Below are 57,341 nucleotides of genomic sequence, written 5' to 3'. Positions count from 1 at the left end.
GCGGAGCCGCGCTGACAGACGTTGCGGCGGAGCTTCCGGATCGCGTCGGCGGGGTGCCGGGGGCACGCCGCGCGATCCGGTCGGCCTGAGGGCTATGCCCGGAAGCCGAGAGGGGTCGGGATTTCCCTTTGCGCCGGATTCGTGCCGTGCCAGCCCGTGGCAAGCGCGGATGCGCGCAGCCGCCCGGGACGGGCTGCGCGGCACGATCTGTCACGCGCCAGATCGTGCAAGGCAACCGGAGAGGTTGCTCAACATTCACACCATATCTCGGCCGCCCCGTGCCCCCGGCTTCACGCCGCCCTGAAGCGGATGTGAGTTTACAGATTGTTGGCGCTTTGGCCTCTAGATGGCCCGGCCCCGTGCCACGCCCCGCAAACCCGGGGGCGCGCGACCGGCCGAAACCTGGAGCCTTGCATGCGCCTGCCCCGCCCCTTGCCTCTGCTGCCCGCCCTGATGGCCACCACGCTCGCGCTCGCGGGCTGCGACACCGCCGAGGAACGGGCCGAGAAGCACTACCAGCGGGGGCTCGCGCTGGTGGAACAAGGCGAGACCGCGCGCGCGCTCCTGGAGTTCCGCAATGTCTTCCGGCTCGACAATGCCCATGCCCCGGCGCTGAACCAGTATGCCGCCCTCCTCGAGGCGCAGGACGACACCCAGGGCGCGGCGAAGCATTACCTGCGCGTGCTGGAGATCGAGCCGCATGATTTCACCGCCCACCAGCGCCTGGCCCGGATCCTGATCGGGCTGCAGGATTACGGCGAGGCGGAGATCCATGTCTCCGAGGCCCTCCGGCTGGAGCCGGGCGATCCGCTGGCCCGCGCGCTGCGCGCAACGCTCGACTTCCGCGCCGGCACGAACCGCGCGGCCGCGCTGGCCGAGGCCCGGGCGGTGACGCAAGAGGCCCCGGAGGTCGTGGCCGCCCACATGATCCTGATCGCGGACCGGCTGAACGCGGAGGACATCGCGGGCGCGCTCGACCGGGTCGATGCCGCGCTCGACGCCGTGCCGGGGGACGAGGGGCTGCACCTCGCCCGGCTCTCGATCCTCGAGGAAACCGGCGATATCGACGCCATCGGCGCGGAGCTTGCGCGCATGGTCGGGCTCTTCCCGGAGAATGACGGCGTGCGGGACGCGCTGATCCAGTGGCACCTGCAGGCGGGCGACGCAGAGGAAGCCGAGGCGGTGCTGCGCGCGGGCGCGGCGCCGGGCGACACGGACGCCGCCCTCGAGGTGGTGCAGTTCCTCTACGGGCTCCAGGGACCGGAGGCCGCGATCGCCGAGCTCGAACGCCTGATCGCGGAGACGGAGGCCCCCGGCCCCTACATCCGCGCGCGGGCCGGAATCGATTTCACCGAAGGCCGCCCCGAGGCGGCAATCGCCGCGCTGCGCGCCCTGCTCGAGGGGGCGGAGGCCTCCGAGGAGACCCGCGAGACCCAGGTGATGCTGGCGGGCATGCTGGCCGGAACCGGCGCGGGCGCGGAAAGTGCGGCGCTGATCGAGACGGTGCTGACCGAGGAGCGGGGCCATGCCGGGGCGCTCAAGCTGCGCGCCCAGGCCCGGATCGACACAGGCGACCCCGATGGCGCGATCCGCGATCTGCGGCTCGCGCTCATCGAGACCCCCGAGGACCCGGAGATCATGACCCTCATGGCGCTCGCGCACGAGGCGGCGGGCAGCCGGGAGCTGATGGGCGAACGGCTGGCGCTGGCGGTGCAGATCTCGCAGAACGGCGTGGCCGAAAGCCTGCGCTATGCCGCCTACCTGATGCAGGAGGACCGGCCCGGCCCGGCGCGCGACATCCTGCGCGAGGCGCTGCGCCGCGCCCCCGAGGACCCGGAAATCCGCCACATGCTGGGCCGGATCGCGATTTCCGAGCGGAACTGGACCGAGGCGGTGCGGATCATGGACCGGCTGCAGGCGGGCAGCACGCCGCGGGAACTGGCCCTTGCCACCAGCCTGGAGGCGGAAAGCCTCGCGGCGCGCGACGAGACCGGCCTTCTGACGGAACTGGTGGAGAGCATGGCCCGCGCGGGCGGCGCGGAAACCGAGCTTGCCCGCCAGGTCGGCGCCTGGGCCGCGCGCGGGCAAACCGCGGCGGCGCGCGATCACCTCGACGCCCTGCTGCAGGACAATCCGGCCAACCTGCCCGCGCATCTGCTGCGCGCGGGTCTGCGCGCGGCGGAAGGCGAGCAGGCGCAGGCCGAGGCGCTCTACCGCGAGGCCATCACCGCCATTCCCTCCGATGCCCGGCCCTATGAGGCGCTGGTGATCCTGCTCTCGACCCAGGGCCGCGAGGCCGATGCGGCCTCCGTGGCCCGCGAGGGAATCGCGGCGGCGGGCGCTTCCGCACCGCTGCAGCTCACCCTGGCGAGCCTCGCCGAGGCGAAAGGCGACATTCCGCGGGCCGTGGAACTCTACGAGGCGCTTCACGACGCCGATCCCGAGAACCTGGTGGCGGCCAACAATCTCGCGAGCCTGCTCAGCGCGGGCATTCCCGCCGATCCTTCCGGGAGGAGCGCGCAGGACGCGGCGCGGCTCGCCCGGGCCGCGGAGGTCGCGCGCGGCCTCGAGGGGATCGCCGTGCCGCCGCTCCAGGACACCTATGGCTGGATCCTGTTCCTTCAGGGCGATGCGGAAACCGCGCGGATCTATCTCGAACCGGCCGCCGCCGCGCTGAGGGAGAATGCCCAGGCGCAGTATCACTTCGCCGAAGCCGCCTTCGCGCTCGAGGACTGGGACGCGGCGGAAGCGGGCCTTGCCCGCGCGCTGGAAGCGGAGGTCGCCGGAAGCCCCCTGCCCCAGGCGGAGGCCGCCCGCGCCCGGCTCGAGGAGATCGAGAGCCTGCGCGCCGCAGATCCTGCGACGCCACCCGCGCCCGCCCCTGCGCAGGGCGGCTGAAACAGCCCCCGGTCCGCCCGCCGCGGGCCGCCGAAGAAACCCTGCCGGGCCGCCGCATCCCCATCCCCAGACACACCATGGAGATCAGGCACCGGGTCCGGAAGCTCCGCGCCGTGGGCACGCTCGAGGACAAGGTCGAGTCGCTGCGGAACCGTTTCGAGACCAGCATTGGAAAGTACCAATGATTGGTATAGGATCGGATCATGGCACAGAACACCTCCGTCTCTCTCGGCCCGCACTTCTCCACCTTCATCGCGGAGCAGGTCGAGACCGGCCGCTATGGCTCGGCCAGCGATGTCATCCGGGCAGGCCTGCGTCTGCTCGAGGAACACGAGGCCAAGGTGAAAACGTTGCAGGATGCCTTGATACAAGGCGAGCAGTCCGGTGAGCCACAACCCTTCGACTTCGAAGAGTTCAAGAACCGGAAACGTTGCTCGACGTGAAATCTCTCGTCTTCTCACCCGGTGCGGCGGCAGACATCGACGGTATCTGGGACTACACCGTTCATCGCTGGGACGGAGATCAGGCCGAACGATACATCGACCAGATCCGGGATACCTGTCTTGCTCTGGCGGCAGGACGAACCACAGGACGGGTCGTCACCGTTCGATCAGGCTACCTGAAATATCCCGCCGGCAGCCACATGATCTACTACCGCGAGACTTCCGCACGCCTCGAGATAATCCGCATTCTCCACCAGCGCATGGACGTGGAAAGTCACCTCTAACCCGAACCTGTTATGCCCCGCCGAGATTTGATCCAGAGGACATTTCGTGATCTGCCTTGCCCTCGTCTACGTGACAGCCGCGGTGGTTTAGGACGGCGACACCTCCCCTGAAACCGCGGCGCCGACATCCGGGGCATTCCCTCGTTTCCTCTCCATGAAAACCGCTCACCCCCCCAGCCGTTTGCGCGCGGCCCCCACGGCATTGCAGGCGATGCACCAGGCGGCGCGGGGCCGCGACAGCCCCGCCGCCTCGCGGTAGAGCCGCCAGGTCGCGGCCATGGCGCGCGCCTTGTTGCCCGAGAGCGAGTGTTTGCGCACCCGGTAATCGGCCAGAACCGTGTCGATCCCGTGGGCCGCGCCGCCATCCGCCAGCAGCCGGAGCCAGAGCCCGTAATCCTGCCGCCGGCGCAGGTCGGGCATCGCCACGGGGCCGAAATGGCGCGCGTCATAAAGCGCGGTGAGACAGCCGATCACGTTGCCGCGCAGGAGACCCGCGTGATCGACCCGCGCGGGCACGCCCACCCGGCCGAGCGGGCGGCCCCGCTCGTCCATGCGCTGATAGGCCGAAAAGACGAAGGTGGCGCCGGTACGCGCGATATACTCGAGCTGGACGTCGAGCTTTTCCGGGCGCCAGAGATCGTCGGCATCGAGAAAGGCCACGAAGCGGCCCCTCGCCGCGGCGATCCCGGCATTGCGCGCCGCCGCCGCACCGCGGTTTTCCTCCCAGCCCAGCAGCCGGAGCCGGGGATCGTCGCGCGCGAGTTCCTCGGCCAGCGCCCGCGAGCCATCGTTCGATCCGTCATCGATGAGCAGAAGCTCCCAGTCTGTGAAACTCTGGGTCCGGACCGAACGCACGGTTTCCTCGAGCGTGCGTTCCGCATTCCAGACCGGTGTGATCACCGAGACGACAGGATGGACGGCGGGGCCGGAAGCGTCGTCCCTGTCCATGGCGTGCGGCTCCCCTTGTGCTGCCCATGTTGCCAAGCGGGCCATCCATAGCCGATTCCCGGCCGGGGAAAAGGGCGCGGCGGATCAGGGCGCGCGCCGGATCTCCACCGGAACCGCACCCGGAACCGCACCCGGGGCCGCACCTTGGGCCGCCCCCGAAGCGGCGGGCAGGGCCGGGCGGCAGGTCTCGGCCATGAACTCGAGCAGCGCATCGGCGGGAAAGCCCTCGACCGGGAAGCCGAAATGGTAGTCGAAGCGCGCGAGGATGGCGGGGCTGATGCTGGGTCCGCTGCGCAGGATCAGACCCGGTGCGCCGAATTGCCGGTAGTAGATCCGCTCGCGGGCGCGCAGGCTGATCTGCACGTGGCGCGGATCCTTCAGGATGCGGGTGTAGGTGGCGCAGAGGGCGGGGGCCGGTCCCTCCAGCGCCTGGACGATCCAGCCGTCGATGAAGACGAGACCACCCGAGAGCCCGCCCAGGACCCCGCCGGCGGCATTGCGCAGGCGTGCGGCCTGGGCGATTTCCGAAATGTCGGAGAGTTCCGTGCCCGTGGCGGCCCGGCTGACATAGAGGATTCGCTCCAGCATCGCCTGTTCCCTGCGCCAGCGGACGTGAAATACTCGGATCGGCAGCAAGCCTATCCCCTGCAGGGTGAAGCATCGGTAAATGTTTACCGAAAATGTTTACGGCCCTCGGACAGGGAGCCCGGAATGCGCAAAAAAACGCCCTGATCTGTTGCAGAATGACTACGATCCCGGGGCCAAATCCCCGTCAAACCGGAGCCCGGGCAGGTTAGGGGTTTTCCTCAAAGCCCTCTGCATGTTCTAAGATCGCCCAAACCATCACAAGGGCGGTTCGATGAGACAGATTTTGTGTGCCATTCTTTTTGCGGTGCTCTCCGCTCCCTTCGCTCTGGCGCAGAGCGCAGGCTACCGCGTCCAGCCCGGGGATACGCTGGCCATCACCGTGCTCGAGGACGACACGCTGAACCGTGAGGTTCTGGTCCTGCCCGACGGTCGCATCTCGGTGCCGCTGGCCGGTTCCGTCCAGGCCGGAGGAAACTCGGTGGGCACCATCGAGAGCACCATCGCCGACCGGCTCGCCTCGAACTTCGCCGTCCGCCCGAGCGTCTTCGTGTCCGTGACCACCGTCGACGAGGACGGGCTGACCTTCCCGGTCTATGTCCTGGGCGAGGTCGCAGCACCTGGCATCCACGAGGTCGAGACCGGCACCACGCTCCTGCAGGCCATCGCGCTCGCCGGCGGCCCGGACCGCTTCGCCGCCACCAAGCGCATCCAGCTTCGCCGCACCGACTCGTCCGGCCAGGAAAAGCTCTACCTCTTCAACTACCGCGCCGTCGAGCGCGGCGGGTCGATCCAGTCGATGATCACGCTGCGTGAAGGCGATGTGATCCTGGTTCCCGAACGCCGCCTGTTCGAGTGAGGGCGTGCGTATGCGCCGCAGCCCCCTCGCCGCACTGCTCATGGCGGGCACCGCATGGACGCCCGCCGCCTTCGCCCAGCAGGAACCTCAATCGACCCTGACGGCCACGATCTCCGAACGGTTCGAATACGATTCCAACTACCAGCTCGATGATCCCTCTGCCGGCGACACCTATTTCGCCGACACGATCTTCGCGATGGACTACCTCCAGGAGACGGAAGACCGCATCCTCGGCCTCGGCTTCGATGTCGGCCTGCGCGCGCTCTGGGAAGCCGACGAGGATTTCGACTGGCAGGTCGCCAGCCCGAGCGGCGCCTACCTCCTCTACGAGGATGAAGGCCCGCATCTCGCCTTCGACGCCGATGTGAGCGCCCGTACCCGCCAGGTGGAGAACGACGACGACGATATCGAGGACGATATCGACGACACGCTCGAAAATCTCGGCGATGCCCGAGAGATCCGCTACGATGCGGATGTCGGCTTCGAGATCGGCCCCGATGCGCCCATGTCCTACGGGATGCGCTTCCTCGGCACGGATATCGACTACGAGGACAACGAGGGCGGCCTGACGCCGCGCCAGACGGTGGAAGGCCAGGCCTTCCTGACGGCCCGGATCAATCCGGTGCTCTCGGCAGCCCTCTTCGGCAGCTACTTCCGCTACAGCGCCGACAACAATGCCGAGACCGAAGTGGACATCGCCGAAGGCGATATCGGCATCATCTACGAGCCGAGCGAAGTGCTCGAGATCACCGCCGGCGTCGGCTATGCCGACCGCGAGCGCGAGGATTTCGGCGAGCAGACGGAATCGGACTCCGGGATCGTGCTCCGCGGCAACGTGAACTACATCCTGCCGGATTTCACCATCAACGCGGATGGCCGCTATACCACCGCTGCCCCCGACCCGCGGTTCAGCTTCAACCTGCGCACCAACTACGCGTTGCAGCGCAGCCAGCTCTTCGCGCGCGTCTACAACCGCTACACCGGCGCGGCCAGTGGCGGCGCCAACGAGGTGCGGGTCACCGGCGCGGCCTTCGGCGTGGTGCATGAGATCAACGACATCTCGCGGGTCCGCCTCGACCTGGGCTATGCCCACCAGGAAAACCTCGACGACGACGACGATCCGGATATCGACCGGACCAATCTCACGGCGAGCTATTTCCACGACCTGACGGAACGGATCACCGCCGAGGTCGGCTATGGCTACACCCGCCGCCAGGACGATCCCGACGATGCCACCAGCCACCGGCTGTTCGTGGAGATCGGACGTACATTCGAGACCGGCCTCTAAGCCCCGGATCCGAATCGCGATACCCGGCCCCCCCGGCCGGGTATCCGCATTTTTCTTTCATGAATGTGATATTTGGTTACGACTATTTACCATTTGAAATCATAAGGTGCCGGAAGACTTTCGGCACCGGAACGCATCCGGTATGCCGGATACGAGATCGTCGCCATCCCTCCGTGACGAAGAGGGGGGCGATCATACCTGCACTCTTGCTTGTGGTTTTGGAGTATGTTCACGCGAAAAGCGCTTCCGGCAGGTCCACCGGTCTCGATATCTCCGCCGCCTTCGAGCGAAGAGGGGACGAAGACACGAAAGGGCAATCCTCCCATGGCCTTCCCTGACCTGCCCTGGCTCGAATTCGGGGACAATCTGCGGGTCAACCTTCCCACCCGAGCCGATGCCCTTCACCTGGTTTCGGATCGCCTGGCGCGTGGGGAAGGTTTCACGATCGCAACGCTCAACCTCGATCATGCCGTGCAGCTCCGGAACTCGGACGCATTCCGGGACGCCTATGCCAGGCACACCCATGTGACCGCCGATGGCGAGCCGGTGGCCTGGCTGGCCCGGCGGGTCCACCCCGGCATCGAACGGGTGGCGGGCTCGGACCTTGTCGAACCCTGCGTGGGCGCGGCGGCCCAGCATGGCGTGCCCATCGCGCTGATCGGCGCCGCGAACGCCGGCGTGCTCGAACGGGCCCGGGCCAAGCTGGAGCGGAAATTCCCCAACCTGAAATGCGCGCTCGAACACTCGCCGTCCTTCCCCTTCGACCCCATGGGGGCCGAGGCCGACGCCCTGATCGCCCAGGTTCGCGACAGCGGCGCCCGGCTGGTGCTGCTGGCGCTCGGCGCGCCGCGCCAGGAGATCCTGGCCAGCCGGATGACCGAGGCCTGCCCCGAAGTGGGGATCATCAGCGTCGGGGCCGGCGTGGATTTCATCGCCGGCGAGGCCCGCCGCGCGCCGGAAACCTTCCGCAAGTTCAACATCGAATGGGTCTGGCGGCTGATGCGGGAGCCCCGGCGGCTGGGTCCGCGCTACTGGCGCTGCCTCCGCCTCCTGCCCCGGCTCGTCGTCGAGGCGTATCGCCGTGCCTGAGTGCTGCTCCGGGAGCGCCCCGGCACCGGCAACAGGCCCCCGCGACAGGATTTCCATGCCATGACCGAACCCGAAAGGCTCCCGCCCGAGGACACGGACCCGCAGGCCGCGGGCCAGGACATGACAGGCCAGGACGCCCCGGACCGGGAGAGCGCCCAGGAGATCACCCAGGAGATCACTGGGCGCCCGCGCATCATGACGCCCGCGGGCTTCAACCCGCCCGCGACGCCGCCCCAGGAAGTGGGGCTGCGCCAGAAGGCCGTGACCTTCTGGAAGAAGAACCGCGCGCTGGTGCGCAACCCGGCCTTCTGGGGCCTGGTGCCGCGCATGCTCGCCTTCAGGCTTCGCACCACAATCCGGCCCTCGCCCCTGAGTGCGCGCCCCGAGGTGCTCTTCGTCGCCACCCATCACAAGGCGATGACGACCTATTTCCATGCCGTGCTGCGCGGGCTCGCCTTCGCGCTCAACCTGCCCTTCGAGCGGGTGGGCAATTCCGATCTGCCCTCGAAACGGGCGAAGCTCTTCCTCTCCATGCAGGGAAAGCAGGATCTGGCCGCCCTCGGCCCCTATCGCGGCGCCCATGTGATGCGCGACCCGCGCGACATGATCGTCTCGGGCTACCATTACCACAAATGGACCCACGAGGAGTGGGTGCACCGGCTCGACGACAATGGCGAGAGCTACCAGGACAAGCTCAACCGGCTCGACAAGCATGCCGGGCTGTTCCTGGAGATCGACCATTTCATCTTCTACTACCGCGACACGCTCGAGGCCTGGGACATGGCCAACCCGGCGATGCTCGAGGTCTCCTACGAGGCGCTCATGGGCGCGGGCAAGCGCGACCTCTACCGCGACATCTTCGCCCATCTGGGCTTCGAGGGGGCCGAGCTCGACCTCGCCGTGGACCTGATGAAGCTCTTCGAGGCCGAAAGCCGCACCGGCAAGGCCAGCGGGAAAGTGGACCAGAGGTCACATGTGCGCAGCGGCAAGTCCCGGCAGTGGGAAACGGAACTCGACCCCGAGCACCTGGCGTATATAGAACAGGAACTGGGACCCGTCCTGCGCAAGTTCGGCTACGACTGAAGCCGCGGCGGACACCAAGACAACACCCGGAGGAACGTTACATGCCCTTCTTCAGGACTGCCGGGAAAACCTGCTACTTTTCCCATATCCCGAAAACGGGGGGAACGTCCGTTGAAGATTACCTGATCGAGCGCTTCGGCCCGCTGGCCATGCTCGAACGGCGGTTCAACTTCATTCCGCAGCCCGAGCGCTGGTGCCAGACCTCGCCCCAGCATATCGAGTGGAAGAGCCTGCAGATGTTCCTGCCGCTCGAACTGATCGACGCGGTCTTCACCGTGGTGCGCCACCCCATCGCGCGCACCGAGAGCGGATACCACTTCCAGATCCAGGTCGAGAAATCCGTTCCGCCCGAGACGCCCTTCTCCGACTGGCTCAAGACCCAGGTGCGGATGCTGAAGGAAAATCCCTTCGCGCTCGACAACCACATGCGCCCCCAGGTCGATTTCGTGCCCGACGGCGCGGCGGTCTTCCATCTCGAGTTCGGGCTCGACCCGATGGTGCCCTATTTCGACGAGCTGGCCGGCAATACCGACGGCCCCCGGATGATCGGGCATTCCAACAAGCGCAAGAAGCCCAAGACCGAGGCGCCGGACTGGGCGCGGCCCTCCCAGGCCGATATCGACCTGCTCTGCGACCTCTATGCCGAGGATTTCGAGCGCTTCGGCTACGTGCCCGGCGAGAAGAAGCCCCAGGTCGAGAAACCCGCCCTGCCGCAATCCTTCCTGGAGGCGCGCGAGGCCGAGCTTGCCCACCGCGCCACCTCCGCCTACCGCTGGAAGACCCGGCTGAAACGCTGGCGCTCCAAGTTCTGAGGTTCCGAACTCCGAAACCGGGGCAGTCCCAAGCGATGCCGCGCCCCGGAACGGGCCCGCGGCCGGGGCGGAACGTTCCGGAAACGCTTACCCTTTAAACAATTGATTCTCGTGTTGGCGGGCGCCATCGCGTAATTTCGAACGCAACTTCCGGCGGTATCGCGGTATCGTGCGGACCATGGGTACGAGGCGCGGCTTGTGAGCTCAGTGACGGACATCGGGCCACGGGCCCAGGGGTTTCAGACGGCCCACGCGCGGAACTGGCGCGGCTTCGGGCTGTTCCTGCTCTGCTGCGCGGGGGCGCTGCCGATCTTCTGGTCCGGCCTGGTGCATCTCGGCGAGGCCTGGTCGCGGCCCGAATACAGCCACGGGCCCGTCATCCCGGTCCTTTCCTTCTACATGTTCCTGCGCGAGCTGAAGATGGTGCCGCCCGCGACCGGGCCCGTCACCGATCGCGGCCCCGGCCTGATCCTGGCGGGTGCGGCCCTTCTCCTCGCCATCGCGGGCAATCTGGTCGATATCCCCGATATCGTGACCTACGCGCTCATCCTCTGGATCGGCGGGCTGGTGCTCACGGGCTTCGGCTTCGCGCGCGGATGCCTGTTCTGGACCTCGGTGCTGCACCTCGTCTTCATGCTGCCGCTGCCGAACATGATCTACTGGGACGTGACGATCGCGCTGCAGTTCGTCTCCTCGGAAGTGGGTGTCTGGCTTCTGCGCATGGCGCAGATCCCGGTCTATCTCGACGGCAACATCATCGACCTCGGGGTCTACAAGCTGCTGGTGGCCGAGGCCTGCTCGGGGCTGCGCTACATGTTCCCGATCATGAGCTTCACCTATGTCTTCGCGGTGCTCTACCGCGGGCCGCTCTGGCACAAGATCGTGCTGCTGCTCTCGGCGGTGCCGCTGGCGATCGGGATGAACTCGGTGCGGATCGGCATCATCGGCATTCTGGTCGACCGCTACGGCATCGCCCAGGCGGAAGGCTTCCTGCATGTCTTCGAGGGCTGGGTGATCTTTCTCTCCTGCATCGCGATCCTCTTTCTCATGGCCGTGGGGCTGCAACGCCTCTCGGGCGACCGCCGCCCGCTGGGCGATGCGCTGGAGCTCGATTTCACCGGGCTGAACCGGGAGCTGGCCCGGGTGCTGAACATCGCGCCCTCGGCCGCGCTCATCGCGCTCACGCTCCTGACGGCGGGGGTTTCCGCCGCCTGGATCCTCGCGCCCGCCCGCGCCATGGTGGTGCCCGATCGCGCGCCCTTCGTGGAGTTTCCGCGCGAGACCCAGGGCTGGTCCGGGACCCGCAAGGCGCTGGACCCGGCCACCGAGGCCGCGCTCGGCGCCGATGACTACACCACGATGGAATTCGTGCAGGCGGGCACCGGCGCGGCAGCCCCGGTCGATTTCTTCGCCGCCTATTACCACAAGGAAACCGATGGCGGGTATATCCACTCGCCCGCGGCCTGCCTGCCGGCGGGCGGCTGGGAGGTCTTCCGCATCGAGCCGGTGGACATCGCCCTGCCCGGCACCCAGTTCGGGGACATCCGGCTCAACCGCACCATCATCCAGAAGGGGCTCAGCAAGCAGCTGGTCTATTTCTGGTTCGAGGGGCGGGGGCGCAGCATCGCCAATGATTTCGAGGCCAAGATCCAGACCGTCGCCGACAGCCTCCTGCGCGGCCGGCGCGACGTCGGGATCGTGCGGCTCATCACGCCCATCGGCGAGGCCGAGAGCGAGAGGGCCGCGGATGCGCGCCTGACGGACTTCCTCACGGCCCATGCCGATCACCTGCATCAATTCTTTCCCAAGTGAGCCCGCTTCCCATGCAAGACGCCTCCCCCTCCCCTGCCGACCCGAAGCCCGAGACAGGCGCGACACCGGTCGTCTCCGTGCTGGTCATCAGCTACAACACCCGCGAGATGACGCTCGAATGCCTGCGCAGCGTGCGGGACCAGACGACGATCCCCCATGAGGTGATCGTCGTCGACAACAACAGCCAGGACGGCTCGGCGGAGGCGATGGCAGCCGAGTTCCCCGAAATGGTGCTCGATGCGCGCTCCGACAACCTGGGCTTTGCCGGCGGCAACAACGAGGCCGCCCGGCGCGCGCACGGCAAGTATCTCCTGCTGCTCAACCCCGACACCGTGGTGCTCGACAACGCGATCGACAAGCTCGTGGCCTTCGCCGAGGCCAATCCGGAGGCGGGCATCTGGGGCGGGCGCACGCTCTTCGGCGACATGAGCCTCAACCCCTCCTCTTGCTGGCAGCGCATGACGGTCTGGAACTGCTTCTGCCGCATGTCGGGGCTGACCGCGATCTTTCCCAACTCGGCCTTCTTCAATGCCGAGGGCTATGGCGGCTGGCCGCGCGACACCGAGCGCGAGGTCGACATCGTCCAGGGCTGCTACCTGCTGATCACCAAGGAGATGTGGGATACGCTCGGCGGCTTCGATCCCGCCTTCTTCATGTATGGCGAGGAGGCCGATCTCTGCCTGCGGGCGCGCAACACCCTGGGCGCACGGCCCCGGGTCACGCCCAATTCGACCATCATCCATTACGGCGGCGCCTCCGAGACCGTCCGCTCCGACCGGATGGTCAAGCTCATGACCGGCAAGATCGCCCTGATCGACCGGCATTTCCCGAAGTGGCAGCGCCCGGTGGGCCGGTTCTTCTACGGGATGTTCCCGCTCACCCGGCTCATCGCCACGCGCACGCTCGGCACGCTGACGGGCAAGGCCTCCTTGAAGGAATCCGCCGATGTCTGGGCCGATGTCTGGGCCCGGCGCAAGGTCTGGCGGGCGGGGTACTGACCAAAACCGTTTCAGGCGGAATAGCCGCCTGAAAAAGGATTTTGGTCATCTGAATGACCCAAAGTGCGCCGCCTCGGCATAGCCGTGCCTGCGGCGGACCGGGGGATGGCGCCGAAACGACGGCTGGAGGCGATTTATGGTGCCGACACCTGAACGCCCGAACGTTGCGCAACCCTGAAAAAGCGCCAGACCTCCGGGACGGTCCGGCGCTTGGCACGGCGGTGCTTCGCACCTCGTCCCGTGCCAGATGGGCCTGGCTCGGATGGAAAATGAGCCCGGAGCCGGCCGCCTCTCCCCGCCCCCACCAGCCGCGCTCAATCGAAGATATCGGCGATGGCGGCCTGTTCGGCCTCCTCCCAGCGCCGCACGAGGTCGCCCACCTCCTCGATCTCCTCCGCGTCGAGATGGTGGGCACCGTCCTCGTTGATGCGGCACAGGCTGAACGGCTCGCCGACGCTGGGAGAGGTGAGATCGAGCGCCTTCAGCACCCGCAGCACCGCCGCGCAGCCGAAACGCAGCGAGCGCTCGGTCAGGTGGAAGTGGGAGAGAAGCGATCCGGCCTGCTGGGCCATGGGCGCACCGCTGCCGATGGCATGGAACCCGATATCGGCGTAGTGTCCGATCATGCCCGAGGGCGTGATCTCCGTGATCCACGGCGCCCCGTCCCGCCATCCGGCGGCCATCACATAGGCCGAGGGTGTCCCGCCGCCTTCCTCCCCCGGCACGTCGGGAATGAAGGTGTCGTAGTGATGGCGGAGGATCGGGAGCACCTGTTCCTGCAAGGCCCGCCCGATGTCGGGGGCCTCCAGGATCGCCGCGCTGTTCTGGTTGAAGCAATTCTCGACATCGGTGAGCACCGAGCGCGCGCCGCTGCCGCCCCAGGCCGCGAGATCGCCCAGCGGGTGCAGCTTCTCGGCCGGGTATGTCATCCCCCGCCCCTTGTCGGTGATCTGGGAATCCGAGCCGAGCACGACTCCATCCCGGCACACGGTGGCAAGCACGACAGTCATTTCTCGATCCTCCCCGGGGTCAGGCCTCCCGGATAGCAGGCCGGGACACATCCGGATCATGGTGCGCTTCATGTCGCGCCGATCAAGCCCGTGCGACAGGCGTGCGGTGCGAAGAAGGTCCCGAAGGAGCCCAGATAGTCCTTTGCTGCGGGATGGATGAATGTCGGCTTTGGTAGGTCGATCCCCAATGCGGCCCAATTCTTCAAGTGCAGAACGGAACTCACGACGCAGCAAATCTGAATTCGGTGTGCGCTCTGCGACACTGCCCAGAACACCTCTTCCGATCTCTACGCATGGCCATACCTTGGAGGCGAGTTGCACGATCCCGGCTTCTCGCGATCGGCTGCCCTTATTAGGCCGCGACGCGCTTGACGACCCCGGCTTTCACCGGGGACGCCGCGCGCATCTTCGGGTGGCATCGGTCATGTCCATTCTGGCATCACCGCATCCGGGTACCGCGCGCCGAACCCACCGGCGGGAAGGATCTCGGCGATGCGTCGAAGGTCATCGGCGGAGAGCGTAAGCCGGGCGGCGCCGACATTTTCCTCCAGGCGCGCGATGTTGCGCGTGCCGGGGATGGGAACGATTTCGTCGCCCTGCGCCAGCAGCCAGGCCAAGGCCAATTGCGAGATCTTGGCCCCGCGTTCCTCGGCAAGGGTTTCGAGCTGGCGCACCGCCTCTACGTTCTTCTCGAAGGCGCCGGGCTGCCAGCGCGGATCGAAGCTGCGCATGTCGCTCTCGTCGTACTGGTCCGCCGGCTTGGCCGTCCCGGTCAGGAAACCGCGGCCGAGCGGCGCGTAGGGCACGAAGCCGATGCCGCAGTCTCTTAGCACGGGAAACAGCTGCTCGACATCGCGTTCAAACAGCGAATACTCGGTCTGAAGCATCGCCACCGGTTGAATCGCATGGGCGCGGCGGATGGTCTCCGGCCCCGCCTCGCTGAGCCCGAAATGGCCGACCTTGCCCGCCTCGATAAGGTCTTTGACCGTCCCCGCCACGTCCTCGATCGGCACGTCGGGATCGACGCGATGCTGATACAGGACATCGACATGCTCCACGCCGAGAAAGCGCAGACTGTTGTCGAGAACCTCGCGGATATGCTCGGGTCGGCTGTCGTAGCCGTAGTCGCGAGTCCAGCCGAACTTGGTGGCGATCACTACGTCGTCCCGCACGGGCGCCAGTGCCTTTCCCACAACGCGTTCATTGTGACCCCAGCCATACATCTCGGCGGTGTCGAAAAACGTCACGCCGATCTCATGGGCGTGACGGATCGTCCTAACGGCGTCGTTCGTGGTGTCCGGTCCGTAATGCTCGGTGATGCCCATTGCCCCGTAGCCGATGGCTGACACCTCTGGGCCGTTTCGGCCGAGCTTGCGGGATGGAAGCGAGTTCTCTTGACGTTCGGTATTCAAGCTCGTCTCCTGTGTGTGACATGCCGAAATCGGCATTAAGTAATTTATTTGGCACTAAGTGCCATTTTATGCGCGAGGTGTCAATGACGAGCGTAGCTGATGGTTCAGGCCGTTCCCTCAGGACGATCAAGGCAGAGGCTGTAACGGCATCCATCGCCGCCCACGCGCTCGCACTCTTCGATGAAAAAGGGTTCGACGCCGTGACGGTGGACGACATCGCGGCCGCGTCCGGCATTTCGCGACGCAGCTTTTTCCGTTACTTCCCCACGAAAGAAGACGTAGTGGTCGCGGGCCATGCCGCCTTCGGCGAAAGGATCATCGAGGCCGTGAAGGCCCGGCCTCGGGACGAAGACGTCTGGGTGTCCCTGCGCCGCGGCTACGATGTGCTGGCCGACAATGTCGATCGCGATCCCGAAGGCGCAGCCAGAACGATGCGCGTGGTCAACAGCACGGCAAGCCTGCGCGCCCATACGCTCGAAAAGCATATTGCCTGGGCTGTCGGACTTGCACCCGAGATCGCGCGACGCCTCGGCGACGCGGACGCCCGGCGCTTGGAAGCGGATGCGTTGGTCCACGCGTCCTTCGCCTGCCTCGACGTCGCGCTGGCCCACTTCACCCCCGGGCGGGACACATCCCTCAGCGTGAAACTGGACGCAGCCTTTGATGCGCTCCGACCGGATCGTGCGCGCTGACTGATCGAAATATTCGTACGCCCATGTACTGAAGATCACATTTCGCGCGTACCATTCCGATCGCGGGCCGCATGCGGCAGACTTGCGTCGATTATGCAGCGAAGGCCCGCTTTGTCCCGCACACTGGATACAAACCCCATGCCAGAACCTTTGCGCCTAAAACGGCCGTTTCTGTCCCTCTCCCATACCGTACGAAAATCCAGTCGTTTGAGCGGGAGAAAACCCCAGGACAAAACCGGCTCGCTTGGTAAGCCCCATACACTCCATTATCAGCCCCCACTCTCCCTCTGAACGAAGCACCCTGCGCCCCGTTTGAAACGCTGGGCCATGCCACCCACCCCCCGTTAACCTTTCCCGTTCGTGCGAAAAACATATGCATGAAATATGCATCGAATATGCATTGAAGTGGCATGGGCCAGGGCGCTGTTAACCTTGGGAAATTCCGCCCCCCGGGCACCAGCCGGCACGAGACTGCGAAAATGCGCGCCTCGCACCGGAACTCACCCCCGGATTCGGGACTTCTTAACGCTTCCCGGCCAAAGGTGCGGCTCAACAAGCCTCGGTCAGAGAGTAGAGAAATGCCAGACGCCAAGAGCATAGCCGCCCTAGTGGTAGACGATCAGCAGACGATGCGCGCCATGGCCCGGCTCGTGCTCAAGGAAATCGGCGTCATCGACGTGGCGGTGGCCGCCAGCGCCGAGGCCGCGCTCGACCAGCTCGGCGCCAAGAAATTCGACGTGGTGATCTCGGACCTGAACATGCCCGGCATGTCCGGCGTGGAGCTCGCCGAGAAGATCAAGGCCGATCCGGGCCTGAGCTCGATCCCGGTTTTCCTTGCCACATCAAAGGCCTACCAGGACCAGGCCGGTGCCTCGGTGGACCATTTCGTGGCCAAGCCCTTCATGGTGCCCGACCTGCGCGAGGCGCTCGAGAAGCATCTGGGTGCGCTGAGCTGACGCGCCCGCGGGTCCGCCCGGTCTGCCCGATCAGGCCCGGTCAATGTCGGCCCCCGGTGTACACGTCACACTCGCTCACCTGTTATTCTTGTCTCGATTAATTACGTGATATGAGGTGTACAAGCCTGTAGAATGCACGCCAAAGATGCCAAAGAGCGGGGCGGCGAAAAGCGTGCCCTTCTCGGAGGGCGTGTCGCGTAACAATGGGAATGACGAGTAACTTGGCGATCTACACGGACCATTTTGGCCTCACCGAGCGGCCTTTCACGCTTCTTCCGGATCCCGATTTCCTCTACTGGTCGGATAATCACACGCGTGCCTATTCGATGCTCGAATACGGCATGCTCACCCATGCGCCGATCACCGTGATCACAGGCGAGATCGGCGCGGGCAAGACCACGCTTCTGCGCCATCTGCTCCGCACGCTGCCCGAGGAATTCACCGTCGGCCTGATCTCGAACGCGCAAGGAAACCGCGGCGAGCTGCTGCACTGGGTGCTGATGGCCCTCGGCGTGCCCACGGATACCGGTGCGAGCTATGTGCAGCTCTTCGCCCAGTTCCAGGATTTCCTCATCGAGGAATACGCCTCCGGGCGGCGGACCATGCTGATCTTCGACGAGGCGCAGAATCTCAGCACCGAAACCCTCGAAGAGCTGCGGATGTTCTCCAACATCAACGCGGACAAGGACGAGCTGATCCAGATCGTGCTGGTGGGCCAGCCCGAGCTTCGGGACCTGATCGCCCAGCCCCAGCTCACCCAGTTCTCGCAGCGCGTTGCGGCGGAATACCACCTGCCGGGCATGTCTGCCGAGCAGGTCGAGGCCTATATCAACCATCGCCTCTCGGTGGCCGGGGCCACGCGGGAGATCTTCACGCCGGCAGCCTGCGAATGCGTGCACCGCGCCTCGCGGGGCGTGCCGCGCCTGGTCAACCAGATCTGCGATTACGCGCTGGTCTATGCCTTTACCGACGGACGGGATCTGATCGATGCCGGCGTGGTCGAACAGGTGGTCACGGATCGCCGCATGCACGGCAACCTGAAGCTGGTCGGCTGATCGGGCCGGGAATTTAGAGAAGCACGGGAAATGGGAAATCTGGATCTGAAGTTCTACTGGGCGGTGTTCCTCCGACGGCTGCCCTATTTCATTCTGGTTTCCGGTTTCATTGCCGCCCTGGGTGTCACGGTGGCGGCGATCCTGCCGCCGGTCTATGTCTCGGGTGCCCGGATCCTCGTGGAGCCGCAGCAGATTTCCGACGATCTGGCGCAATCCACGGTGCCGATCGATCCCTACGAGCAGATCCAGATCATCCAGCAGCGGGTTCTGACCCGGGCCAATCTTCTCGATCTCGCCGAGAAGAGCCAGATGTTCGCCGACAGCCCCGATGCCTCGGCCGAGGACATCATCAAGAGCATGGCCGGGCGGATCACCTTCACCGGCAGCGAGCCCGAGGATGTAGGCCGGACCGGGCCGACGCCCGGTGCCATCGTGGTCCGGATCTCCTTCGAGGCGCCGAATGCCGTGCTGGCCGCCCGCGGCGCCAACGAGGTGGTCAACCTGATCCTGGCGGAGAATGTCCGCATCCGCAACGAACGGGCCACGGGCACGTCGGATTTCTTCGAGACCGAGGTCGCGAAACTCTCCGAATCGCTGCAGGAAAAGGCGCGCGAGATCGCCGAGTTCAAGACCGAGAACGTGGAGGCGCTGCCCGACAGTCTCGAGGCGCGCCGCCAGCAGCAACTCATCGAACAGGAGCGCCTGCTCGCGCTCGAGCGGGAGGAGACCTCGCTGCGCAACGAGCGCGCCACGGCGATCTGGGTCTATGAGCGCACGGGCCGGTCAGGCACGTTCGACACCCGCACGCCGGAGGAGGAGCAGCTCGAGGCGCTGAAGAGCGAGCGGCTGCAGAAACTGGCGATCTATTCGCCCTCCAGCGCCGCGATCCGGGTGCTCGACCACCAGATCAACAATCTCGAACAGCTGGTCGAGGAACAGCGCCAGACCCGCGCCACGCCCGAGAGCGGCGACGGCTCCTCGGAGCCTGCCACGGAGCTCGATCTCGAGCTCGCGCCGATCGACGCCCGTCTCGAATTCATCACCCAGGAAAAGCAGATGATCGAGAACACGCTGGCCGAGCTCCAGGCCTCGATCGCGACGACACCGCGCAACGAGATGGTACTCAACAGCCTCGAGAGCGAAATGCAGAACCTGAACCAGCGCTACGAGGAGGCCAGCGCCCGGCTGGCCCAGGCGCGGGTGGGCGAGCGGATCGAGCTGAGTTCGCGGGGCCAGCGGCTGACGCTGATCGAACAGCCGATCGAATCGCCCTATCCGGAGAGCCCCAACCGCAAGCTGATCGCGATGGCCGGTGTTGCCGGCGGCGTGGGCGCGGGCCTCGGGATCGTCGTGCTTCTGGAGATGCTCAACCGCTCCATCCGGCGCTCGGTGGATCTCTCGACCCATCTCGGCCTCCAGCCGCTGGCCACGATCCCCTACATCCGCACCCGCCGGGAGCGACGGGTCAAGCGGACGCTCATCGCCCTGGCGCTGTTTCTGATCTTCGTGATCATCCCGCTGGGTCTGTTCATGCTGCACACGTATTACATGCCGCTCGACCTGCTCATCAGCGAGCTCAAGAGCACCTTGAGGGGCGAGGTTCCCGCACCACCGGCCGCGGTGGCTCCGCCCTCCTGAGCGGCACATAGAAGGCACAAGGGAGGCGCCTGCCGCCTCCCCCGGCACGAGGACATCATGGAACGCATTCAAGCCGCGATACAGAAGGCCAAGGAGCAGCGGGGCATGCCGGCGGCAAGAGGGCTGCCGGGCACCTATTCCTCCTGGGATGCGCCCTCGGCCGTCGGCGCCTCCTGGGAGGCGCTGGAGAGCTTCGAGCCGGACCCCGCGCTCATGGCCGAGCATCGGATCGTGACCTATGCCGACAGCGATCCGAGCGATGCCGCCTTCGACATGCTGCGCACGCGCATCCTGCGCACCATGCGCGAGAACCGCTGGGTCTCGCTCGGCATCACTTCGCCGACCTCCGCCTGCGGCAAGAGCATGACGAGTCTCAACCTCGCCTTCAGCCTGGCGCGCCAGACCGACATGCGCACGGTCCTGGTAGATCTGGACCTGCGCCGGCCCTCGATTGCCCGGACGCTCGGCCTCGAGACACCGCAATCCATGGCGAGCGTGCTTCAGGGCACACGGTCCCCGACGGAGAATTTCGTGCGCGTGGGCGACAATCTCGCCATCGGGACCAATGCCGGCTCGGTGCGCAATTCCTCCGAGATCCTGCTCAATCCCGCCACAGCCCAGGGTGTGGCCAATCTCAAGGCAACCTTCCGGCCGAACGTTCTGCTGTTCGACCTGCCGCCGATGCTGGTCAGCGACGATGTCATGGCCTTCCTGCCACATCTCGACTGCGTGCTTCTGGTCGCAGGCGCCGAGCGGACCCGGCTCGACGAGGTCGATGCCTGCGAGCAGGACCTCTCGGCCCAGTGCAATTTCCTGGGCGTGGTGCTGAACATGTGCCGCTACGGCGGCGAGACCTACGGATACTACTGAGGGCGTCGGATATTGCAGACCGCGTCCCGTTGCCCGACAAGACGACAGGGAGCCGGGGAAGACCGATATTGATCGTGGACTTCGTTCCACCTGGAGGATGGCAGGCTTTCAGACATGATCCTTGATGCAAACACTTTGGAAAGAGGCGGTCTCGAGCGCATGTTCGATGTCTGCATCGTGGGCTCGGGACCCGCAGGCATCAGCGCCGCCCGCAAGCTCGCGGCCCATGGCCTGGATGTGGCCCTCATGGAAGGCGGCGGGCTCGACATCAGCGCCGAGAGCCAGGAACTCTACGAAGGCGACATTCTCGGCCTCGACTACTACGACCCCACCACCACGCGGCTGCGCTATTTCGGCGGCACCTCGAACCATTGGGGCGGCCGGAGCCGCGGGCTGGATCCGTATGATTTCGAGGCCCGCGCCTATCACCCGCTGAGTGGCTGGCCGATCACGAGTGGCGATCTCGACCCCTACGCCGCCGAAACCGACGAGATCCTCGATCTGCCGCCCGCAAGTGCCCTGCCCGACCAGCCGGTGGAAGGCGCGGAGGACGATCTCAAGATCGTCCGCTTCCGCATGAGCCCGCCCACCCGTTTCAACAGCAAGTATCGCGCCGAAATGACCGCCTCGGAGCGCATCCGGCTGGTGGTCAACGCCAACCTGGTGGATCTGCGCGTCAACGAGGCCGGCAGCGCGATCACCGGCGCGGTGTTCCGCTCCTATGCCCCCGAGGACGAAGGGTTCACGATCCGGGCCCGCGCCTATTGCCTGTGCCTGGGCGGAATGGAGAACCCGCGCGCGCTTCTGAATGCCGACAGCCAGATCCCGGGCGGGATCGGCAACACCCACGACCTGGTGGGGCGCTATTTCTCGGAGCATCCCACCTACAATGTGGGCCAGGTGATGTTCGAGGATGCCGTGCCGCCTTCGGCCGGTTTCGCGCCGACCCCGGAACTGATGGCGCGCGAGGAGATCCTGAACTTCAACCTGCTCATGGCCTCCAAGGGCATGGATTTCGCCACCGAGGCGAAACGCAGCGTCGCCTGTTCCGCCGATTTCATCACCCGCCTGGCCGAGCGCATGCTCGGTCGGCCCTTCAACTGCGAGATCGGCGGGCTGGGAGAATATTTCGAGCAGCGCGGTGCCGAGGATTACCGGCTGGCCCCGATCGGCACCATCATCGAGCAGGCGCTCAACCCGGAGAGCCGGGTGCTCCTGACCGATGAGACCGACCGTTTCGGGCTGCGGATGCTCGCCCTCGACTGGCGGCTCAGCCCGCTCGACTACCATACGCTGCGCGGCTCGGCGACGGCCCTCGGGCAGCATTTCGCGCAGACCGGCATCGGTCGGGTACAGATGGCGGACTGGCTTCTGGAGGAGACCCCCACCCCGCCGGACCTGGGCAGCCCCGGCAGCGAGGTCGCCCTGCATCACCACATGTGCACCACACGGATGAGCGCCGATGCGCGCGAAGGCGTGGTGGATGCCGACTGCAAGGTCCATGGGATCGAGAACCTTTATCTCGGCGGGTGCAGCGTCTTCGCTTCCGGCGGCCACGCCAACCCGACCTACACGATCGTGCAACTCGCTCTCAGGCTCGGGGATCACCTCTCCGACGTGCTGGTGAGTTGAGGTTATGCCCTGCGAAGAAGGATGAGAGGATGACGCCAAGAAGACCTTCAAGACGATCCTTCATCGGCCTGGCGGTGGCGGCCGCCGCCTTTGCGCCGTTCATCGGCCGGTTCATCCCCCCGGCAAGGGCCGCGGTGCCCGCGGTTGCACCGGGGTTTCACGTGGTGGATGGCTGGATCCTGACGGATGCCGATGTCGCGGCCCTGCGCGATCACGGGGTCCGGGCCGAGAACGCCTGAGACCGGACCTCCCGGCGAGACGACGCGTCTTCGCCGCGGCTCCTGCCCCGATCGAAGATCCGGGCAGGGCGGGGAGACGACCGGTCGGGAATTATCCCGCGCGGGCCTGATCGATCCAGGCTTCGGCCGGGACAAGGCGACCGAGATACCCGAGCCGCGAGACGAGATCCGGGGCCTCGAGCGGGGCCAGTTCGGCCATGCAGGCGATGCCGGCTCTCTGCAGCGCCCAGATGAGGCCGGGTCCGGCCCCGTCCAGTTTCTGCAGGTCGCAGACCGGCGCGGCGCGCGGCTCGGAAATCCCGGCTCCCCGCGCGCCGGCATGGGCTGCGGCCAGTTCGGCCTCCGGCGGGCGCTGGAACGGCAGGACCGACGCCGGTTCGGGGTCGTCGGCCACAGCCTGTGACGAGGGCGCAGCGCTGCCCTGGCTCAGGGCCTTCAGAAATTCCTCCAGGGCGGCGGCATTGTCCTCGGCTTCCCCGACGGTCTTGCCCGCGGGGGCGGCACCGGCCTGTTCCGCCGGCTTCGGGATCGGCGTGTCGGCCATTTCCCTGGACGGCATTTCGGCTGAGGGGGCGGCCATGGAAGCCTTGGGGGTCATCTTCGGGGAGGGAGCCAGGGGTGATGCTTCGGGCGCGGCCATCTCCGCCGGTTCAGACACCGGTTCGGCCCGCAGCCGCGCCAGCCGCTCCGCCCGTAGACGGTTGCGGTGCGCGATGCGCATGGCCAATGTCTTGCGCGCGGCCTCTCCGGGCTTGTCGGCGTCGGCTGCTTCCGTCTTGGCCGCATTGATGCCGGTCGTTCCGGCCGTCTCCTGTTGCATCGGTTTCATGCCTCTGCTGAAGATCTATCAGTTGAACTGCGACACACGAAATGCAGCGCGATCTTCTTCGGCGCGCTGCTCGATCCGGGCCAGAAATTCGGCAAGCGTAAGCCCCAGCGTCTTCTTGAAGGCATCCGCCGCTTCGAGCAGGCCCGCCGCATCCTGGCTGCCGTGCCCCACGGTCGCCTGCTGGCGCTCCAGATGGGCACCCAGCGTCGTGGCCTGGGCATCGAGACGCTTGAGCACCAGCCCGAGCGTACCCGAAAGGCTGGCGAGCGTTTCCTGCACCGCAGCCTCCCGCGCGGCGAGCGTGTTCAGGATCTCTCCCTGGCGCGCCTCGAGGGCGGCGAGACGCTCCGCGAGCCCCTCCCCTGCCCCGTCGGTTGTCGCCTGCTCCATGGTCAGCCGGGCGCATTCCGCGGCATAGCGGGCATTGACCACTGCCTGGATCTCAGGGCCTGCGCTTTCCAGGGCGCCGGTGACGGCAGCATCCTGAGCGCGGAGGAGAAGGATCGGCTGTGCGAAGGCCGCATCGGCTTCGGGCAGGAGATCGGTGGCATTGAGCCAGACCGCCTCCTCTCCGAGCGAAGCACAAAGGGCGGCCTCGATGGCATCGGTCCATTCTCCGGGTGCGAGCCCGGCCAGGCGGCCATCGAGATCACCGGGTCCGGCGCGGAACGCGTAATGATAGGCCTCGACGCGATAGACCGGACCGCCGATCAACGCGCAGAGCGCGCGCAGACAGCCCGCCTCACCGCCGAGTTTTGCGGGATCTCCTATCATTTCGTGGCTCACGAGCCCGGCTGCGATCAGGTCTGACAAGGCGGCGGGTGCGGGGGTATCCACGGCGAGGGACCTCTCTCGGGAATCTGGAAACGGAGCGAACTCGCCCTCAAACTGCGATGTTTAGGTTAAAGGGGTGTTAGCAATCCGCAGGCAGCCGGGATTTCCGAAAGCGTTGGCTGGCCGCAGATTAAACCTGCCAACACACTGAAATAATGCGGGAAAGTCAAAATTCGGCCCGGAGGCACCCCGCACGGCCATGGGAGGCTGTGCGGGCTTCCGCCGGACGGGGCGGATCACTTCTGGTGCAGCGAGATCACCCTGGGCATGGACTGGATCTCGCCCAGATCGTCGCCCTGCCCGGCCTCTTGGGCACGCGGCGGGTTCAGCGCGGCGGCGACGCGCCCGGCCATTTCCGACGCGCCCCCCTTGCGCTCGAGGGTCTGCATCAGGATCGTCTGGGTGGCCGACAACCGCGGGAGAGTCGTTTCCAGGAGCGCCAGCCGGTCGGCGAATAGCTCGGTATGCTGGGCAGCGGCACGCGCGGCAATGAGCTGCATCGCCACCTCCTGCGCCTGGGCCCGGGCCTCCTCCGCATCGGGGTCATCCCAGGGGCGCGCCTCGAGATCGGCCAGCCGCTTCTCCAGCGGGCTCAGGCGCTTGAGCAGCGTGTCGATATTGGCGTCGCGCCCGGCAAGCGCCTGGGACATTTCCTTGCGAATCTCGGCCATGGACACGGCCTGTGCGGCCTTGCTTCCAATGGCGGTAAGCCGTTCGGAGGCGCCTTCCTGCGCGGCGAAGAGCGCATCGAGTCGGGCCGACACGGCGCCAAGCTGGTCCTGACGCACCACCCGGCCCTGCTCCTTCTCGATCTCGGCAAGCCGGGTTTCGAGCGGCACGAGGCGTGTCGCCAGTGTTTCGGCCGTCGCATCCTTTTGGGCATAGAGTTCGCCAAGCTTGGCGGACAACTCGTCGAACGGCGCCTTGTCGGGGTTTTCCAGGACCGTGATCCGGTCCTTCAGCGCCTCGAGGCGCTCGGAGAACCGATCGAGCACTGCCCGCGGGTCCTGAGCAGCGAGCATGCCTTCCATTTCCGCGAGGCGGGCCTGCACGGGCGCCATCTGTCCCGAGACCAGCTTCTCGGCCTTGTCCTCGGCTGCGGCCCGGATGCCGCCCAGCCGGTCGGCCAGTTCGTCCTGCACCCAGTTGAGCGCATCGAGCCGGGAGGCCAGGCCTTCGACCTGTTCCCGCGGCACGGCAGCCCCGAGACCCGATTCGAGATCGGACAGCTTCGCCTCGAGCGGTGCGAGCCGGGCAAAGACCGTCTCCACCGTCGCATCCTTCTGGGCGTAGAGCTGGGTAAGTTGTTCGGAGATTTCCGCGAACGGGCTCTCGCCGGGGGTTTCCAGAAGCGTCACGCGGTCCTTGAGGCCTTCGAGGCGTTCGGCGAACCGATCGAGGGCTGCGCGCGGATCCTGGGCCGCAAGACTGTCCTTGAGCGTGTCGATGCGGGTGTCCAGACGGGACTCCAGCCCATCGAGCTGCTCCCTGCGCACGGTATCTCCGAGATCCGATTCGAAATCGGAGAGCTTGGCCTCGAGCGGAGCGAGCCGGGCGAAGACCGTCTCCACCGTCGCATCCTTCTGGGCGTAGAGCTGGGTAAGTTGTTCGGAGATTTCCGCAAACGGGCTCTCGCCGGGGGTTTCCAGAAGCGTCACGCGCTCCTTGAGCGCTTCGAGACGTTCGGCGAAGCGGTCCAGCGCGGAACGCGGGTTCTGGGCGGCAAGATCCTTCCGGAGCGCCGCGATCTCGTCCTGCCGCGCAGCATTGCCGAGGCCGGTCTCGAGGTCCGAAACCTTGCCCTCTAGCGGCGCTAGCCGCTCGGTGACCTCTTTCGCCGCGACGGATTCAGCCATGTCTTCCATGCCGCCGACCCGCTGGGCCAGTTCGTCCTGGCTCCAGTCGAGCGCATCGAGACGCGCCGAGAGACCTTCGAGCTGATCTTGCTGCACGGTACCGTCGAGGCCGGTCTCGAGATCGGAGAGCTTGGCCTCGAGCGGCGCGAGCCGGGCAAAGACCGTCTCCACCGTCGCATCCTTCTGGGCATAGAGCCGGGTGAGCTGTTCGGAGATCTCCGCGAATGGGCTCTCGCCGGGGGCCTCCAGAAGCGTCACGCGGTCCTTGAGCGCTTCGAGGCGTTCGGCGAAGCGGTCCAGCGCGGAACGCGGATCCTGTGCCACGAGGTCGGCCTCAAGCGTGCCGATCCGGGTTTCGACCGGCGCAAGCCGTGCGGAGACCTGCTTCTCGGCAGCGGAGTTTGCCATGTCTTCCATGCCGCCGACCCGTTCGGCCAGTTCGTCCTGGCCCCAGTCGAGCGCATCGAGACGCGCCGAGAGACCTTCGAGTTGATCCTGCTGCACGGTGCCGTCGAGGCCGGTCTCGAGATCGGAGAGCTTGGCCTCAAGGGGCGCGAGCCGGGCAAAGACCGTCTCCACCGTCGCGTCCTTCTGGGCATAGAGCCGGGTGAGCTGTTCGGAGATCTCCGCGAACGGGCTTTCGCCGGGGGCCTCCAGAAGTGTCACACGGTCCTTGAGGGCTTCGAAACGCCCGGAAAAGTCGTCGAGCACGGCCCGCGGATCCAGGGCGGTCATGTCCTCCTCGATCTGGCGCATGCGCGACATCAGCGCCTCGGAGAGCGCGTCCTTCTGGGCGTGCAGCCCTTCAAGCCGCTGGGCGATGATATCGACCGAAATGGTTTCTGCCCGAAGGGCGGCAAAATCGCTGCGGGACGCGGACTGGGCCTCGGCGAGTTTCTCGATCTGGGTGCGAACGGCCGCTTCGCGCGCCACATGCCGGTCGTCGACTTCCTCGATCCGCTCGCGGAGATCCGAAAGTCCCTTGCGTGGGTCGCTGGCCGAGAGAGCTTCTTCCAGTTCGTCGAGCCGGGCCTCGAGGGGCGCGAGCCGGGCAAAGACCGTCTCCACCGTCGCGTCCTTCTGGGCGTAGAGCCGGGCGAGCTGCTCCGAAATTTCCGCGAACGGGCTTTCGGCCGGGTTCTCCAGAGCGGAGAGGCGTTCCTTGAGCGCGTCCTCGCTGACCGCGTGCATGTCGCGCAGGGCTTCGAGACGGTCGCTGAACCGGTCGAGCAGGACCTGGGGGTCTTGGGCTGCGAGCTTGCGCTCCAGATCCGCGATCTGCGTCTCGAGCGGCTGGAGACGGGCAAGGACCGTTTCCGTCGCGGCATCCTTCTGCGCATAGAGCTGGGTGAGTTGTTCCGAGATTTCCGCGAACGGGCTCTCGTCGGGATTTTCCAGCGCCGCAAGCCGCTGGTCTGTTGCGGTCTGCCCGCTCTCCTGCGCAGCATGCAGCGCGTCGAGCCGATTGGAGAACCGGTCCAGCATGGACTGGGGGTCCTGCGCCGCGAGCCGGGCTGCGAAATCCTCGAGCTTGGCCTCGAGGGGGCCAAGCCGGGCGAAGACCGTCTCCACTGCCGCATCCTTCTGGGCGTAGAGCTGGGTAAGCTGCTCCGAGATTTCCGCAAACGGATTCTCGCCGGGGCTTTCCAAGGCGGCCACCCGGTCCTTCACCGCGTCCAGACGCTCCGTGATCCGGGTAAGCATGCTCTGGGATTCTTGCACCCCGGTCCCTGCCCCAAGCTCCGCAAGCTTCGCCTCGAGCGGTGCAAGCCGGGCGAAGACCGTCTCCACGACCGCATCCTTCTGGGCGTAGAGGCGGGTGAGTTGCTCCGAGATTTCCGCAAACGGGCTTTCGGCCGGGTTCTCCAACGCGGAGAGACGGTCCTTCAGAGCCGCCTCACTTGCCGACTGCATTTCGCGCAGGGCATTCATGCGCTCGGTAATGCCGGCAAGCAGGGCTTCGGGATCGCGCTCGGCCAGCTTCTGCTCGAGCGTTTCGAGCCGGGCAACGAGCCCTCGCGCGATCTCGGCCTTCTGGTTGCGCAGCGCAGTGATGCCGTCGGCCAGCGCCTGGGTATCGATGACCCCGGAGCTGAGCACGCTCAACGCATCGCGGTGCTCGTCTTGGGCTTCCTGAAGCGCCGTGATGCAATCGCGGATCTGTTCCAGCGCGGTATCCCGGACAGGCGCATGGCCCTCGATGTCCGACAGGCGGCTTTCGAGCGGTCCGATGCGATTCAGGACCGCCTCGATCGCATCGTCCTTCTGGGTATAGAGCCGGGTCAACTGATCAGAAATTTCGGAGAAGGGATTCTCGCCCGGCATCTCGAGCTGCTCGATCCGGCGCCCGAGAACCGCCATGTCGGCGGACTGGGAGGATTGCAATGCTTCGAGCCGGCCCGACATGTCGTTCAGCATTTCGCGCGTCTCGGCGAGATCCCCGACCTGCTCGAGTGTCCGCAGACGGGCGCGCAACTGATCAAGCCCGGTCAGAGCAGTTTCCAGCGTCGCATTCTTGTCCCGGATCAGCCCGAGAATCTGGCTGGCGAGCGCTTGGAGACGTTCCTCGGGTTCGCTCTGCGCGGAAACAAGGGCATCCATCCTGGCAGCAAGATCGGCCTGAAGCATCTCGAGCTCGGCGATGCGTGCATCGGACTTGCTCTTGCGGGCACTGCTGGCTGGGGCCTCATCCGTGGAGGCAGCCGGTGCCTTGGCAGCACGCTGACTTCGGATCGCCCAAGCCCAGGCGAGAAGAAACAGCAGCATTGCAGCAACGCCAAGTCCAGCCAAAGTGCCGAAATCAAACATGTCCATCACAAGGGCGCCCCAGGCATTAACCAAGATTAGACGTCATAAGTCGGCCCAAATGGTTAGGGCGTGGTTAATGTTTCGAACATCCGGATTAAGTTCTCGCGGCCGGGGAACCTGCGGGGGTGATCGTTTACCAAGTATGACGTTAATATTAAATTGAATTGACGGTGCAGCGACATTTCCACTATTCACGTTTCAGGGGTAAAGGGGTAATTGCCATGTTCGGAATACGCACTTTCATGTGCAGTGCGGCGGTTGTGGCCGCGCTGTCGGCGGCTTCGACCGCCGGGGCTGTCAGCCTTGAAATGACCAAGTACAGCCGCCAGAACGCAGCCCAGGCGCAGACACAGATGTCCGATTATCTGGCATCTCACCGGGTCAGCAACCTGCGCACCGAGACCTTCGACAGCTATGATGCCTGGAACGGTACCACCGGGTCGGCAAACCCGAAGAAGACAAATGTCGGCAGCTTCACCGCGCGCGGCAAGGCCGGTTCGGGCAAGTCCTCGTTCAATGGCGGAGACAAGCTTCAGGTCCGCAACGACAACTCGATGAAGTGGGGCCGCTACAATTCCAACACGCCGTCCAGCACGGGGATCGGGAACAACTGGCTCGACAGCAACGACAACCAGAAGATGGAATGGCGGGTGAAGAGCGACAAGTCGTTCAACACCATCGGCTTCTTTGTTTCCGACATCGCGGATGTGGGCGGAAAGTTCTCCATCAAGGTCGGCAACAAGGTGTTCTCCGACCTCGCCAACGGCAAAAAACTCAAGAGCGGCAACGTGCATTTCGTGCTGATCACTCTCGACGAGATGGTAAAGAATACGCGGGTCGTTCTCATGCATGATCGGGCCAATGACGGGTTCGGCATCGACACGGCCATGGTCGCCAATGTGGAGCCGGTTCCGCTTCCCCCGGCCGCAGCCCTGCTGCTGACCGGTGTGGCCGGCATCGGCGCCCTGCGTCTTCGCAGGAAGAAGGCCTCTGCCTGAGGCCTTCCCGAAAGGGACTGAAGGAAGACATACGAATTCGCCTTTGGGCGCGGATTGGAAACCCATCCGCGCCCTGCTTCTTTTTCTCCTTCAAACTCTCTGCCATTGCGGGTCTGCCGCAGAGATATGCCCGTGAGTGTTCTGGGGGCTTGCGCACGACGCGGGAAAATGATTTCTGGCTCGCGCTGGAGAGGTGGCCGAGTGGTCGAAGGCGCACGCCTGGAAAGTGTGTAGGCGGGAAACCGTCTCGAGGGTTCGAATCCCTCTCTCTCCGCCATTACCCCCTTCATCCCGATGCAGGCCCAGGTGCTGCGCGGGTTCCATGTCAGCTGCTAGCGCTTCGAGGGACAACGCATGTCCACAGGGTTGGTACCGCTTCAGGCTACCAGGGCTTTCGCTGCGGCAACGGCAGAGTGGAAGGCCGCATCCGGTTCCGGGGTGAGCAGTGCCGGCTAGAAGGGAATTTCCTCGATACCAGTCACTCCGGCCTGATTGAGCCAGAATTTCAAATGGGTCGACTGGTGGTCGATGCCGAAGGCCAGCTGCGGTATTTCGGGGCCGAAGGCACCGCTGGTCAAAGCCAGAACCGCCCGCTTGTTCCGCAGGAGACCGGAATATCCTGTCTCCGAATCGAGCCCCCCAGAGCAGCCCTGGCTGATCGATGAGGTCGATATACTGTTGATACCGCCCTTTCTCGAGCGCCACCCAAAAGTACGGCTCCGTTTCTCGATGTCCGCCGGTTTGGCCGATCTTGCGGAGAGCCGGCTCAATGCCGCGATCCGGATGCGACATCGCGATGATCCCGAGTTGGATGGTTCGTGACAAGCTGCGCAATCGGCGGCTTTTGCCGGTTCTGGCAGGTTTTTCCGTCATCTCGCCAGAAACACCGATCAGCGTGGTTTTTGCTCACAACCGAAATCTGCCACCCAAAGTCCGGGGCTTTCGCGGATCATCTGGCTGTGCATATCGGCAGGATCTGAACATTGATCCGGGGGCGGTCAGATCTCCGTTCGCAGGGACCGGAGCACGGTGCGAATCTCGTCCGCGAGCGCAGGTGTCACACCCTTGCCCCTGAGCTTCAGGGTGAGTGTCGAGCCACTGAGCGATTGTTCCAGCGTCACATCCGGCAGAATGCAATCCGGCTCGGGTTCCGAGGAAGCCGCGGTGCGGGCAGGCTGTGGCTTCGTCGGAGCGGGCTGAAGCAGGTTCTCGAGAATTTCAAGCTCGGCTTCGGGTGTCTGCGGATTACCTTGGTCCAGCGCCCGTGTAATCTCCTCCGAGCCGCCGGCGCGGATCATCTCGACAAGTTTCAGTCCGAGCCGCTCAGGCAAATGCGCGGGGAAGCGCAGATGGGCGTCGAGCGCATGATAGATTTCGAGAAAGCTGCGGATGCGGGAGCGCTTCGGACGGGACGCCGTGGCGAAGAGCGAGAGGAGGGCGGCTTTTTCGGTTTCGAAGATGCCGCGCTGGACCGACAGAGCGGCCACGCGGGCGCGCTCATACTGGCTGAGTCCCACCCGGATCTCGTTTTCCTCGACCATGGCCACATAGGCGGCCTGAGCCGTCTCGGGCCGTCGGATCAGGGCCTGGACGGTGGCGAAGCGGGCTTCGCCGGTTTCCGCGAAGAGCGCCTTGAGGGCGGCAAGCCGACGCCAGCCGGAGATCAAGCCGTAGGGCAGGGTGCTGCCCTCCGCGCGGCCATCCGTGCCAAGCGGGGTGACCTCAATGGGCGTGCGCTGGCCATGGGTGCGGATCGAGGTGCGGAGGGCGGCCATTTCCTCGTCTTCGACCGGAATACGATCGCGGGTGAGATAGTCGGGTGCGATATCCTCGAGCGGCAACTCGATCACCAGGCGCCCACTTTCGCGGGCTTGGGTCACTTCGCGGGTGACCTCCGCCAGAGCCGCGCTTTCGGCGGCATCACCGGCAACGCGCGCGATCGGGGCGGGGGAGAAGGAGGCCTTCAGTGCGGAACCCTGGCCCGAATGTTCCGCGCGCGGAACATTTTCGGCAGGCGAGGTAACGGTTGGGGAAAGGCGGCGGCGGGCCATCAGGCGCTCTCCTTCCGGACAGCAGATTCTTCGGCGCGGGCCAGCTCGTCCCGGCGCCATGATCCGATGAGCAGCCGCTTGAAGCCGGCATAGGTCTCATCGAAGGTCCGGCGCCCACGGGCGTAGGTGTCGCGGTTGAAGTCGCGGTAATCGGCTTCGTAGATACCGTTCACCTGTTCGCCAGCTTGGCCGACCAGTGCGGTGAAGTCCTGCCGCCAGGGCGAGAGCGTGCGGCCGAGATAGGCCTGCATCAGCGCTGCGAGCTCGGCTTGTTGGGCGCCGTCATAGCGGGTGACGACCGCACGTACCGCATCCCACTCGAAATGGGTCTCGGGCCGACCAAGAGCGCGGGCGGCGAGGTTCTCGCCTTCCTCGATCGACTGAAAGGTGGAGTGCAGCATGTCGAAGAAACGGCCCGTGGAATCGAACTCCAGAAAGCTAGCCCCGAGCGGCACCAGCAAAATGTCGGCAGCGGCCAACCCGTTGATGGTGAGATAGCCGAGCGCAGGGGGCGTATCGAGAATGACCACGTCGTATTGTGCGAGCACCCCGTCGCGCTCCAGCGCGCCCGTGAGCGCCTCCCAGAGTTTCCAGCTCCGCAGACCCATCCGCCAGACGGGGATCTGGAACTCTGCCCAGTAGAGATTGAGCTGGGCGCCGATGAGGTCGATATTCGGCCAATGGGTCGGCTGGATGACATCCTGAGCCGTCTTCTTGAGGGAGGTCTCGAGCATGTCGTCCAGAGGTTGTGGCGGATCCCCGCGCTCGACCCGGCGACGGTTCTCCTCGCGCAGCCCAAGTGCGTAATCGCGGGCAATGAGCGGGAAAACAGTGTTCCACTCGTCCTCAACCTTGCCGCCGAAGATCGAGGTCATCGAGCCCTGGCTGTCGAGATCGATCACCAGGACCCGGTAGCCGTCGAGGGCGGCGGACATGGCTAGATGGGCCGCGGTAGAGGTCTTGCCGACACCGCCCTTGAAATTGGCAATGGCGGTGATCTTCGCGGGCAGCCCCTTCGGACGCCAGGGGCGGTATTCCTTGGTCCGTGACCCTTCCGCGGCAAAATGGGCCCGCAGCCGCTGAACCTCGTCGAGGGTGAACCATTTGGCGCCACCCTCGGTTTCGGCCTTGCCCTGGGGCAGGTTCGGGTTTGCCCGCAGCACCCGCCGAAAATGGGCCGGGGCAACCGGAATCAGATATTTGGTGATCTCCCAGGTGGAGAACATGCGGAGTGTCTTGCGGCCCTCCACCCCGTGACCCCGGCTCAGGAGATCGTCCCGGCCCCGGGCGCAAAGGGATGCGATCTCGGCGAAGTCGCCGGTGCCAACCGGATCTCCCTGCTCCGCTAGAGCCGTATCCGGAGAGATGTTGAAATAGGGGGGAAGGGAATCCTCGGAAGCCTGAGACATTTGCGTGGACCTGCTCTCACCGGATTGCGGGGTTTGAATTCCCGCATGTGCTCTCTTTTCTTCAATGTATCATGATTCGCAGCACATGGAACATGAAATAGGACACCGGGGAAATTTTCTTTGAAAAAGCCTGTTTTCCGAATGCCTTGGAGGTCTGTCGAATTTGAGAGAATTTTCTTTGAAGGTGTTATTGCGTGTTATTTCTAGTGTTACGAAATTTGCTGGGGCAAAGAACTGTCTGTTTTTATTCAGGTAGTGGATCTTTCGAGAGGACCAGGTGAATCTGGAACCACGTTTATCCGATTCCGAAACCACGAGCGAGTGAATCTGGAACCCCGAAACAAACGTTGCGGCAAACGTCCGGCCTCCATAGGCTCGGTGTCACCGAAACCACGATAGAAAACGGAACTACCGTTTCATGGGGCAGACCGATATCGAGCAAGGCGGGGGAGCAATTCCTGCGTCGCAGGCCGCGGGCGATTTTTTCATCTGCGATCTTCCCTGGGCCGCGCCCAAGGATGACATGGCCACAATGGAGCATCCGCTTTTTACTCTGGCCACTCGTCCGGACCGGCGTATCCTGCGTTATGAGCACGGAGAGGCGATGATCGAGATCACGCCTTCGGTGAAGGGGCTCGCGACGATCCATGACAAGGACATTCTGATCTTTTGCATCAGCCAACTCATGGGGGCGGTCAATGCCGGTCGGCCCACGTCGCCGGTACTGCATCTGAGGGCGCATGATCTGCTCGTAGCCACTCGGCGCGAGACCAGCGGTGACGGGTACCGGCGGCTTCGCGAGGCCTTGGAGCGACTATCGGGCACGCGGATTGTGACCAATATCGAGACCGGCGGAGTGGAGAGCACGCGCGGTTTCGGGTTGATCGACAGTTGGGAGATCCTGCGCAAGGCGCGCGGCGGGCGGATGATGCTGGTGACGGTGACGCTGTCGGACTGGATCTATCGCTCGGTGCTTTCGAAATCCGTTCTGACGTTGCACAGGGATTATTTCCGGCTTCGCAAGCCCCTGGAGCGACGGGTCTATGAGATTGCGCGCAAGCATTGCGGCCGGCAGGCGGAATGGCGGATCGGCCTGGAGCTTCTGCTGAAGAAGTCTGGATCGACCTCTCCGCGCCGGGTGTTCCGCAAGATGATCCGCGACATGGAGGCGCAGGACGGACTTCCCGACTACAGCCTTTCGCTTCTCGAAGGGGATGTGGTGCGGGTATGTGCCCGTGCAGAGCTTCTCGATGGGGCAGGGGAGGCGCCTCGTCTTTCGGCAGAGGTTTACGAGCGGGTGCGAGCCGCAGCCCCGGGGTACGATCCGTATTGGCTCGAGGCGGAATGGCTGCGCCACTGGCGGGCCTCCGGAAAGCCGCCTTTGCGCCGCCCGGAAGCGGCGTTCGTGGCCTTTGCACGTGCCCGTGCGCAGAGAGCGCCCCTCACCTGAGGGAAGGGAACGGGGGAGCATTTCCCGAAGAGCAGGCGGAATGTTCCGCATGCGGAACATTCCAGAGAGGATGGAGCGGGGAAAAGGGCGTGTTCAGAGAAGCGGTTTGAGCTGTTCGTGGACGCGCCGGTCCACTGCTTCGTCAAGCTTCACCACCTTGTTTCCCTGGAAGATGCCGAGCTTTCCGGCGGCAATCTGCGCGGTCTTTTCTCCGGGCTGGGAAACCATGAGACCGACATTGTCCGGCGCGCTGGCGGGAATTTCAAGGACGTCGCCGGGTTTGAGCGCCTCCAGCGCGGCAATCGTCAGTTTCTTGCGGTGAAGAACGGCGTTGATGACGACCGGGGAGGTTACGGCGGCGCGGCGCATCTGGATCTTCCACAGGTCCTGCGCCTGGCTTGCATGTTCGTCCGGGACTTCGTCCTGAACCGCGGCGCGGATCGCATCAAGCGTGGCCAGGGGCAGAACAAGCTGCAGGTTCCCGGCCCGGGCGGCTTCTCCGATGTCGAGTGCAATGTTGTAGACCAGCACGTCCACGTAGTCCGGGGCAATCCGGACCTGGGTGATATCCTGGCGCTGGCCAACAATGTCGAGGCTTCGGGTAACGGGGCGTCCGAAACAACTTGCGACCGCCCCCATGAAGGCATTCGCCAGTGCCTCGAGCGGCAGCCGGCAGAGCGCCATGTCTATACTGGTGAAGGAGCGGGTAATCGGGACAGGGGCCGAAGCGTGGTCGCCCCCCAGCATCAGGTCGATCAGGTGGTAGGCGAGATCGGTATCGACGGCCAGAAGCCCCTGCGCCTTGGTATCCTCGACCTCGGCAAGACCGAGCATGGTGGGAACCGAGATGTCCTGAATTGCATCTGCCAGCTTGATGATCTTGCATTCGAGCACCATGGCGCTGACCATGGTCTTGACCAGCGGGCGAAACCCTTCTTCCAACTGGCGCGCGAAGGTCTCACCGATGAAGTCCGGTTCGGGTAGGGGGGAGCGGGCCACCCCGCCCTGCTGCAATTTGCGCTTGAGCAGGTTTTCCGTGATCGACATCGGTGGCCTTTCTCGATGGTCCAGGAGGCAGATTCCGGGGGATGGCGGAAGTATTTGTCCCTGTCCGGTGCTTGGTCGAAGTCTTCGCCGGAATGGTTTCCAAAGCGTGAAAACAGCCCCGCAGCAGGCCCTCGTATCAAAGGGGAGCGCGAGAGAAGCAACGCGGGTGCGGTGCGATCTCCGGGATCAGAAGAGTTCGACGTCGTTGGCGGGCTTGGGCGCCTTGACGGGCGGAGCCGGTGCGATCGCCTGCACGCTTCCCAGAAGCATCTGCTTTGCCCGTCCCGAAGCGGGCCAGTACCGGATACGCCGTGCTTTCGTGCCGCCGATGCTTTCCGCAAGGCAGGGAATGCCCTCGTCGCGCAGGAAGCCCCGGGCGAATTCGCCGTTGCTTTGGCCGATATCCGACAGGCCCGCGATCATTCGTGCGCCGCCGAAGATCTTGGCTTCCAGACGCTCCTTGCGCGCGCCGGCCTTGAGCAGGGCGTTGATGAGAAGTTCCATGGATTGCGCGCCGTAGAGGACCTGATCGGAGGAACCGGATCGGGATTCCGGCAGGAGAAAGTGGTTCATCCCGCCCACGCCCGCAACTGGGTCCCGGATGCAGGCGGCGACGCAGGAGCCGAGAATGGCCGTCAGAACGGAGGAGTCATCCCGCGCGACGGCGTAATCGCCTTGGATGACGTGAATGAGGCGCTCGGGTTGGCTGGTGCCGGCGGTCATGTTGCTCCTCATCTTGCCAACCGCTTTTCTGCCTGGCAGAGGGTAAGAACCGCCGAAGGAATGGCGGCAAGGGGAAGTTCTCGCTCCACGGCGCCACATTCGGCCGCCGCTCTGGGCATTCCGTAGACGAGGCTTGTTTCCTTGTCCTGTCCGAATGTAGAGGCGCCGTTCCGGCGCATTTCCAGAAGCCCTTGGGCCCCATCCCGCCCCATCCCGGTCAGGATCACACCGATCGCGCGGGTTCCGAGCCGCGCGGCGGATCGAAACAGGACATCAACCGAGGGGCGGTGCCCCGATGTCAGCGGGCCCTCCGTGAGCCGACAGGCGAGGCTATGGCTGCCGCCGCCGATCTCGAGATGCATCGTGCCGCCAGGGGCGATATAGACATGGCCCGGCTTCAACGGCGCGCCGTCACGCGCCTCGCTGATCCGCGGTGCGCAATTCTGGTCGAGCCTTTGGGCGAAGCTCGCGGTGAAGCTCTCCGGCATATGCTGGGTGATGACCGTGGGGGGACAGTTGGCGGGGAAGGCCGAGAGCACCGAGAACAGGGCATCGACGCCTCCGGTCGAGGCTCCTATTGCGATGACCCGTCCGTTGGCACGAAAATCGGGAGCGGCCGGATTATGGCGCTTGCCCGCGCCGAGGGTGTCGCGCGGGGCCCGAGCGGCTGCTTTCACTTTGGCTGGAAGGTCCGCAAAGGGATCCGAAGGGCCGCCATGGGCGGGTTTGGCAACGCAGTCGAAAGCGCCGATAGCCAGTGCCTCGATAGAAGCGGCCGCTCCCTCGCAGACCTCGGAGGACACCATGATGACAGGAGTCGGCCGCAACCGCATGATCTTCTCGAGAAATGCGAGCCCATCCATGCGCGGCATGTTGATGTCGAGTGTGACGACATCGGGCGAAAGGGCCTTGATCGCCTCGCGCGCCTCGTAGGGGTCACCTGCCTCACCGACCACGGTGATCTGTGGATCCCGCTCGAGATGTGTCCTGAGGATGGCCCGCATGGTCGGGGAATCGTCGACAACGAGCACCCTGGTCGTGTTCATTTCTGCCCCCGGAATCGGTTCTCGCGCAGTGTAAGGAAGCCGAAACCCTGTCCGGCTCTGGTGCCGTTTCGTCCATGGCCGCCGCCGTGGCGGAAAATGTCAGCCCGTGTGATCAAAAGTCCGTCCAGTCATCCGTGATCTCATCCTCCTCGATCGCCAGGGCCGCCGCACTTGCGCTGCGGCGGGGAAGGGACGGGGAGGGGGCGCCGGCTACCCTGACCGGGCGCGGTGTGGCGGGTTTCGAAGGCGCGGGCCTGGGCGCCGGTGTCGCGGAGGTGCGGGCCACGCCTTCTTTCACCTCGAAGCGCATGGCGATACCTTCCAGCGCTTCGGCCTCGGCGCGCATGGCATGGCTCGCGGCTGTCGTTTCCTCCACCATGGCCGCGTTCTGCTGAGTGACCTGATCAAGCTGGGTCACGGCCGAGTTGACCTCGGAAAGGCCGTTGGCCTGTTCCCGGGCAGAATGTGCGATCCCGTTGACAAGATCGGTGATGTTCGCCACCGCGGCGGTGATGGTCTCCAGTGACCGGCCGGACTTGCGCACCAGTTCCACGCCACGCCCCACCTGCCGGGAACTGGTGGAGATCAGCCCGGAGATCTCCTTGGCTGCATCGGAAGACCGCTGGGCCAGCGCCCGCACCTCGGAGGCCACCACGGCAAAGCCCCGGCCGGCCTCTCCGGCACGGGCCGCCTCGACGCCGGCATTGAGCGCAAGGAGATTGGTCTGGAAGGCGATGTCGTCGATCACACTGATGATCCGGGAAACATGTTCGGAGGATTTCTCGATTTCCCCCATGGCTTCGACCGCTTCGCGCACAACCCGTCCGCTTTCCTCGGCACTCTGGAAAGTGGAGGCCACGCCCGCATTGGCCTTGTCCGCATTCTCCGCAGCGGCACGCACGCTGGCTGTCAATTCCTCAAGGGAGGCTGCGGCCTGCTCGAGCGCAGCGGCCTGGGTCTCGGTGCGATGGGCCAGATCGTCCGAGGCCTGGGACATCTGGACAGATTTGTCACGGATCGCTTCCGAGGTCACGAAGGCGGTCGCGAGGACGGAATCGAGCTCTTCGAGCGCGTTGTTGTAGTTCTTGCGCAATTCCTCGTATTCGGGCGCGAAGCTTTCGGTCAGGCGCGTCGTGAGCTTGCCGCCCGCGAGATCTGCAAGCGATGCGGAAAGCTGACTGACAACCTGCGCCTGCTGGGCCTCCGTGCGCTGGCGCTGCACGATGCCCTCGAGGCGTTGAACCTCGTTTTCCGTCACGTCGTTGGCGATCTTGGTCACGCGGATGACTTGCCCGGACTTGTCGCGGACCGGGCTGTAGGATCCGGTGATATAGATCTTGCGGCCCCCCTTCGCCACGCGTTCGAAGAGGCCATACTGTGCCTGGCCCTTGGCCAGGTCCTGCCACATCCGCTTGTAGTCGGGGGAAGTGGTCTGTTCGGCAGGCATGAACATGGAATGATGCTTGCCGACCACCTCGGCCTCCGCATATCCCACCGTGTCCAGAAAGGGTTTGTTGGCCCGAAGAATCTCGCCTTCGGGGGTGAACTCGATGACGGCTGTCTGACCGAAGGTCATGTCCTCGAGCGCAGTGACATCGCTCATCAGGGCCACGACCTTGTAGGGCTTGCCGGACTGGTCGCAGATCGGCCCCAACATGGTGTTGAGCCAGAAGCGGCGACCGTCCTTTGCCACCGCCAGGAACTTGTCGCAGGTGCCCTGGCCCTTTTGCAGTCCCTCCCACATGCGCGGCTCGGCGAGACCGCGGCCTGCCTTCCGGTCGGGGTTGAGGATGGAAATAGGCTGACCCTCGAGATCCGCGGCACCATAACCAAGCATCTTCTGCAGGATCTCGTTGACCGAGAGAATCTCGCCCTTTGTCGACAGCTCCATCACGCCCTGGTTATGCTGAATTGCCTCGATGATCCCGCTGTTGACCCGTGCCGCGGTGACATCGACCCATTCGAGCGTGCAGCCGACGAATTCCCCGCCGGAGTCGAGCACGGCGCTGACACTGAGTGCGAACTTGAAATCGCCCACGGCAATATCGGCGCGGTAAGGCATACGCCCGGGATCCGCCATGATCTTTGCCTGGTGCGAAGGATCGCGGTGGAACTGGTCGATGCACTGACCGACGATCGTCTCTGGACTGATATTCGGCCAGAACTGCCGGAACATCGGAAGATACCGGGACAGGAGATCCAGGAAGGACTGGTTGACGTCGAGGATCCTGCGCTCCCGGTCCACCAAGAGCATCGGAATGGAGGATCCATTGAACGCGGACCCCTTCATGAGGGCAATCCGTGTGTCTTTCTCGCTTGCCGTGGTATTCGAGGTCGGCCTGGCGCGGAGGAAGACGAGCCCCGCCATCCCGCAGACAGCGCCGCCCAGAAGCATTGGAAAGATGAGACTTGCCACCAGGTCCGGCTCTGCGGCCCCCCGAAGCCCCATGAACACGAGAATGCCCGACACGAGTGCCGTGAGCATGCCGAGGGCCGTGGCGATGGCGGGATATCCAAAGCGCGCCGGAAAGGAATTCATCATCGCAATGTCCTCGGAAACGTAAGTTTGCCAGCCCCCGGCCGCAGTCGCTCGGATGAAGCGTTGACCTGACAGGGCGTCAATGAATGGACCGGGAGAGGAAGGAAGTGGATTGCCACCACGTTACCCCAGGCCGATGCCCCATGGAGCATGTTGCGGAGACACGGTGTCACGTCCACGGGGCCCTCATCATTCTGGTGCACATGTCGCGGTCGGATGCGTCCGGGCAGGTGCAGTGATAATGGCGGCATCCTTTCCGTATGTTGTTAAATCCGGCTTAATCGCGCTTCCAGGCCGGTGGTCATGTCAAATTACAACATAATAAAGATTACCCGTAATCTATCTGTAGCTGGGCACATTCTAAACTTGGTTGCAGCATTCCGCGGGCCGTATGTCCCCGTTCCCGATACGGGATCTCCGGTCAGAAGAAGGTGCAGTCGTTGTCTTCGTCGGCAGATGCGAGGCTTGCCGCGGGAATGACCTCATCGCCACAAAGCCTGTGGGCCAAGTCGCGCAGGTTGAGCCGGCTCGCCGCGGAATGCACGTCCACATGCCAGGTTTCCGGCGATGAGGCTGCGAGCGCCTGAGCGAAAGTCGACAGATCGCCGAGGATCTGAGCAAGCCGGTCCACATCCTGCAGGCTGAAGATCGCTTCGCAGGAGGTGTCTCCGAGACTTGCGAGGATCGAACTGATCGAGATCTGCAGGTCGAGCGCGGTTTCCTGGGCCGTGGACAACTCTTCGGCCAGTGCCTGAAGGGGCCCTTGCATGGCGGTTTCATCGAGCGGCGGCTGTGTCACGCCGGATGGCTCCTGCGGGGCCTGCACTCGTGGATTGCAGGGGATCGACGCAGCCGTCCGCCGCGCCAGCCCATCTCTCGAAAGGTGTTCCATGCCGAGTCCCCCGATACCGGCATGTCTCAAACTCTTCGGTAGGAGGTCACGCCGTCGCTCTGAAACATAGGTAGCGCCAATGTATTAACACGCTCGGAATGGCCGACAAAAAGCCAGCTTCCGGGGGACATTCTTTCCGAAAATGCCTTCCAGACGGATAATTCCGTCTCTGCATCAAAATAGATCACCACGTTTCGGCAGAAAATCACGTCGAACATGCCCTTCATCGGGAGGGGAAGCGTGAGGTTCAGTTGACGGAAGGAAATTAGGGCACGGGGCGTGGAGCCGATCGCAAAACACGGTTCGCCTTCTCCGGGAACAGGGTCGAAATGCGTCCTGCGCAGGGGGCCCGGAACCGCTTCAAGGGCGCGCTCGGGATATATCCCCCGGCTGGCGGTGGCGAGTACTGCCCGGTCGAGATCGGAGGCGAGGATCTTGACATCATAGCGCCCCGCTTCGGGCAAAAGCTCGAGGAGCGTCAGCGCGATCGTGTAGGGCTCCTCCCCGGTCGAACAACCCGCAGACCAGAGCCGGACCCGCCCCCCTTTCCTGGCGTGTTCGAGCAGCGGCGGCAGGATGCGGGACCGGAGCAGATCGAAATGATGCGGTTCGCGGTAGAAGCGCGTCACGTTGGTGGTAATGGCGGTTATGAGTTCCTGGCGTTCGTGAAGCGCGTCTTCTCCCCTGCCCTCGATCAACTGGCAATAGGAACCGAATTCGCTCATTCCAAGCGCGCGCAGGCGCTTGGCGAGCCTGGCCTGAACCAGGGCCATCTTGCTGTCGAGCAGGGTGATGCCGGCGTATTCACGCACTGCCTTCGCGATGCGATGGAATTCCTGCGGTTCGAGCCGAATCTCGTGGGATGATCTGCTTCCGGCAGCCGCGGTCCTTCGAGGCCTTTCGGCAAGCGTCACGCAGCTTCCCCGCATTTGGTCGGGAAGACCCGCTTGAGATCCAGAAGCCGGATCATCCGGCCCTCGACCGCCATGATCCCCTGGACATAGCCCTGCGCCGTCTCCGTGCCGACCGAGGGGGTGGGCTGGAACTCGTCCTGCTTGACGGTAAGGATGTCGGAAACGCCATCGACCACGAGGCCGATGAGCTGGTCATCGACCATGACGACGATGATGACGTCGCGCGAGGTCGCCTCGCGGGTGGCCAGCCCGAGCCGTCGTGACAGATCCACGATCGGAAGCACCGACCCTCGCAAGTTGATCAGCCCGCGCACATAGTCCGGCGAATGCGGTAGGGGCGTGGGCGGTGTCCAGCCGCGGATTTCGCGGATGTTCATGATGTCGATACAGAAATCCTGCTCCGACAACCGGAAGGAGACGATCTCGCGATAGGCCGACGAATCCGTTCCCGGGGCTTCGGTTTCCGCGTTCTCGGTATCTGTCCTGTTCGTCATGGTGCTATCCTGCAAGGGCGAAGGAGGTGCGGCTTGCGGAGAAGCTGCGCGCCGCGTCGGAGACGATGGCATCGGTATCAAGGATCAGGGCGATACGGCCGTCGCCCAGAATCGTGGCGGCCGCGATCCCGGAGACCTCGCCGTAGTTTTCCTCGAGACCCTTGATCACCACCTGCCGCTGGTCCTGGATACCGTCCACCACCAGAGCGCGCTGATCGCCGTCGCTGGTCTCGATGAGCAGAATCACCCTGTCCTGGAAATCGGTCAGGGCCTCGCCGAAACCGAGTTGATGGCCCACGTCGATGATCGGCACGAACTCGCCGCGCACCTGCACTACGCGTTCATCCGCGCCGAGTGGGTGGATCTGGGCTTCTTCGGGCTTGAGCATCTCGAGGATGGCGGAGAGCGGGACCACCACCGTCTGGTCCGCCACGCTGACGATCATTCCGTCGAGGATGGCGAGTGTCAGAGGCAGGGAGATGGAAAAGGTCGAGCCCTCGCCTGGCTGCGAGGTGATCGATATCCGTCCGCCGAGAGCAGCGATCGAGCGTTTGACCACATCCATGCCGACGCCGCGTCCCGAAAGGTCGGAGACGGTCTGGGCTGTGGAGAAGCCGGGCAGGAACAGCAGGTTGTCGATCTCGCTGTTGCTGAGTTGTGCATCGGGCGGAATGAGGCCCTTGTCGATGGCGATCTGCAGGACGCGTTCGCGGTTGATGCCTGCGCCGTTGTCCACCACCTCGATCAGCACCCGGCCTGAACGGTGTTCGGCCGTGAGGTGGATCGAGCCTTCGGAGGGCTTGCCCTTCCCTGTCCGGACGTCCGGTCGTTCCAGCCCGTGATCGACCGCGTTGCGGATCATGTGGGTCAGCGGATCGGCCAGGCGCTCGATGACCGTCTTGTCGACTTCCGTCATCTCGCCTTCGGTGACGAACTTCACCTGCTTTCCGGTGGCATCTGCCGCTTCGCGCACGATCCGGGCCATGCGCTGAAAGAGGGATTTTACCGGCTGGGCGCGAATGGCGAGCACGCTCTCCTGCACCTCGCGGGTGAGATGCTTGAACTCGTCGAGCCCGACCGCGATGGCCGAAGAATTGGCGAGACCGGATTCAATCACCGACTGCGAAAGCATCGCCTGGTTGATGACAAGTTCGCCTACGAGGTTGATGAGCCGGTCGACCCGCTCGAGATCCACGCGCACTGTCGCGGTGGCGCCCCCCCCTCCGTTCCCGGCGGCCGCGGGGGCTGCAGCCGCTTTCCTAGGGGCCGGGGGGGCACCCTTTTCCGCAGCGCTTGCGGGGGGAGGCGTAGACGTCGCCGGTGGCGACTGGGGGGGGGCTGACGGGGCCGCAATGGTCTTTTCCGCCGTGACGTCCCCGTCCGGTTCCGCGGTTGTCTCGACCGGCGCGAGAGCCTCCGGCCCGGCTTCTTCCGTATCCTGCCCGCCATTCGGAACATGCTCGATCCCGAGTTCGCAATCCCCTTCGACGAAGTCGAAGATCTCGTGGATCGCGCTTTCGGGAGCTTCGGTTCTCAGCTCGATCTCCCAGCCGACATAGGCTTCCAAGGGCTGGATTTCCGCGAATGGTGGCAGGTCAGAGAGATCGCAGGTGACGCGGGCCTCGCCCAGTTCGGACAGTTCTCGGAGCATATGCGCGGGCTCGTTGCCGCGTTCGTAGAGTGTCGTGAACGGGCGGAAGACGATGCGCCAGAGCGGCGCTCCGTCGCTTTCCGCGGCGGTTGCTGGCTCGGCTACGGCTTCGACCGCTTTTTCGGCCTCCTTGGCCTGCGCTTCCGCCGCCGGTTGCTCCGCGGCGGGCTTGGCACCGTCCGGGTCGCAGAAGGCCACGAGCGCATCGACCTGCACCTGAACCCGTTCGGGGTCGACCTCGCCGCCGTCGCGCGAGACCACGACAAGATCTCCCAGTACGTCGGCCGAACGCGTCAGCGTGCGCAGCACGTCCTCGGAGGCGGCAAGCCGGCCCGACCGGACCGCATCGAGGGTGGTTTCGAAGGTATGGGCGAACTCGACCAGCGCAGTCAGACTGAAGGCGGCGGCTCCCCCCTTGATGGAGTGAACTGCCCGGAAGACGGTGTTGACCGTCTCGATATCATCGGGCTGCTCGTTGAGCGTTTCGAGCCCCTCTTGCATCGCTTCCAGAAGTTCTTCGCATTCCACGAAGAACATCTGCATGATCTCCTGCATCGGATCCATCTGAGGTGCTCTCCTTGCCTTCTCAGCCGGCCACGCGCCGAACGGCTGCGACCAGCTTGTCCCTGTCGAAGGGCTTCACGATCCATCCCGTCGCCCCCGCGGCCCGGGCGCGCTGCTTGAGTTCGGGTGCGCTTTCCGTGGTCAGCACCAGGATTGGTGTGCCGCGCAGGTCATTGCGCCCGCGCACCCCCTCTATGAAGCCGAATCCGTCGAGTTTCGGCATGTTGATATCGGTGATGATGACGTGGGGCGTGACGGAACCCAGCATTTCAAGTCCCTCCTCGCCATCTCCAGCGAGGCAGACATCGAAGCCCTGGGGCACGAGAGCTGCGCGCAATAGGTCACGCATCGTCTTGGAATCATCGACGGCCAGGACGGTCAAGGACATGTGGTGTTCTCCCGGGACTGAAGCGCGTCGAGGCTGATACCCAAATGATCCAGCGCCATCAGGAAATCGGTGGATGGATCGATGATCCGGAGCCTGTGGCCCGTGTCGCGCCAATCTTCACCGGCTGCGAGCAGGACCTGCAGGCAGGGGGTCGAGACGGCAATGACGCCGGATGCGTCCAGATCCACGGGCTCTCCCCTGAGCGCCTGCAGGCTCTCGAGCAGTGCGGGCGCGTGCTGCACCGACATTCGGGCCTCGAGCTGAATCCGGGAGGGCGTTCCCGAAGCGGGGTCTGCCGTCTGCGCAGTCTCAGTACCCATGCGATATCCATTTGTGAAATCTGCTGGTCGGAGTCGAATGATCCGGAAGCGATACGGCGGCATGAGCCCGGCACGCCCTCCGTTTCGTGACTTCCAAGTTGTCTGTCTCTTTCGTCACGATTGCCGTCACACTCCTGGGACGCGTCTGGTCGAATGGCGTGGCGCGTCCTGTCTGCCTCCAACTTTCTTGTTGGCAGGGGGTGTTTAAGGAACGATTACCCCAGAAAAAATTTCACCGGCGAGGCCGCTCTGCACGTTTTCCAGGGAGCGGGCTCCTGGCGTGATGCCGACTGACCGCAGCATGGGCCGAGCCCGAACAGACAAGCCCCGGCCCATGGTGATCCCATGGCCGGGGCGGATCTTCATCGAAAGTCTTTTTCGGATGGGCCGGTCAGGCCGCCGAGGATTTCAGGTTGAACATCTCTGCCTGCTCCCGGCGCAGCTGGTCGATGAGCCGGCCTTCGGGAAGGTCCACATCCGCATAGGTGAGCGCCGTATCCTTGGGCAGGTCGCGCTTGAGCGTTGCCCCCACCGCCACGCCGATGGGCAGTAGGTTCTCTCTCACCGTGGCTGCGGCGGTCTCGGCCTCGCCATAGACCGTATAGCCGCCGAGCTCGTCGATCATCTCGCCTGCCTTGAGATCCCGCTTGGCAAGAGTGATCACCTCGACCTGCGGCGCACCGATCGGGGCGATCGCGGCATCGCCGAAGAGGGCTGCGCGCGCGATGGTCGCCGGAACCTCGAAATGACAGAGGTGATAGGGGGTGTAGAAGCAGTAGAGCGGGCCTTCGCCGAGCTTGTAGAGGTTGAGGTAATGCTTCTGGCGCGGGTGATCGATGGTGCCGAGCACGAAAACGCCCGGCCCGGGAGCGGCCCCCACCACGTAATCGACGATGCCGGGGCCGGAGATGAGTTCTTCCGGGTCGTAGAGCTTGGCGGCCTGCTCGATCGGCGTGCCGCCCTCGACGGTGAACCCGTGCATTCCGCGCTTGGCCACCGTCATGCCGGTGGCGTTCGCCACGATTGCCTGTTCGAAGGAGATCTTGGTGCCGTCGGCGAAGGAGGTGACCATTGCCGGTTTCTGGCCCCACTGCTTCGCAAAGCCTTCCTGGGTCGTCGGGTTCCGGTATGGATCCTGCAGTCCCTTGATATTGCCGCAGAGCACCGGACGCACGCCGATACCTTTGACGAAGCGGTAGAGGTTCTGCTCCACGCCGGGCTGATCGCCGTCCACGTTGGTGTAGACCACACCCGCCTTGTCGGCCTTCGTTTTCAGGAGGCAGCCCACGGTGCCGTCGAGTTCGGCATTCATCAGGATGATGTGCTTGCCATGCTCGATGGCAGCGAGCACCAGCGGCAGCGCATCCTCGACCGCCCCGGTCACTTCGAGAAAGACATCCACATGAGGGCTGGTCGCGACCAGCATCGGATCCTCGGTGACGGCCGGCTTTCCGGCCTCGATGGCGCTCGCAAGGGCGCTCGCGCTGTCGCAGATCACGGCGCCGTCCTGGCCCGCATCCGCATAGGCCTTCACCGCCTTTTCCGGTGTGCGGTTGGCGATCGCGGTCACCTGCATCTGGCCCTTGAAGGCGGTGTTGATCTGCAGCACCACGCCGGCGGCCATGAAACCCGCGCCGATCATGCCGACCCGGATGGGGGGCGCGCCGTCGGCTGCGCGTTTGGCCAATGCGGAATCGACGATGATCATGATTGTCTACCCCTTCCTCAACTACCTATACGGGTCCCGGCAATACACTCGCGGCATGGCCCGGGTCGAATCATTTTGCAGATATGAGGAGTAAGCGTATGGAGTTTCTTAAGACGAGCCTGCAGGACGCAGTGCTGATCGATCTCACGAAATTCGAGGATGCGCGCGGATTCTTCGCCAGAACCTTCTGCGCCGAGGAATTCGGCAAGCAGGGACTGGTGACGAGCTTTCCCCAGAGCAACTACTCCTACAACGTGGCCAGGGGCACGCTGCGCGGCATGCACTACCAGAAGGCGCCCCATGGTGAGGTCAAGCTCGTCCGCGTGGTGCAGGGTGCGATCCTCGATGTCATCATCGACCTGCGCCCGGATTCCTCCACTTATCTCAAGTGGGAAGGCTTTGAACTCACGGCGGAAAATGCCCGAACGCTCTATGTGCCGGTGGGGTTCGCGCACGGGTTCCAGACGCTTGAGGACGACACCCATGTGACCTATCAGGTCTCCCACCCCTACACGCCCGGGGTCGAGGGGGGGCTGCGCTACGATGACCCCGCCTTTGGCATCAAATGGCCGCTGCCGGTGAGCACGATCTCGGACAAGGATGCGGCTTGGCCCGATGCCGATCCCGCAGCAGGCATTCCGATCTGAGTCACGCCTTCGCGATCCCATTCGCGTGAAACGCGGCAACCATAAGCCGACATTGTGATTATCCTCACTTTGTTCGGCTATGATGGTTGCGATACTTTCATGGCTTGAGAGTGGGAAGTCGTGACAGTTGGAACATGCGAACGGGAAGAGGCCAGTGAACGGGGAGCGTGAAATCCTGCCGCGCGTTTCCATCGTGATCCCCTGCTTCAACGGCGAGGGATACCTTGGAAAGGCAATCGAAAGCTGCCTTGCGCAGGATTATCCCGATGTCGAGATCATCGTCGTCGATGATGGCTCGTCCGACGGAAGCGTGGCGCTTGCACGGGCTTACGAGGGCATCGTCTGCCTGCCACAGGCCAACCAGGGCGTATCGGCCGCGCGCAACAACGGGATCGCGGCCGCGACGGGCGATTTCATCGTTTTCCTGGACCATGACGACGAACTGACCCCCGATGCACTCCGGATCGGTGTCTCGCTACTCGAGGCCCGCCCCGAACTGTCCTTCGCCTTCGGCTTGCGCCAGACGATCGATGCCGAGGGGCAGGTTCTGGCCGAGCCGGAGGAGGCGCCGGAGGAAGGGCTTCTGACATATACCGGCGCCTTTCACGCCGGCTTCCCCGTGCCGCCCTCCCTTGCACTGTTCCGCACTGCGGCCGTGCGCGAGAGCGGCGGCTTCGACACCAGCATGCATATCGGCGAGGATTACGATTTCTTCCTGCGGGTGCTGCGTGTGGCTCCGGCCTGGCGGCACGGAGCCATCGTCACGCGCTACCGGCGGCACGAGTCCAATGTCAGCCAGCAGAAAGCCTCCGCCCTGACAGCGGTGCTTGCGGTACTCGATGCCCAGGCACCGCATGTGGCAGGCGATCCTGCGAAGGAAGCGAAGCTGCGGGCCGGCAGGCGGGCGTGGAAGCGCCTCTTCGGCAGCATGATCCCGGGTGAGGTCATCCGGGCCCTGAAGGCCGGGGAACTCCGCCGGGGAACTATGGCGGTCTGGACCTTCATCTACCACGCCCCCTGCACGATCGAGGGCGCGGTCTCACGCTTGCTGATGTTCTGAAGGCCCGCGTCGCAGGCCTTCGGAGGTCTTCCGGAAATCAGACCTTTTCGGTCGGGGTCCAGAACAGCTTCGCGTCGATCTGGTGGGTGTCCTGCAGGTAGCGCAGCTCCTTGAGCCGCGTGTAGGGCGGGTTCTCGAACATCTCCTTGGTAAGGCCGATGCGCTCGAAAACCGCGCGCAACTGATGCGCGCCGCGCTCGGCGGTCCAGGAGGTCTTGAAGTCCGGCATGTGCTCGCGGATCTTGGCGAAGGAAACCCGGTAGGAGCGCGTATCACCGCCGCTTTCTCCGATGGTCAGTTCGCAGCCCGGGAAGGCGCTTGCGACGATCTCGGCAATCTCGCGGATCCGATAGTTCTCGCTGTCCGCACCCACATTGAATGCCTCGCCCGCGACAGCCTCCTTTGGCGCCTTCAGCGCGCAGAGCATGGCCTCGCAGATGTCCTCGATATGGGTGATCGGCCGCCAGGGCGACCCGTCCGAGGTCATGCGGATTTCCTTGATGGTGTGGGCAAAGCCGCAGAGGTTGTTGAGCACCAGATCGAAACGCTGGCGCGGGCTTGCGCCATAGGCGGTGGCGTTGCGCATGAACACGGGCGTGAAGTCGTCCGCCATGAGATCGCGCACGCCTTCTTCCACCAGGATCTTGCACCGGGCATAGGCCGTCTGCGGCGCAAGCTCGGAGGTCTCCGTGCGCATCTCGTCGCCGCCTGCGCCATAGGTCGAGCAGGAAGACGCCTGGATGAAGCGCGTGACACCGGCCTCGCGGGCAAGCCGCGCCAGCCCTACGGAACCGCGGTGGTTCACATCCATGGTGAGATCGGGATCGTTCTCGCCGATCGGATCGTTGGAGAGTTCAGCCAGGTGAACGACGGCGTCGAAACCCTCGAGATCGGATTTCGTGATGTGCCGCTGGTCCTTGGAGATCACCTGCGGATGGGCCTTGCCATCGTCGAAGAGCCAGCCGCGGCGATAGTAGCCGGTGTCGAGACCCATCACCTCGTGGCCTGCTTCGAGAAGCTTCGGGCCCATGATGGCGCCGATATAGCCGTCGGCACCGGTCAGAAGAACGCGCATGGTCGGATTACCTTGTTCAGTCAGAATTTGGCCGTCAGCCGTTGGCCGCGGCGGCGTCGCTGCCATCGCGGTCCCAGATCTTCCACGGCGCCTTGCCGCTTTCCCACATCTTCTCGAGCACGTGCTTGTCGCGCAGCGTGTCCATGTTCTGCCAGAAACCGGGATAGTGATAGACTGCGAGTTGGTCGTCCGCGACGAGGCCCTTCAGGGGTTCCTCCTCCCAGACGGTGGTATCATCGACCACGTAGTCGATCACGCCGGGCTCGCAGATGAAGTAGCCGCCGTTGATCAGGTGGCCGTCGGTCATGCTCTTCTCGCGGAAGCCCTTGATGCGGGTCTTGTCCGGCGAGAGATCGAGCGCACCGAACCGGCCCGGCTGCTGCACGGCGGTGACGGTGGCGAGCTTGCCGTGTTCGCGGTGGTAGCGGAGTGTCTCGGGGATGTTGAGATCGGTCACGCCGTCGCCATAGGTGAGGCAGAAGGTCTCGTCGCCGATATAGTCGCGCACGCGGGCGAGCCGGCCGCCCGTCATGGTCTCGAGCCCGGTATCGGCGAGCGTCACCTTCCAGGGCTCGGTCGAGACGCGGCGCACCTCGACGGTGTTGTCGGCGAGGTTGATGGTCATGTCATTGGAGCGATGAAAGAAGTCGAGGAAATACTTCTTGATCATGTGCCCCTTGTAGCCGCAGCAGATGATGAAGTCGTTGAACCCGTGCGCCGAGTAGATCTTCATGATGTGCCAGAGCATCGGCATGCCGCCGATCTCGACCAGCGGCTTGGGCATGGTCACGGTCTCTTCACTGAGACGCGTCCCGTAACCGCCTGCAAAAATCACGACCTTCACGATCAACCTCCGCAACCAGGAATAACTACTCGCCTGCCGCCACTCTATACGTGCTTGGACGATCCGAAACTATCCTTATCTGATCGGCCAGGTGCGCCATTTTGTCGACACGCTTAACATGCGCTTCCGAGGGCGCGAGCCCGGCCGTCCCGAGAATCTCCTCCCAGCGGAAGGCCCAGTCGTGGCGCCGGAGCGCATTGGTGATATTGGCTTCCCGCACGGCGCGGACCCGCTCCGGATCGGCTTCGAACCGGCCAAGCACCTCGTGCAGGTCGGTGCCTTCGGGTGCAATCTCCACCACCGCGTCCGGCCAGTCGAAGAGCGCGTCGAATTCCGGGCAGGTGGGGCGCGAGCCGAGCAGCACCGCCCCGCCCGCGGAGCCCTCGAAATAGCGCGTCGAGATCGCCCGCTCATTGCCGATGATCTCATCCTTGGTGGGGCTCACGGCGACCGGGTCCCAGGCGATGTAGTAGCGCGAACGGCGGACCATGTCGGCATTGCCGGCGCGGGCCTCGGCCCAGTCGCGGGCCAGGATGCCGGTCCAGATGTCATGAATGTAGAAGGCACCTTCGGTCCGGGATTTCTCCATCAGCAGGTCATGCACTTCCGCACGCCGCCGCCCCATGGAGAAGAAGTCGATGACCCGGTCGGGCAGCATGGGCACGGTTTCACCTGCGGGCGCGATCGCCGCCAGACTGTCGGCCGCGGTGGGCAGGAAGGAGACCGGCGTGCTGGTGTAGCGTTTCAGTTCGGGCGCCGAGGAGGCGTTAAGCACGAAGACATGGTCGAACTGGTCGAGGATGCGCAGGTCTGCCTTGCGCTTCTCGAATTGGGAAGACCAGGTCTCCAGCACGAAGGCCACGGCGAATTTCGACCGCGCCCGCCAGTCGCGCACCTGATCGATATTCGTGAGTTCCCGCGTGAACTGGCACATGAACAGACAGAGGTCGTATTCCGCATCGAGCCCGGCCTGGGCCATCTGCGGTGCGAACCCCTTTCCCATGGCGCGCCGCGCCTGGCCGGCAAGGCCCTGGGCGGCAAATTTCAGGATGCCCGACGGCGAGGACGCCGTGGCCGGATCAGGCCCGGTGGCCGGTGGTGCCACGATTGTCGCGTTCTCGATCTGGGAAATGATGTTGTAGAATTCGAATGGGACACCGTTCCACGGTTTGCGGACCGCGTTGTAGGTCGAGATAAGAAGAACGCTTCTGTCCATTCGCGATATCCATTGGATCCGGGCAGGAAACCGTCCTGCGCAAGGGCGTCTTGTTTTTCCTAGACCAAAACCGGTTCGGATTGAATCCCAATCTGAGAGGGATGCGGCACCGCCCGTCTTGCCTGGTCCCCTGTCCTTTTCCTTTCCGGTCTTTCCTGCTGGTCCGAAGCTGCGGCTTCACGGATCCTAATCGCGGAAGGTGTTAAAGATATCCTTAGCCACTGACAGGCATTTTCGGTTACCATGGCTGAGACAGGTTTTGACCCGGCAGGAAATTTGCCCGATACAGGGGCCGTCCATGGGGGTGGGCGCGCAATCCCGATGGCGGAAGCCGCTGTGAGGTTTCCGGTAGCGGGAGAGGTCTCTCGTGGTACGGGCAGGAGTATGCGGGTCAGTGTGTTCGAGAATGGTTGAGCGGGGCGCGCCTGCACGGGCGGTACCGTCAAAAGAGAGCCGGATGGCCGAAATCCGCAGACGCTCCCTTTCCACCTCTCCGGAGGAAAAGGCCGAACGTTCCACGCGCTCCAAGGCCCGCCTTTTCGCGATCCTGTTTGCCTGCCTGCTGATCCCGGGATCCTTCTTCCTCGCAGGCGCCCGTTTCACCCCCTACAGGGCCTTTCTGCTGATCGCCTTCGTGCCGCTTCTCATCCAGTTCCTGCGCGGAGCGGCGGGGCGGTTCACCAGCGTGGATCTGCTCGTCATCCTCTATGGCGCCTGGATCACCATGTCCATGCTCGTCCATCTCGGGTTCGAGCGCATCGATTTCATCGTCATCCAGCTCGTCGAGGCGATCTGCGGCTATCTCATCGGCCGCGTGCTCGTCCGGAACGCGTCGGAGTACCGGCTGTTCTTCCGCTGCTTCTTCTGGGGGCTTCTGGCCATTCTGCCCTTTGCAATCCTGGAGATGCTGACCAAGACCAACCTCACCAGCCAGATCGCGGGCACCGTTCTGCAGCCCTACCCGACATCGACGGTGCCGCCGCGGTTCGGCCTGCACCGGGCGCAGTCCTCCTTCGAGCACCCCATCCTCTTCGGCCTGTTCTGTTCGCTGGGCTTCGCGAATGCGCTCTTCATCTTCAAGGGCGAGAAGATGCGACGGCTGTTCTGGACCGGTGTGGTCTTCCTCTCGACCTTCACCGCCCTGTCCTCCGCGCCGCTTCTGGCCCTCGTGATCCAGACCGCGATGATGACTTGGGACCGGCTGGTGCAGGCGGCCAAGAGCAAGTGGTTCTTCCTCGTGGCCTTCGGCGGAGGCGCCTTCCTCCTGCTCGAACTGGTCACGCCGAACGGGGCCGTCGATTTCCTGATCTCGACCGTGACGCTCAACCCTGCTTCGGGCAATTACCGGCTCGAGACGTTCCGCTATGTCTTCGCCGCGATCCTCCGCTACCCGCTTTTTGGCACCGATGACCCGGACGACATCGGTCTGCCCTGGTGGCATACGGGCAGTATCGACAACTTCTGGCTGGTGACGGCGATCGAAATGGGCCTGCCGGCCATGCTGTTTCTCTTCAGTGCCATGGTGCTTCACCTGGTCCGCGCGATCACGGCGGACGGTCTCGACGATACCGCCTCCCGCTACCGCACGGGGCACTTCATAGCCATTCCGGGCCTGATCTTCCTGCTGATCACCGTGCATATCTGGGGCGCGGCCAACGTGATGATCATGGCCTATATCGGCGCGGGCGCCTGGATCTATGCTCCGCAGGTGCAGAAAGCGCCGCAGAGACGACGCGCGGCTCCCGCCGCGAAGCGCGAAGAAGAGCCCTCTTCCCCGCCCCCGGCGGGCAAGAAACCCGGCCCGGTTCGACCGCCAGCGACCCAGGTCGCGCGTGACCGGACACGGGTAAGGGGATCGACGGGGCGCTATGGAGGGGGGCAGTCGTGACCGGCCTTCCGGAACGGAGATTGCCGGGCTGCGGGTGGCTTCCGCCATTGCCGCAGGCCCGTTTTGCAGACGATACCATCACAATGGGCGGGATGTGTTGCGAAGGCCGGTATCGTCCGGCTGGTGCGCCTCGCGGCCGATGGCAAGAAGAGTGGTAGGAGCCCATGCTCGACATTTACAGGATGCTGCTTTCCCTATTCACGCCGCGTGAGCGGCGGATCTTCTATCTCGTGCTGGCGATCATCGTCGTCTCCGCGGCCATCGAGACCGTCGGCGTGGCCGCGATCCTGCCGTTTCTCGCGCTTCTGTCGGACCCTTCCGCCATCCAGACCAATGGGTTGCTCGCCTTTCTCTACGATTTCTTCGGGTTCACCGACAATCAGAGCTTCCTCACTTTCGTCGGCATCTGCGTCTTCGTCGTGTTCATCCTGAGCCTCTTGGCGAAGACCGCCACGCTCTACGCACTGGCACGCTTCGGCTTCATGCGAGCCGCCAGCCTCAGCATGCGCCTGCTGAGCGGCTATCTGCACCAGCCCTATACCTGGTTTCTGAACCGGCACAGCGCGGATCTGGGCCGGGCGCTGCTCTCGGAAATCGACATGCTCTCGCAGACCGTGGTGGTGCCGGCCATGCGGCTCCTGGCCAATGTGGTCTTCGTGGTCCTGCTGGTCTGCCTGCTGGTCACGGTCAACCCGGTCGCGGCCATGCTGATCGGCGGCATCATCATGAGCTGCTACGTGGCGATCTTCTTCGGCTTGCGCAAGCTCATCTCCCGGCGCGGAAAGGAGCGGCTGGCGGCCAACAGCGCGCGGTTCCAGATCGCTCAGGAAGCGCTCGGCGGTGCCAAGGAAGTCAAGCTGATGGGACTCGAGGATGCCTATACCGCGCGGTTCAGCACGCCGGCGCGGCGCATGGCCCGGGCGCTGGCGGCAAACCTGATCATCGGCGAGTCCCCCCGCTACGCGCTGGAGGGGATCGCCTTCGGCGGCATGCTGCTGTTCATCATCTTCATGTTGATCTCCGAGAACGGCTCGCTCACGGCCATCCTGCCGCTTCTGGGCATCTATGCCTTCGCGGGCACGCGGCTTTTCCCCGCCCTGCAGCAGGTCTTCCGCCAGGCCGCAGGCATCCGGTTCAACCGCCCCGCGCTGGAGGCGATCTGCAAGGATTACGCGGAAGTGCAGGGGAATGTCTCTCAGCGGCCCAAGGGGCCAGCGCCGGCGCCCCTGCCCCTCACCGAACGGCTGGAACTTTCCGGGGTCCGCTACGGCTATCCCCAGTCCGACCGCCGGGCGCTCGACGGGATGGATCTCACCATCGAGGCGAATACCACCGTGGGCATCGTCGGCGGCACGGGTGCGGGCAAGACCACGGCGGTCGACATGATCCTGGGGCTTCTGGCTCCCGACGAGGGTGAGTTGCGCGTGGACGGCGTGCCGATCACGCGGGAGAACCGGCGCGCCTGGCAGCGCACGATCGGCTATGTGCCGCAGCAGATCTTCCTGACCGACGAGAGCGTGCGAAGCAACATTGCCTTCGGCGTTCCGAAGGAGGAGATCGACGAGGCCGCCGTCGAACGCGCCGCGCGGATCGCGGAACTGCACAACTTCGTCATGGAGAACATGCCCGAAGGCTATGACACCATGGTGGGCGAGCGGGGCGTGCGTCTCTCGGGCGGCCAGCGCCAGCGGATCGGAATCTCGCGCGCGCTCTATCACGACCCCGACGTGCTGATCCTCGACGAAGCCACCAGCGCGCTCGACAATCTCACCGAACGCGCGGTCATGGACGCGGTTCACAATCTCGGCCACGCCAAGACCATCATCATGATTGCCCACCGGCTCACCACGGTGAAGGATTGCGACATGATCGTGATGCTGGAGCATGGCCGGGTCGTGGCCAAGGGCACCTATGATGAACTGCTTGCGGAAAACACCCGGTTCCGGGCGCTCGCCAGCGGCGAGGGCTGATGCCGGGGCATGAAAAAGGCGCGGCGAACATCATCGCCGCGCTTCGTGTTTCCTAGGTTTCTTCCGTACCGGTGTCCGTGAGACACGGACACCGGGAAGACGGTCGGATCAGTAGCCGTAGGTGGCGGTGATCCAGCTCCGGTCGTAGTTCCACCAGTCCTCGTAGTTCTTCAGCCGTTCGCGGGCCAGATCATTGAGATAGGGCGGCGCGAAATACCGGGTGCCCACGGTTCCAACCGTGTAGAGGATGTCGGTGTGGGGACAGACCTCGATCGAGCGCACGGCGCCGGTCTTCGGCAGGTGCTTGTCGAGTTCGGTGAAGCTCTCCCCGTCGTCGGTCGTGCGCCAGACCGTCGCGGTGCCGGTGCCCTGGCACTGCATGTAGAAGACACCGGGGTAGTTGAACGAGTATTTGCAGCGCCACATCTCACTGCGCCCGCGCTCACTGACAAGCATCGTGCGCTTGGTCTTGCCATCGTATTCCTGAAGGCCGACGCCCTTGTTCCACCACAGGATCTTGTCGTGGTCGAGCGGGCTGACGTCGATCGCGACCTCCTTCTGGCCGCCCTGATTGAGCGAGATGTTCGTGCCCAGATCCACGTAGTGATACCAGCTCTCGCCCTGATCGTCCGAGCGGTGGACCGCATTCATGTTTCCGTTGAGCGCGTAGAGGACCCGGTGATCGGTGTGGGAGCAGGCAAAGACATGTGCATCATATCCGCCGGAGGGCCAGTTCTTCTTGTTGCGCAGATCGACCCAGCTCGAACCGTTGTTGGTCGAACGGAAGTGGTCCGAGTAGATGATCTTGCCGTATCCCGGAACCGGGCAGTATTTCAGGAACCGGCACCAGGGGTTGCCGCCGTTCTGATCGTTCAGGATCTGATTGATCGTCGTCCAGCTCGGGCTGTTGGCCGTCGCATTGTGGGTGATCCGGGCGGAATAGCTGTTGTAGTCGCCCGTGGTGATCACGAAGTCGTTCTTGTTGTCAGGGGAGAAGCCGCCCGTGCCCGAGCCCGCGATCGAGGCCGGTGCGCCGCCGGCCCCGTGGCCCATGCGGTAGAAGGATTTCCAGCCGTTGCGGGTGATCAGACCGCCCTTGTCGAAGGCGCAGACGCAGGCGATGTCCGGGTCGGTCGGGTGGAACGCGATCCCGGCAGCATTCATGTCACCGGCCCCGGCATGCTCCACGCCATCGCCGGAATTGCGGAAGTTGATGCCGTCGGTGGTGCTCCAGTGCCGCGCCTTGGCATGCAGGATGGCCGCCTTGTTGTCGTTGCTCTTGAGCGGCAGGACCCCACCCATGAACTCGAAATTGGTCTTTCCCGGAACGTTGAGAGTCGAATCTCCCACACCCTGCGGCCAGCCATAAGTCTTGGACTCGCCTTTCGGCAGTTCGGTCCAGGAGGGAGAGGCCGCCAGGCCATTCGCGCTGAACCGCGACGGAATGCCGGTATTGCTGCCATTGCTGGTATTCTTGTTCACCGACATCGCCCAGACGCGGGAAAAATCATAGGGTG

Annotated in this window: 49 protein-coding genes and 1 tRNA gene (1 of these 50 only partly in view); 25 read left to right on the top strand and 25 right to left on the bottom strand. The window is 64.5% G+C overall.

Features of this window, described 5'->3' with window-relative positions; genetic code table 11:
- Positions 1-414 precede the first annotated feature (414 nt).
- From ACP15W_RS20045 to ACP15W_RS20035, 3 genes are all read left to right on the top strand, one after another.
- Positions 415-2,898, top strand: a complete 2,484-nt coding sequence (locus ACP15W_RS20045) for a tetratricopeptide repeat protein (protein ID WP_424934656.1) — start codon at positions 415-417, stop codon at positions 2,896-2,898.
- A 203-nt stretch (positions 2,899-3,101) separates the two neighbouring features.
- Positions 3,102-3,341 (top strand): type II toxin-antitoxin system ParD family antitoxin, encoded by a 240-nt coding sequence (locus ACP15W_RS20040; RefSeq protein ID WP_424934655.1) that lies wholly within the window; start codon positions 3,102-3,104, stop codon positions 3,339-3,341.
- Positions 3,338-3,625 (top strand): type II toxin-antitoxin system RelE/ParE family toxin, encoded by a 288-nt coding sequence (locus ACP15W_RS20035; protein WP_424934654.1) that lies wholly within the window; start codon positions 3,338-3,340, stop codon positions 3,623-3,625. Before ACP15W_RS20040 ends, ACP15W_RS20035 begins: the two co-directional genes overlap by 4 nt.
- 165 nt (positions 3,626-3,790) lie before the next feature.
- On the opposite strand, the gene ACP15W_RS20030 is transcribed toward ACP15W_RS20035, so the two are convergent.
- Both ACP15W_RS20030 and ACP15W_RS20025 read right to left on the bottom strand, forming a co-directional pair.
- Positions 3,791-4,573, bottom strand: coding sequence for a glycosyltransferase family 2 protein (locus tag ACP15W_RS20030; protein WP_424934653.1), 783 nt, complete (start codon positions 4,571-4,573; stop codon positions 3,791-3,793).
- A gap of 84 nt (positions 4,574-4,657) precedes the next feature.
- Entirely contained in the window at positions 4,658-5,161 is a 504-nt protein-coding gene (locus ACP15W_RS20025) for a BLUF domain-containing protein (RefSeq protein WP_424934652.1), read from the bottom strand.
- Between the two features lie 271 nt (positions 5,162-5,432).
- Here ACP15W_RS20025 and ACP15W_RS20020 point away from each other — a divergent pair, with 271 nt between their 5' ends.
- From ACP15W_RS20020 to ACP15W_RS19990, 7 genes are all read left to right on the top strand, one after another.
- Positions 5,433-6,017 carry a polysaccharide biosynthesis/export family protein gene (locus ACP15W_RS20020; protein ID WP_424934651.1) on the top strand — a complete coding sequence of 195 codons (585 nt, stop codon included), beginning with the start codon at positions 5,433-5,435 and terminating at the stop codon, positions 6,015-6,017.
- Positions 6,018-6,027: 10 nt separating this feature from the next.
- On the top strand, positions 6,028-7,305 hold the full coding sequence (locus tag ACP15W_RS20015; protein WP_424934650.1) for a hypothetical protein: 1,278 nt from the start codon (positions 6,028-6,030) through the stop codon (positions 7,303-7,305).
- A gap of 324 nt (positions 7,306-7,629) precedes the next feature.
- A complete protein-coding gene (locus ACP15W_RS20010) occupies positions 7,630-8,394 on the top strand; it encodes a WecB/TagA/CpsF family glycosyltransferase (protein ID WP_424934649.1) in 765 nt (254 codons plus the stop codon).
- A gap of 60 nt (positions 8,395-8,454) precedes the next feature.
- Positions 8,455-9,477 (top strand): sulfotransferase domain-containing protein, encoded by a 1,023-nt coding sequence (locus tag ACP15W_RS20005; protein WP_424934648.1) that lies wholly within the window; start codon positions 8,455-8,457, stop codon positions 9,475-9,477.
- 41 nt (positions 9,478-9,518) lie between these two features.
- The gene (locus tag ACP15W_RS20000; protein ID WP_424934647.1) at positions 9,519-10,289 is read left to right on the top strand and encodes a sulfotransferase family 2 domain-containing protein; all 771 of its coding nucleotides are present in this window, start codon (positions 9,519-9,521) and stop codon (positions 10,287-10,289) included.
- 198 nt (positions 10,290-10,487) lie between these two features.
- Entirely contained in the window at positions 10,488-12,101 is a 1,614-nt protein-coding gene (gene xrtD, locus ACP15W_RS19995; protein WP_424934646.1) for a VPLPA-CTERM-specific exosortase XrtD, read from the top strand.
- Between the two features lie 11 nt (positions 12,102-12,112).
- Positions 12,113-13,099, top strand: coding sequence for a glycosyltransferase family 2 protein (locus tag ACP15W_RS19990; protein ID WP_424934645.1), 987 nt, complete (start codon positions 12,113-12,115; stop codon positions 13,097-13,099).
- Between the two features lie 314 nt (positions 13,100-13,413).
- On the opposite strand, the gene ACP15W_RS19985 is transcribed toward ACP15W_RS19990, so the two are convergent.
- Both ACP15W_RS19985 and ACP15W_RS19980 read right to left on the bottom strand, forming a co-directional pair.
- Positions 13,414-14,109 carry a hypothetical protein gene (locus ACP15W_RS19985; protein WP_424934644.1) on the bottom strand — a complete coding sequence of 232 codons (696 nt, stop codon included), beginning with the start codon at positions 14,107-14,109 and terminating at the stop codon, positions 13,414-13,416.
- Positions 14,110-14,531: 422 nt separating this feature from the next.
- Positions 14,532-15,521 (bottom strand): aldo/keto reductase, encoded by a 990-nt coding sequence (locus tag ACP15W_RS19980; RefSeq protein ID WP_424934643.1) that lies wholly within the window; start codon positions 15,519-15,521, stop codon positions 14,532-14,534.
- Positions 15,522-15,604: 83 nt separating this feature from the next.
- Between ACP15W_RS19980 and ACP15W_RS19975 the strand changes: the two genes are divergently transcribed.
- The 7 genes from ACP15W_RS19975 to ACP15W_RS19945 all read left to right on the top strand — a co-directional run bounded on the left by ACP15W_RS19975 (position 15,605) and on the right by ACP15W_RS19945 (position 22,603).
- Positions 15,605-16,213 carry a TetR family transcriptional regulator gene (locus tag ACP15W_RS19975; protein ID WP_424934642.1) on the top strand — a complete coding sequence of 203 codons (609 nt, stop codon included), beginning with the start codon at positions 15,605-15,607 and terminating at the stop codon, positions 16,211-16,213.
- Between the two features lie 578 nt (positions 16,214-16,791).
- Positions 16,792-17,169: a response regulator gene (locus tag ACP15W_RS19970; protein WP_424934641.1), complete on the top strand. Its 378-nt coding sequence runs from the start codon at positions 16,792-16,794 to the stop codon at positions 17,167-17,169.
- A 209-nt stretch (positions 17,170-17,378) separates the two neighbouring features.
- Positions 17,379-18,224, top strand: coding sequence for an ExeA family protein (locus tag ACP15W_RS19965; RefSeq protein ID WP_424934640.1), 846 nt, complete (start codon positions 17,379-17,381; stop codon positions 18,222-18,224).
- A 30-nt stretch (positions 18,225-18,254) separates the two neighbouring features.
- Entirely contained in the window at positions 18,255-19,862 is a 1,608-nt protein-coding gene (locus ACP15W_RS19960) for a GumC family protein (protein WP_424934639.1), read from the top strand.
- Between the two features lie 57 nt (positions 19,863-19,919).
- Positions 19,920-20,732 carry a CpsD/CapB family tyrosine-protein kinase gene (locus ACP15W_RS19955; RefSeq protein ID WP_424934638.1) on the top strand — a complete coding sequence of 271 codons (813 nt, stop codon included), beginning with the start codon at positions 19,920-19,922 and terminating at the stop codon, positions 20,730-20,732.
- A gap of 114 nt (positions 20,733-20,846) precedes the next feature.
- Positions 20,847-22,364 (top strand): GMC oxidoreductase, encoded by a 1,518-nt coding sequence (locus ACP15W_RS19950; RefSeq protein ID WP_424934637.1) that lies wholly within the window; start codon positions 20,847-20,849, stop codon positions 22,362-22,364.
- 29 nt (positions 22,365-22,393) lie between these two features.
- Entirely contained in the window at positions 22,394-22,603 is a 210-nt protein-coding gene (locus tag ACP15W_RS19945; protein ID WP_424934636.1) for a hypothetical protein, read from the top strand.
- Between the two features lie 91 nt (positions 22,604-22,694).
- Here ACP15W_RS19945 and ACP15W_RS19940 read toward each other — a convergent pair whose 3' ends face one another.
- From ACP15W_RS19940 to ACP15W_RS19930, 3 genes are all read right to left on the bottom strand, one after another.
- The gene (locus ACP15W_RS19940) at positions 22,695-23,423 is read right to left on the bottom strand and encodes a hypothetical protein (RefSeq protein WP_424934635.1); all 729 of its coding nucleotides are present in this window, start codon (positions 23,421-23,423) and stop codon (positions 22,695-22,697) included.
- A 27-nt stretch (positions 23,424-23,450) separates the two neighbouring features.
- On the bottom strand, positions 23,451-24,269 hold the full coding sequence (locus ACP15W_RS19935; protein ID WP_424934634.1) for a hypothetical protein: 819 nt from the start codon (positions 24,267-24,269) through the stop codon (positions 23,451-23,453).
- Between the two features lie 233 nt (positions 24,270-24,502).
- Positions 24,503-28,936 (bottom strand): hypothetical protein, encoded by a 4,434-nt coding sequence (locus ACP15W_RS19930; RefSeq protein WP_424934704.1) that lies wholly within the window; start codon positions 28,934-28,936, stop codon positions 24,503-24,505.
- A gap of 215 nt (positions 28,937-29,151) precedes the next feature.
- Between ACP15W_RS19930 and ACP15W_RS19925 the strand changes: the two genes are divergently transcribed.
- Both ACP15W_RS19925 and ACP15W_RS19920 read left to right on the top strand, forming a co-directional pair.
- The gene (locus tag ACP15W_RS19925; protein WP_424934703.1) at positions 29,152-29,928 is read left to right on the top strand and encodes a hypothetical protein; all 777 of its coding nucleotides are present in this window, start codon (positions 29,152-29,154) and stop codon (positions 29,926-29,928) included.
- Positions 29,929-30,115: 187 nt separating this feature from the next.
- Positions 30,116-30,205 (top strand) — tRNA-Ser (locus ACP15W_RS19920).
- A 175-nt stretch (positions 30,206-30,380) separates the two neighbouring features.
- Here the strand turns inward: ACP15W_RS19920 and ACP15W_RS19915 are convergent.
- A complete protein-coding gene (locus ACP15W_RS19915) occupies positions 30,381-30,506 on the bottom strand; it encodes a hypothetical protein (protein ID WP_424934702.1) in 126 nt (41 codons plus the stop codon).
- A gap of 16 nt (positions 30,507-30,522) precedes the next feature.
- Here ACP15W_RS19915 and ACP15W_RS19910 point away from each other — a divergent pair, with 16 nt between their 5' ends.
- Positions 30,523-30,750 carry a hypothetical protein gene (locus tag ACP15W_RS19910; protein ID WP_424934701.1) on the top strand — a complete coding sequence of 76 codons (228 nt, stop codon included), beginning with the start codon at positions 30,523-30,525 and terminating at the stop codon, positions 30,748-30,750.
- Between the two features lie 176 nt (positions 30,751-30,926).
- Here ACP15W_RS19910 and ACP15W_RS19905 read toward each other — a convergent pair whose 3' ends face one another.
- Both ACP15W_RS19905 and ACP15W_RS19900 read right to left on the bottom strand, forming a co-directional pair.
- Positions 30,927-31,979 carry a ParB/RepB/Spo0J family partition protein gene (locus tag ACP15W_RS19905; protein ID WP_424934700.1) on the bottom strand — a complete coding sequence of 351 codons (1,053 nt, stop codon included), beginning with the start codon at positions 31,977-31,979 and terminating at the stop codon, positions 30,927-30,929.
- Positions 31,979-33,388: an AAA family ATPase gene (locus ACP15W_RS19900; RefSeq protein WP_424934699.1), complete on the bottom strand. Its 1,410-nt coding sequence runs from the start codon at positions 33,386-33,388 to the stop codon at positions 31,979-31,981. The genes ACP15W_RS19905 and ACP15W_RS19900 overlap by 1 nt, the downstream gene beginning before the upstream one ends.
- Positions 33,389-33,806: 418 nt before the next feature.
- On the opposite strand from ACP15W_RS19900, the gene ACP15W_RS19895 reads away from it, so the two are divergent.
- Positions 33,807-34,838 (top strand): replication initiator protein A, encoded by a 1,032-nt coding sequence (locus ACP15W_RS19895; RefSeq protein WP_424934698.1) that lies wholly within the window; start codon positions 33,807-33,809, stop codon positions 34,836-34,838.
- Between the two features lie 93 nt (positions 34,839-34,931).
- Here the strand turns inward: ACP15W_RS19895 and ACP15W_RS19890 are convergent, their stop codons facing one another.
- The 11 genes from ACP15W_RS19890 to ACP15W_RS19840 form a co-directional block, all read right to left on the bottom strand.
- Positions 34,932-35,885, bottom strand: coding sequence for a FliM/FliN family flagellar motor switch protein (locus ACP15W_RS19890; protein ID WP_424934697.1), 954 nt, complete (start codon positions 35,883-35,885; stop codon positions 34,932-34,934).
- A gap of 186 nt (positions 35,886-36,071) precedes the next feature.
- The gene (locus tag ACP15W_RS19885; RefSeq protein ID WP_424934696.1) at positions 36,072-36,608 is read right to left on the bottom strand and encodes a chemotaxis protein CheD; all 537 of its coding nucleotides are present in this window, start codon (positions 36,606-36,608) and stop codon (positions 36,072-36,074) included.
- An 8-nt stretch (positions 36,609-36,616) separates the two neighbouring features.
- The gene (locus tag ACP15W_RS19880; protein ID WP_424934695.1) at positions 36,617-37,654 is read right to left on the bottom strand and encodes a protein-glutamate methylesterase/protein-glutamine glutaminase; all 1,038 of its coding nucleotides are present in this window, start codon (positions 37,652-37,654) and stop codon (positions 36,617-36,619) included.
- A 112-nt stretch (positions 37,655-37,766) separates the two neighbouring features.
- Positions 37,767-40,196, bottom strand: coding sequence for a methyl-accepting chemotaxis protein (locus ACP15W_RS19875; protein WP_424934694.1), 2,430 nt, complete (start codon positions 40,194-40,196; stop codon positions 37,767-37,769).
- Between the two features lie 418 nt (positions 40,197-40,614).
- The gene (locus ACP15W_RS19870; RefSeq protein ID WP_424934693.1) at positions 40,615-40,992 is read right to left on the bottom strand and encodes a hypothetical protein; all 378 of its coding nucleotides are present in this window, start codon (positions 40,990-40,992) and stop codon (positions 40,615-40,617) included.
- Positions 40,993-41,111: 119 nt separating this feature from the next.
- Positions 41,112-41,939 (bottom strand): CheR family methyltransferase, encoded by an 828-nt coding sequence (locus tag ACP15W_RS19865; protein WP_424934705.1) that lies wholly within the window; start codon positions 41,937-41,939, stop codon positions 41,112-41,114.
- A 56-nt stretch (positions 41,940-41,995) separates the two neighbouring features.
- Positions 41,996-42,493 carry a chemotaxis protein CheW gene (locus ACP15W_RS19860; RefSeq protein WP_424934692.1) on the bottom strand — a complete coding sequence of 166 codons (498 nt, stop codon included), beginning with the start codon at positions 42,491-42,493 and terminating at the stop codon, positions 41,996-41,998.
- A 4-nt stretch (positions 42,494-42,497) separates the two neighbouring features.
- Complete coding sequence (locus ACP15W_RS19855) at positions 42,498-44,708, bottom strand: chemotaxis protein CheA (protein ID WP_424934691.1); 2,211 nt, start codon at positions 44,706-44,708, stop codon at positions 42,498-42,500.
- 22 nt (positions 44,709-44,730) lie between these two features.
- The gene (locus tag ACP15W_RS19850; RefSeq protein WP_424934690.1) at positions 44,731-45,096 is read right to left on the bottom strand and encodes a response regulator; all 366 of its coding nucleotides are present in this window, start codon (positions 45,094-45,096) and stop codon (positions 44,731-44,733) included.
- Positions 45,087-45,416 (bottom strand): STAS domain-containing protein, encoded by a 330-nt coding sequence (locus ACP15W_RS19845; RefSeq protein WP_424934689.1) that lies wholly within the window; start codon positions 45,414-45,416, stop codon positions 45,087-45,089. Before ACP15W_RS19845 ends, ACP15W_RS19850 begins: the two co-directional genes overlap by 10 nt.
- 391 nt (positions 45,417-45,807) lie before the next feature.
- Positions 45,808-47,124: an NAD(P)H-dependent oxidoreductase gene (locus tag ACP15W_RS19840; RefSeq protein ID WP_424934688.1), complete on the bottom strand. Its 1,317-nt coding sequence runs from the start codon at positions 47,122-47,124 to the stop codon at positions 45,808-45,810.
- A 98-nt stretch (positions 47,125-47,222) separates the two neighbouring features.
- On the opposite strand from ACP15W_RS19840, the gene rfbC reads away from it, so the two are divergent.
- Together rfbC and ACP15W_RS19830 are read left to right on the top strand one after the other, a co-directional pair.
- Positions 47,223-47,771 carry a dTDP-4-dehydrorhamnose 3,5-epimerase gene (rfbC, locus tag ACP15W_RS19835; protein ID WP_424934687.1) on the top strand — a complete coding sequence of 183 codons (549 nt, stop codon included), beginning with the start codon at positions 47,223-47,225 and terminating at the stop codon, positions 47,769-47,771.
- A 154-nt stretch (positions 47,772-47,925) separates the two neighbouring features.
- Complete coding sequence (locus ACP15W_RS19830) at positions 47,926-48,831, top strand: glycosyltransferase (protein ID WP_424934686.1); 906 nt, start codon at positions 47,926-47,928, stop codon at positions 48,829-48,831.
- Positions 48,832-48,868: 37 nt separating this feature from the next.
- On the opposite strand, the gene ACP15W_RS19825 is transcribed toward ACP15W_RS19830, so the two are convergent.
- From ACP15W_RS19825 to ACP15W_RS19815, 3 genes are read right to left on the bottom strand one after another with little or no spacing between them, the layout of a single operon-like run.
- Positions 48,869-49,906, bottom strand: a complete 1,038-nt coding sequence (locus ACP15W_RS19825; RefSeq protein ID WP_424934685.1) for an NAD-dependent epimerase/dehydratase family protein — start codon at positions 49,904-49,906, stop codon at positions 48,869-48,871.
- Between the two features lie 34 nt (positions 49,907-49,940).
- Entirely contained in the window at positions 49,941-50,750 is an 810-nt protein-coding gene (gene rfbF, locus ACP15W_RS19820) for a glucose-1-phosphate cytidylyltransferase (protein ID WP_424934684.1), read from the bottom strand.
- A 25-nt stretch (positions 50,751-50,775) separates the two neighbouring features.
- Positions 50,776-51,966 (bottom strand): glycosyltransferase family protein, encoded by a 1,191-nt coding sequence (locus ACP15W_RS19815; protein ID WP_424934683.1) that lies wholly within the window; start codon positions 51,964-51,966, stop codon positions 50,776-50,778.
- A gap of 457 nt (positions 51,967-52,423) precedes the next feature.
- Between ACP15W_RS19815 and ACP15W_RS19810 the strand changes: the two genes are divergently transcribed.
- Both ACP15W_RS19810 and ACP15W_RS19805 read left to right on the top strand, forming a co-directional pair.
- A complete protein-coding gene (locus tag ACP15W_RS19810; RefSeq protein WP_424934682.1) occupies positions 52,424-53,854 on the top strand; it encodes an O-antigen ligase family protein in 1,431 nt (476 codons plus the stop codon).
- 164 nt (positions 53,855-54,018) lie between these two features.
- On the top strand, positions 54,019-55,824 hold the full coding sequence (locus tag ACP15W_RS19805) for an ABC transporter ATP-binding protein (RefSeq protein WP_424934681.1): 1,806 nt from the start codon (positions 54,019-54,021) through the stop codon (positions 55,822-55,824).
- 108 nt (positions 55,825-55,932) lie between these two features.
- On the opposite strand, the gene ACP15W_RS19800 is transcribed toward ACP15W_RS19805, so the two are convergent.
- Positions 55,933-57,341 carry the final stretch of a WD40/YVTN/BNR-like repeat-containing protein gene (locus tag ACP15W_RS19800; RefSeq protein ID WP_424934680.1) on the bottom strand. 3,079 nt of this gene lie beyond the right edge of the window, so 1,409 of the gene's 4,488 nt are visible here — the last part of the coding sequence; the start codon falls outside the window, past its right edge; it ends in the stop codon at positions 55,933-55,935.

The sequence above is a fragment of the Amaricoccus macauensis genome (assembly GCF_049800915.1).
Classification (GTDB): Bacteria; Pseudomonadota; Alphaproteobacteria; order Rhodobacterales; family Rhodobacteraceae; genus Amaricoccus; species Amaricoccus macauensis_A.
Note: the sequence above shows the minus strand (reverse complement) of the source record. Positions and strands in the feature narration are given on the sequence as shown.

What these genes read in the sequence shown, in the direction of transcription:
- ACP15W_RS19880 (WP_424934695.1), bottom strand. Translation starts at nt 37,654, where the DNA reads ATGAACACGACCAGGGTGCTCGTTGTCGACGATTCCCCGACCATGCGG.
- ACP15W_RS19905 (WP_424934700.1), bottom strand. Translation starts at nt 31,979, where the DNA reads ATGGCCCGCCGCCGCCTTTCCCCAACCGTTACCTCGCCTGCCGAAAAT.
- ACP15W_RS19975 (WP_424934642.1), top strand. Translation starts at nt 15,605, where the DNA reads ATGACGAGCGTAGCTGATGGTTCAGGCCGTTCCCTCAGGACGATCAAG.
- ACP15W_RS19950 (WP_424934637.1), top strand. Translation starts at nt 20,847, where the DNA reads ATGATCCTTGATGCAAACACTTTGGAAAGAGGCGGTCTCGAGCGCATG.
- ACP15W_RS19925 (WP_424934703.1), top strand. Translation starts at nt 29,152, where the DNA reads ATGTTCGGAATACGCACTTTCATGTGCAGTGCGGCGGTTGTGGCCGCG.
- ACP15W_RS19885 (WP_424934696.1), bottom strand. Translation starts at nt 36,608, where the DNA reads ATGACCGCCGGCACCAGCCAACCCGAGCGCCTCATTCACGTCATCCAA.
- ACP15W_RS19970 (WP_424934641.1), top strand. Translation starts at nt 16,792, where the DNA reads ATGCCAGACGCCAAGAGCATAGCCGCCCTAGTGGTAGACGATCAGCAG.
- ACP15W_RS20045 (WP_424934656.1), top strand. Translation starts at nt 415, where the DNA reads ATGCGCCTGCCCCGCCCCTTGCCTCTGCTGCCCGCCCTGATGGCCACC.
- ACP15W_RS19840 (WP_424934688.1), bottom strand. Translation starts at nt 47,124, where the DNA reads ATGATCATCGTCGATTCCGCATTGGCCAAACGCGCAGCCGACGGCGCG.
- ACP15W_RS19965 (WP_424934640.1), top strand. Translation starts at nt 17,379, where the DNA reads ATGACGAGTAACTTGGCGATCTACACGGACCATTTTGGCCTCACCGAG.
- ACP15W_RS19805 (WP_424934681.1), top strand. Translation starts at nt 54,019, where the DNA reads ATGCTCGACATTTACAGGATGCTGCTTTCCCTATTCACGCCGCGTGAG.
- ACP15W_RS20040 (WP_424934655.1), top strand. Translation starts at nt 3,102, where the DNA reads ATGGCACAGAACACCTCCGTCTCTCTCGGCCCGCACTTCTCCACCTTC.
- ACP15W_RS19860 (WP_424934692.1), bottom strand. Translation starts at nt 42,493, where the DNA reads ATGACGAACAGGACAGATACCGAGAACGCGGAAACCGAAGCCCCGGGA.
- ACP15W_RS20030 (WP_424934653.1), bottom strand. Translation starts at nt 4,573, where the DNA reads ATGGACAGGGACGACGCTTCCGGCCCCGCCGTCCATCCTGTCGTCTCG.
- ACP15W_RS19940 (WP_424934635.1), bottom strand. Translation starts at nt 23,423, where the DNA reads ATGCAACAGGAGACGGCCGGAACGACCGGCATCAATGCGGCCAAGACG.
- ACP15W_RS19985 (WP_424934644.1), bottom strand. Translation starts at nt 14,109, where the DNA reads ATGACTGTCGTGCTTGCCACCGTGTGCCGGGATGGAGTCGTGCTCGGC.
- ACP15W_RS20010 (WP_424934649.1), top strand. Translation starts at nt 7,630, where the DNA reads ATGGCCTTCCCTGACCTGCCCTGGCTCGAATTCGGGGACAATCTGCGG.
- rfbC (WP_424934687.1), top strand. Translation starts at nt 47,223, where the DNA reads ATGGAGTTTCTTAAGACGAGCCTGCAGGACGCAGTGCTGATCGATCTC.
- ACP15W_RS20025 (WP_424934652.1), bottom strand. Translation starts at nt 5,161, where the DNA reads ATGCTGGAGCGAATCCTCTATGTCAGCCGGGCCGCCACGGGCACGGAA.
- ACP15W_RS19890 (WP_424934697.1), bottom strand. Translation starts at nt 35,885, where the DNA reads ATGTCGATCACGGAAAACCTGCTCAAGCGCAAATTGCAGCAGGGCGGG.
- ACP15W_RS19930 (WP_424934704.1), bottom strand. Translation starts at nt 28,936, where the DNA reads ATGGACATGTTTGATTTCGGCACTTTGGCTGGACTTGGCGTTGCTGCA.
- ACP15W_RS20020 (WP_424934651.1), top strand. Translation starts at nt 5,433, where the DNA reads ATGAGACAGATTTTGTGTGCCATTCTTTTTGCGGTGCTCTCCGCTCCC.
- ACP15W_RS19815 (WP_424934683.1), bottom strand. Translation starts at nt 51,966, where the DNA reads ATGGACAGAAGCGTTCTTCTTATCTCGACCTACAACGCGGTCCGCAAA.
- ACP15W_RS19855 (WP_424934691.1), bottom strand. Translation starts at nt 44,708, where the DNA reads ATGGATCCGATGCAGGAGATCATGCAGATGTTCTTCGTGGAATGCGAA.
- ACP15W_RS19850 (WP_424934690.1), bottom strand. Translation starts at nt 45,096, where the DNA reads ATGTCCTTGACCGTCCTGGCCGTCGATGATTCCAAGACGATGCGTGAC.
- ACP15W_RS19960 (WP_424934639.1), top strand. Translation starts at nt 18,255, where the DNA reads ATGGGAAATCTGGATCTGAAGTTCTACTGGGCGGTGTTCCTCCGACGG.
- ACP15W_RS19900 (WP_424934699.1), bottom strand. Translation starts at nt 33,388, where the DNA reads ATGTCTCAGGCTTCCGAGGATTCCCTTCCCCCCTATTTCAACATCTCT.
- ACP15W_RS19875 (WP_424934694.1), bottom strand. Translation starts at nt 40,196, where the DNA reads ATGATGAATTCCTTTCCGGCGCGCTTTGGATATCCCGCCATCGCCACG.
- ACP15W_RS19825 (WP_424934685.1), bottom strand. Translation starts at nt 49,906, where the DNA reads ATGCGCGTTCTTCTGACCGGTGCCGACGGCTATATCGGCGCCATCATG.
- ACP15W_RS20005 (WP_424934648.1), top strand. Translation starts at nt 8,455, where the DNA reads ATGACCGAACCCGAAAGGCTCCCGCCCGAGGACACGGACCCGCAGGCC.
- ACP15W_RS19990 (WP_424934645.1), top strand. Translation starts at nt 12,113, where the DNA reads ATGCAAGACGCCTCCCCCTCCCCTGCCGACCCGAAGCCCGAGACAGGC.
- ACP15W_RS20000 (WP_424934647.1), top strand. Translation starts at nt 9,519, where the DNA reads ATGCCCTTCTTCAGGACTGCCGGGAAAACCTGCTACTTTTCCCATATC.
- ACP15W_RS19845 (WP_424934689.1), bottom strand. Translation starts at nt 45,416, where the DNA reads ATGGGTACTGAGACTGCGCAGACGGCAGACCCCGCTTCGGGAACGCCC.
- ACP15W_RS19955 (WP_424934638.1), top strand. Translation starts at nt 19,920, where the DNA reads ATGGAACGCATTCAAGCCGCGATACAGAAGGCCAAGGAGCAGCGGGGC.
- ACP15W_RS19945 (WP_424934636.1), top strand. Translation starts at nt 22,394, where the DNA reads ATGACGCCAAGAAGACCTTCAAGACGATCCTTCATCGGCCTGGCGGTG.
- ACP15W_RS19895 (WP_424934698.1), top strand. Translation starts at nt 33,807, where the DNA reads ATGGGGCAGACCGATATCGAGCAAGGCGGGGGAGCAATTCCTGCGTCG.
- ACP15W_RS20015 (WP_424934650.1), top strand. Translation starts at nt 6,028, where the DNA reads ATGCGCCGCAGCCCCCTCGCCGCACTGCTCATGGCGGGCACCGCATGG.
- ACP15W_RS19810 (WP_424934682.1), top strand. Translation starts at nt 52,424, where the DNA reads ATGGCCGAAATCCGCAGACGCTCCCTTTCCACCTCTCCGGAGGAAAAG.